This is a genomic window from Chloroflexota bacterium, from assembly GCA_018648225.1.
Lineage (GTDB): Bacteria > Chloroflexota > Anaerolineae > Anaerolineales > UBA11858 > NIOZ-UU35.
On record JABGRQ010000119.1, the window covers coordinates 1 to 55,244 of the forward strand.

Sequence of the window (55,244 nt, forward strand, 5' to 3'; positions counted from 1 at the left end):
TGTAGGGCTATTCATGTTGTCAAAGTACTTGTCTCTCCGACAGACTGCTAGCCACGAAAATAATTGCAGGTTTTTGTTGCGCTTGAATAAACGTTTTGCACCAGATGCTATGAATGACACAATTGCTTCTACCTCCAAACTAATTTTAATAGGAAAAATGACGTTGCGATTCTTTTGCCATGTGCCTGATTATAGTACTAATTTGGATTTTGTCCTGAAAGCTCTACAATATTCCGCAGGGTTGAGTAGGCCAATTGAATATCGTCTCGGAGCGCAAAAGCGCTTAACACTTCTTCAATAAACGCTTGTTCCACAATCCGGCGCTGGCGTGTCTGGCACAGATAGCGAATCGTCAGGCAAACGCCGTTGTCTTTCAGCGAAGTGTATACCGTGGGGGTCAAATACGTGTAGTAGTAATAATACTTATGGCGTTGTTGCTTTTTCATTTCTGCGGCGACTTCATCTTCTGGCGCGCTAAGTTGTGCGGCCAACTCGCCCAGCAGGGTTTTGGCAGCCTGCCAGTCACTTTCGAAAGTCAGAGTAATTGGAATCTCGTCCCAAATGAAATTAAACTCTTCGGTGTAGTTGGCAATCGGTTCCAGAAACACCTGGCTGTTGGGAATGTGTAAAATCCGCCCGGTACTTTGGTCGGCATCGACCCAATTACCAATTTCCATCATCACAAATTTAAACACATTGATGTCAATCACATCGCCTGCGTGCGTACCAATCTGGATGCGGTCGCCCATCGAGAAGGGCCGCCGCCAGAGAATATAGCCCCAGCCAACCAGATTGCTCAAAGGGTCTTTGAGGGCAATTGCTAACCCGGCAGAAAGCAAGCCCAAATAGGTGATAATTTGATCGGTGCGTGTCAGCCATAATGAGGCAATCAAAAGTACAGCAATGAACGAAGCCAGATAAGCGCTGCTCCGCCGCCAGTTATAGCGCGCTTTGAGTTCCTCGCTTCGGCGGTAGGCGATCCGTAAGACCATTTGCCTTAGCAACCAAATCGCGATCAGTACAATCAGCGATTCGAAGATTTGCCAACCCATCTCGGGCGAAATATACACTCTGTTTTGGAGCCACTCAAGCCATCGGGTCATAGCTGCCTCTATACATGAATTTCAATTACGAGATTACCAAAATGGTCTATGCGCGCCTGATCTTGTTCGTTCAGCAAGATCGTCGTGTCGCTCCGAACGATGATGGCTGGCCCTTCGATTTGATTGCCGCAGGCCAGGGATTCTCCGCGGTAGAGTGGCGTGTTGAGCGCGCCTGATGGAAAAACAACCGGGCGTGTGTCGATGATGGCCGCGGCGCAAGCGGGACTCCTTTCGGGTTGTTCGGCGAGTTTTGGGGAGGGTACCGACCCCACAGCCTGGAGGCGCAAATTAACGATCTCGATTTCTGCGCCATGCCGCGCATAGCCGTAATAATGTTGGTGGGCTTCATGAAATCGGCCAATGAAATCTTGCTCGAAGGGAATGCTTAGCTCGTAGGACTGACCGCGATAGCGCATATCCAGCGCCGGGTGCAGATGAATATCTGTTAAACTGAATCCCTCGCGGGTTAAGTCCCGCCGCCCCTGTTCGAGCAGAGAATTCATACCGGCAGCGATCGCTTCGTAGGAGCTATCTCCTGGCAGCATTACTGTTTGGGTGTAATCTTTTATCGTATCCGCGGCCAACATGCCAAAAGCAGAGAAAGTAGCCGCGTAGGGCGAGATCAACACGCGGGGGATTTTCAACCGTCGCGCCAGATCGGCAGCGTGCAGCCCGCCCGCGCCGCCAAACGAGAGCAGGGGAAAATCGCGCGGATCGTGGCCGCGCTCGATGGAAATGACCCGCAGGGCGCGCTCCATGTGGGCGTTGGCAATTTCGATGATGCCCAGCGCGGTTTCGATGGGTTTAAGGCCGAGTTGATTCCCAATATGCGCGATGGCTTCTTCGGCAAGTTTTGGGTAGACTGCCATCTCGCCGCCCAGAAAATAATCGGCGGGAATACGGCCGAGGAACAGGTTGGCATCGGTGACGGTTGCTGGCGGGTAGCTGATCGCTGCTTTACCATAACACGCCGGGCCAGGGTCTGCCCCTGCACTCTCTGGGCCGACGCGCAGCGCGCCGCCCGCGTCCACGCTGGCAATCGAGCCGCCGCCCGCGCCAATGGTGTGGATGTCGAGCAGCGGGATGCCAATCGGGTGTCCGCCGACGTTGGCATCGGTGGTGATTTGGGGTTTGCCGTCGATCAGGGCTACATCGGTGGATGTGCCGCCCATATCGAAGGTTAATAGTTGCAGTCTCGTGGATTGGTCGAATCGCTGATTTACGATTTCCCCCACAAACTCCGCTCCCACCACGCCTCCCGCCGGGCCAGAGAGTACGCAACGCACCCCGGCTTTGCGGGCCTCACTCACGCTGATACTACCCCCGTTGGATTGCATCACCTGAAGACGCGCCCGTTGACTCGTTGAAGCGCCGAATTGTTTAACTTCCTCTTCCAACCGCTTCAGATACCGATCCAGCACCGGCGTGACATAGGCATTCACCACCGTGGTGCTTGTGCGCTCATATTCGCGGTATTCGGGCAAGATTTCATGCGAGGCCGAGACGAAGAATCCGGCCCCGCGCAGTTTTTTGGCGATGCGTTGCTCGTGTTCGGGATTTGCAAATGAGAAAAGCAGGCAGACGGCAATGGATTCAACCGCAGATCGCCATCCGCCATCCGCTATCCGTAATTTTTTTAGCTTTTCTACAATTTCGTCAATCTGTGCCTCATCCAACGCTGTCAACACGCGCCCAAAACGATCCACGCGTTCGTCCACTTCCAGGCGTAATTCTGCCGGGATGAGTGGTTCCATCGGTTGGCTGGCAAAATTATATAATTCAGGCCGATTCTGCCGTCCGATTTGGAGCACATCCTTGAAGCCGCGCGTGGTAATCAACGCTGCGGATGAGCCTTTGCGTTCCAGCAAGGCATTTGTGGCTACCGTTGAACCGTGGATGATCGTTATCCATGGGACGTTGCCATGAGCCAGTCCGGACGGATTGTTGTCCACTGGCAACTGTTTACTGATTCGCTCAAACCCCTCCAGCACCGCGTGCGCCGGGTCATGTGTTGTGGAGGGCAGCTTGAAGGTCGTAATTTCTCCATTGTGCGGATTGAAGATGACAAAGTCGGTAAACGTCCCACCGATGTCAATCCCTACACGCAGGGCGGCAGGGGGGTGGTCTGTGGTTTGCGTTTGCATGGTGCAAGTATAGATGAGCAGTGAGGAACTGACAAGTAGGGTGCGTGGGTTTTGTACTATAATTGCGCCTTCGTAACTTTTATTTTCGCGGATGCTGTGGGTCCGTTTCTATGCTTTGCCTGGAGAATCAATTGCCAAAAATATTTTCTGGTTTATCACAAACGACCCGCGCCTATCTGGCGTTGGGTTTTGGTTTGCTTAGCCTGGGTTTTTCGGCCATATTTGTGCGCGGCGCCAATGCTCCTGGTACAGTAACTGCTTTCTATCGAATGACGATTGGTTCTCTCGTGATGGTGATTCCATTTGCGAATCAATTCCGTAGTGGCGCATCTATCCGCCCCGCCCGCCACAGTATTTGGCTGGCGATTTTGGGTGGTGTTTTCTTTGGTAGTGATCTGGTTCTGTGGACGAGCGGTATTGTGATGAGTGGCGCCACGATCCCTACACTGATGGCGAATATTGCCCCCCTGTGGGTTGGGCTGGGCGCTTTTTTATTTTTTCGAGAACGTCAAGGGGTGCGTTTTTGGATGGGGCTGCTGGTCGCGATCATTGGCGCGGCGATTATTTTGGGGCAAGATTTCTCGAAGGCGAGTAATATTGGCATGGGGAGTTTACTGGGGTTGGGATCGGGTGTTTTTTATGGGGCTTATTATCTGACCACACAGCGCGCCCGCGCAGGTATGCGAACGCTGTCCTATTTCTGGATCTCGACGGCGAGTTCAATGATTTTATTGTTATTCGTCAATCTCATTCTGGGGCGCACACTAACCGGTTACGATTCGTTGACCTATGCCATGTTTTTGGGTATTGGTTTGCTGGTGCAGGTGGGGGGTTGGCTGGCGATTAATTATGCGCAGGGTTTTTTGCCCGCGTCGATCATTTCGTCCACGTTGCTTGGACAACCTGTGCTAACCGCTGTGATTGCCTGGCCATTATTCGGTGAAAACCTGAATTCTTGGCAAATTTTCGGTGGTGCAGCTGTGATTACGGGTGTATATTTGGTGCATCGTAGCCGCAGTAATGGTCGCAGGGTTTTTGCATCCGCTGGCATCGAGAAGAATTATGACAACTGAAAAACAAATCACCTGGCAAGGCTTGTTGAATCTGTTCGTGGTTTATATCGTATGGGGCAGCACGTATCTGGCAATTCGTGTAGCTGTGCGAGAAGGTTCGGGTTTTCCGCCGTTTGCTATGGGGTTGATGCGTGTTTTCATCGCCGGGATCATCTTGTTGGGGTGGGCGCGTCTGGCAAAATCTCGCCTGCGGCTAACACGGCAAGAGTTCATCACCCTGTTTGCCTCTGGTTTGTTGTTATGGGCGGGCGGAAATGGCATGGTCAACTGGTCTGAGCAGCGCGCCGATTCAGGCCTGGCAGCACTGATCATTGCCGCTACACCCATTTGGGTCGCCATAGTTGAAGCATTTCTAGATCGACGTTTACCCACCTGGCGGCTGGTCGGTTCTTTGATGATCGGTTTCTCCGGAATTGCGGTACTCAGTTGGCCGGTGCTTTCACAGGGTGTTCAGGCCGATCTCTTTGCCATTTTGGGTTTGCTCCTTGCCGGGTTTAGTTGGGGCATGGGAACCATTTTACAAAGTCGCCGTCCGGTTGGAGTGAAACCCTCCATCAGTTCTGGCTATCAGCAGCTTTTTGGTAGCCTGGGTTTCGTTCTGCTGTTTCTCGTTAGTGGAGAGTCGCTGCCTAATCCAAATCCTCAAGCCTGGTGGGCGGTGAGCTATTTGATAGTGGTAGGGTCACTCTTTGCATTTACGGCCTATGTGCGCGCCGTTCAATTATTGCCTACATCTATCGTCATGACCTATCCGTATGTCAACCCCGTTATTGCGGTTTTCTTGGGTTGGCTGATCTTGGGCGAAACGATTACGCCTTGGACGATTGCAGGCGCAGCGCTGGTGCTTTTGGGCGTAGCAGGTGTATTCAACGAACGTAGGACTTGAGTACCCTATAGCATCGATCTATGGGTTATAATTTTAATGCGAATAGATATTCGTCATTCCGACTGTAGTAGGGAGGCATCCCCGTGGCGAGACGTGAAGATTTTCCAGCATTGGCATAAATTTTCGCTTTGCGGTGAAATTTCTAGTGCCGCAGATCTCACACAGAAGCTTTGGAGTACTTATGCGAGCTGTAGAAATCATAGAAAAAAAACGTGATAAGCACGAACTCACGCAGGCCGAAATTGAATATTTTGTGCAGAACTACGCCACGGGCAATATCCCCGACTATCAGGCCGCGGCCTGGGCAATGGCTGTCTTGCTCAATGGAATGACCCCACAAGAAACCACCGATCTAACGCTAGCAATTGTCGCTTCGGGCGAAACCATCAATCTTTCACAAGTTGTGCCTGTAGCCGTCGACAAACATTCTACGGGTGGGGTGGGCGATAAAACCACCCTTGTCGTAGAGCCGCTGGTTTCTGCGTGTGGCCTGCCGGTTGGCAAAATGTCGGGGCGCGGGCTTGGTTTTAGCGGTGGCACCCTCGATAAAATCGAATCGATTCCCGGATTCCGCGTAAATCTGACCACCGAAGAATTCTTGCATCAACTGGATACAGTTGGCCTGGTTCTGGCCGGGCAAACCGCAGACCTTGCCCCCGCCGATGGCAAACTCTATGCCTTGCGCGATGTCACCGGAACCGTTCAGTCGATTCCGTTAATCGCATCCTCCGTAATGAGCAAGAAAATCGCCGGGGGGGCGCACGCCATTGTTCTGGATGTCAAAGTGGGGCTGGGAGCCTTCATGCAGACTCAGGCAGACGCGCATACGCTGGCGCAGTTGATGGTGGATATTGCCCATCTGGCCGGACGCAAAGCCGTGGCGCTGATCTCGGATATGAACCAGCCCCTCGGGTGCGCGGTGGGAAATGCGCTGGAAGTCAAGGAAGCGATCGAAACCCTGCAGGGTGGTGGCCCAGCGGATTTTAAAACGCATTGTATGGAAGTGGCTGCGCACATGCTTACTTTGGGGGGGATTGCTGCCAACAAAGCGGATGCTGCAAAATTAGCGGGGGAGGCTTTAGCCGATGGCCGCGCCTGGAAGCGTTTCCGCCAACTCGTGATCGCGCAACATGGCGACATAGCGTATGTCGATAACCCCGAATTACTCCCCAAAGCCAAATTCATCGAGATAGTTCCCGCGCCGCGCAGCGGATATGTAGCTGGAATTCATGCCCGTGTGGTGGGCGAAACCGCAGTAATCCTGGGAGCTGGCCGGGCGAAAAAGGGTGATCCCGTCGATCATGCTGTTGGGATCGAAATTCACTGCAATGTTGGCGATTATCTTGAAATTGGCAGCCCGCTCTTCACGCTGCATGCTGATGACGAGGGTATTCTGGCAGAAGCGCGCCAAAGCTTGCTAGACGCGCACACCTGGAGCGATGTTCCCGTAGAACCGCTACCGCTATTTTATGGTGTGATTGAATAGCAATCGATATTTAACACGAAAAACTCGGTTTTACCTGATGATTTGCGACAGGTGAAACCGAGTTTTATGATTCCAAACTGGCAAATAAATCATCGAGCTAATAGAAACCTGTCATTCCGACCACAGGGAGGAATCTCTGAGACGATGTGAATATTTACCCGGCATTGGTACAATTTCGAGCTAAATCTCAGGGATTTCTCGTCGCTGGCTCAAAATGATATTCAGAAAGCGGCAATATATTTCTGTATTGAAATACCCCCGTCTCTTTTTAGAGCAATTTCTCCGGCTGCTTGCGATACGCGTCAAGCGGCATTTCGCCGCGGGTTAGCGCAATTAGGGTATCGTTGAGCAATTGATTGACCGGGGTGGGGATGCCTTGCTGCGCTCCGGCACGCGCGACGGCTCCGTTGAGATACTCGACTTCGCTCTTGCCGCTGCCGCTGTGCAGATCAATATGAAAAGATGGCATCTTGCCGCCGCGCCCGCCGCCAACGGCTTTGGCGAGCAAGGGGCGAGAAATTATCATGGGTAGCCAGCGCACGGCAAATGCCAGCGCCCGCACGGGTGTGCCGGGTAAATCTACCACTCGGATGCCCTGAGCGCGCATCACCCGCAAGGCCTCGCGCAATTGCGCCATCTCGATGGCAAAAATGCCTGGATGAGCGAAGATTTCCGCAGGTGTCATATCCAGAATGGCGGCGCTGGCGTTGGCGATCAAATTGGTGAGCATCTTTGACCATTTCATATCCGCGGCGCGTTCGAAAAGCTGGGCATTCAGCCCGGCATCCGTCATTGCCTGAGCAAGTTCGCCTGCCAGCGGATGTTCATTGGCGATGCCCAGGCCGCGCAATTTTTCCAGGGTAATATCGCCAGCGGCATTGCGCCCGATAGCCGTGGTTACCGTTCCGGCGATGACTTTTTCGCGGCCAAGTTTTTCGGCCAGAGCCAACTCGTTATCAACTCCGTTGGAAAGGCAGAGGATAGGGGGGAGTGTTCCATGATGCGTAGAGAGCGAGTCGATGAACGCGGGCGTATGGTAGGACTTGAGGGCGAAGATGGCGATATCGTACTTCCCCGAGGCCAGCGCCTCATCGAGTGAGCCGATCACCACCGGGGCCGCGAGGTGATGCTCCCCGTCTCCGAGTTTGAGTCTCAGGCCGCGGGCGCGTAAATCTTCGGCCACTTCAGGGCGCTCCACAAAAGTAACCCGATGTCCAGCCAGAGCCAGACTCCCGCCGATATACGTCCCAATCGCGCCTGCGCCGAGGGTAAGAATCGATAAATCTTTCATGGTTGATATTCCTCTTCATCCCAATGCGGGCGCTGGTTGATACCGTGGACAACCCACAGGTGGGAATTGGGATTGAAGGTGAACGTAGCAAATGCGGTATTCGGAAAGCGGAAGCGCGGGGTGATATAGTTGGGTTGGGGCATGATGCCAAGGATGGCGCGCACGACCATGTTCAGGATGGCGCCGTGTGAAATTACGAGATAGCGTGCCGGAGGTCGATGAAGCAAGCTCTGAAAAGCTTTACCGCCGCGCAAATATAGCTCCCATTGGCTTTCGCCTGTTCCCCCGATGGGATCATACAAGGGGATGAAATCGGGTTGGGGATATTTTTCCTGAGCCTCGGTATGGTGCAGGCCGCCGAGCAAGCCGTTGTCGCGCTCCATCCAGATTTCGTCGAGTTCGATGCTCAGACCGAGGGCGGCGGTGATGATTTCGGCGGTTTCGCGGGCGCGGCTTTGCGGGCTGGCGATTACTGTGTCGAAAGCAGGGTTGTGTGCTTGCCAATATGCAGCCAAAGCCTGCGCCTGGGCGCGGCCTTTTTCGGTGAGAGGGAAGTCAACCTGCCCCTGGTGGTAGCCGTCGGCGTTCCCTACAGACTCGCCGTGGCGTAGAAAGGTAAAATCATATTGTCGGGTTGAGTTGGTCATTAAGTTCCCCAATCGCGTGCCCCACGCAAGAAAGTTTCAGCGGGCATGGCGCGTTTTCCTGCGGGCTGTACGATATCGAGTACCAGGCTGCCAGCCGCGGTGCCGATAGCAGGTTGGTTTTTATGAGTGAATAACACCCCGCACCCGGGTGAGGTTGCGCTGATGGCATGAGCGTGATGAATCTTGATGCGCTGATGATTCCAGATGAGAAATGTTCCCGGCCAGGGATTGAATGCGCGCACTCGGCGGGCCAGTGCATCGGCGGGTTGGTTGAAATCGAGTTGCCCATCCTGACTTTTTAGCATGGGCGCATAGGTGGCGAGGCTCTTGTCCTGTGCCTGGAGTGGAAGTTGGCCGTCGAGATAATTGGGCAGCGTATCGATGAGCAGCGCTGCGCCGAGATCGGCCATGCGGCTGAACAGACTCCCGGCAGTGTCATTCGCCTCGATGGGGATGGCGCGCTGGCGGATGATTGGGCCAGTATCGAGACCAGAGTCCATTGTCATGATCGTGATACCGGTTTGTGCATCGCCGTGCAGGATGGCGGCATTGATCGGGGCCGCGCCGCGCCACCTGGGCAATAACGATGCGTGGATATTCAGGCAGCCATAGCGCGGCAATTCAAGCAGTTCCGGGCGTAGAATTTGGCCGAATGCGGCCACCACAATCAGGTCTGGATTCCAGGCGCGTAGTTGATCCATTGCCTCGGGCTGATTCAGCCGCTGGGGTTGAGTGACGGGAATATCTAACGACAGCGCCAGTTCTTTCACGGGCGGCGCTTTGAGTGTGCGCCCGCGGCCCGCGGGGCGATCGGGTTGGGTGACAACACCCACTATGGCGTATGCTTGCTGGAGCGCTCTCAGCGGGGGTAGGGCGAAATCGGGCGAACCCATGAAAACGACGCGAATATCCATGGTCTGGATTTTAGCATATCTGTTCAAAAAGAAAGAGTGCCGGGTTGCCCGACACGCTTTCTTTTTGGCTAATTTTGTATCAGGGGTTTTGCAACACCAAATTTCCAGCTCCCATCTCGACGGTGATCGTCAGCAACGGCCCCTCGCCAGGCATGGAATATTCATTGCCCTGAGCCTCCCATGCATCGCCGCGGGTGCTGGTATTTGAAAGACCGCCCTCGGTGCGCAAAGAAACTTGCGTGCCTTCTGGCACCGAAATGGTGATAGTACTCAATCCAGCTTTGATGAAAACAGTACAATCCTGCTGGAGTTCGCCGGAAAAATCGAGGTCATAACTTCCCGCGCCGCCCTGGAAAATCATTGTTTCAAAGTTGGCATTTGCCAAGTTGCTCAATGCAAGATTCGATGCACCGGTCTCGTAACGCAAGGTGGTCATCACGCTCTGATTGGGTTCCGCGAAATTCAAATGTGCTTCGGCCGCGCCATCCGTGATGTGCAGGTTTTGTAAGTTGAGCCCGCCGAATTCATAGCTGCCTACATAGGCCCCGGCCTGGATGGCAAGATCAATCGGATCATCGCTAAGTTGAAAATCCCATTCGTTTTTGACCCGCTCTTGAAAATTAGGGATGCCATTGATCTCCAGGCTTCCGTTGGAGATTTCAACGCGATTGCCCCGCGTGCTGATGTTTGGCCTCAGGTCGGGGACGTTGAAGGTGGCCGTGCCTTCGATGAGGTTATTTTTTGCCCCCGGGGCCAGTGACAGTTCTCCGGCGCCAAATGTCAGAGTTATTTCGCTGGTCTCTTTAGTAGTACTGGGCCGCGGCACGCGGATTTCTTTGATGGTTGTGGGCCCGGTTTTAATATCCGTGGTGATCGGGAGATTGAAGTTGACACCGCAGGCGAGCGTTGCCAGGGTGAGCGCAGTGAGAACTGCCAGAAGTGATTTTTTTTGCATGGAATAACCTCCAGGTTGATTTGTTTTCAATTGAAGTGATATACGCTGGAGGGGTATCCGGGTCGCGGTAGTTGTTACGGAAGCCGTTCTAACCCCAGGTCGGGGCCGATTGGCCGCATAGCCTCGATGACGTTGGCGACATGCTCCCAGAGTTCAATGCCGAATTCTTCGGCTCCCTGAGCAACTTCGTTGCGGTTGACCCCCGCGGCAAAGGCTTTATCCTTCCATTTTTTCTTGACGGATTTGACGGTCAGATCGTCCAATGAGCGTGAAGGCCGCACCAACGCCGCGGCGGTGATCAGGCCGGTGATTTCGTCGCAGGCGAAAAGGGCTTTTTCCATTGTGGTGGTACGCGGCACACCGGTATGTTCGGCGTGGCTGAGAATGGCTTGTAAAATATTATCAGAGACGCCGCGCGCTCTCAGCAGCGCAATCCCGACCTGGGGGTGCTTGTCGAGTGTGGGGTGGATTTCCCAGTCGTAATCGTGCAGCAGACCGGTCACGGCCCACAGTTCTTCATCTTCGCCAAATTTGCGGGCGTAGAAGCGCATGGCAGCCTCGACGGCCAGCATGTGGCGCACCAGATTTTCATTTTTAACGAATTCACGTACAATCGCAAGGGCTTCTTCTCGTTGCATGAATTTATTCTCCCTTATGACCTCCGAGATTTTTTAGATGCTTACAGTGTTATGTAGTTTGCTTTGGCACATTGTTTTTGCACTATGAAACAAGCTAAATCTCGGAGGTTTGGCTAATTGCTAATTATCGGATTTGTGCTGTTCTCGGTGAAAATTGGCTCCGGGTTGCCGAGTACCGGCAAAGGGCGCAGGATATGCACATCCCACAGGGCAACCAGTGTGGCGATGGTTTCACGGGTATGCCAGTAAGCCAATGAGCGGCGGCGATAGGTGCGCAGATCAGCGGGGGTGCCGGTAGCGTCTACGCCCAGCATATTGCACAGGTACAGGGCGCGCGGTAAATGAAAACTCTGCGTCACCAGAATGGCTGAATCGATTTCAAAGATAGCGCTGGCACGGTAACAGGTATCATAGGTGCGCCGACCCGCATAATCGAGCACAATATCTTCATCGGGGATGCCTAATTCTAGAGCGTAGTCGCGCATGGCAGCGGGTTCGTTATACTCCACTACGCGGTTATCGCCACTCATGAGCAATTTTTCGACTTTGCCATTGAAGTATAGTTCCGCCGCGGTTTCTACACGGTCGCGCAGCACCGGGGTTGGGGAACCATCTCGCCACAGACCAGCTCCAAAAACGATGGCTACTCTTTGGGGTTGGATTTGCCCCACCGACGCGGTCCGCCGCAGCGCATATAGCGCGGTAATCGCCCGAGGGACGATCAGCGCGGTTATTCCGGCTGCGATGGCGATAAAGATAGTAATCAACATGATTTTGAAGATTTTCGTGAACACGGGGAGATTTTACCTTTGCATGGTTAAAACGTATAGGGGCGGGTCTCAGACCCGCCCCTGTTGTGAAAGCTTACTTTTTTTTAGAAAACTGCAAATTTACACGAAGCGAGCCCGAATTTCTGCGCTGACATAGTCGAGAATGGCAACGGTGATGGCAATGAACCACACGGCCATGCCCGCGGAACGGTAGTCGAGGATGCGGATATATTGCACCAGCAAGAAGCCGATACCGCCGCCGCCGACCAGACCGATGATGGTGGACATGCGCACATTGATGTCCCAGCGATAGATGGTGAAGGAAACGAAGGGCGGCACGATTTGCGGAACGACCGCGTAGACCACCGTTTGCAGCCATGTGGCTCCGGTGGCTTGAATGGCCTCGATAGGGCCGGGATCGATCGATTCGATGGCTTCGGAATAAAGCTTGCCCAACGCTGCGATGGAGTGGAAGACTAATGCCAGAATACCGGCAAAGGGGCCAAGCCCGACCACGATCACAGCGATGATCGCCCAGATGATCGGCTCGATGGAGCGGATAATATTGAGTACGCCGCGCACCAGATAGTACACCACCAGCGTGATCGGCGATGCCGACATCAGGTTGCGGGCGGCGAAGAAACTCACTGGCACAGCCAGTATCACACCAAAGAAAGTTGCCATCATACCGATGAAGATGGTCTCGATCATTTTTTCGACAACGAGTTTGAAGTCGTCGCTCAGGTGGGCTGCACCCATATCGGCTGTTTGCTCGCCGAAGACCACCCAAACGTAGAAGGGATCAGTAGCGCTGGGGGGCAGCAGGCGGTAGGGCATAATGATATCGACTTCAAAATAGCCCTCAGAATCGGGTATTACGACAACATACTCGCCTCCTTGCCGTTGGCGGAAAATATTCCCGATGGGATCTTTCCATTTTATCGCGGTATCTTCTCCCGGCGCAAAGTTGTGGCCTTCCAGATGTAGAATAGTGCCGGCCTCGCCCTCTTGTGTGCTCAGCGTGCCGCAGGTCGGAGTAGCAATCAAAACAGGTTCGCTTCCGGCAATTTCATTCGGCGCTAATTCATCGCCGGTGCAGGGGACTCGAATATCGGCAGAAGCGGCTAGTATGCTTTGTTCATAGGCGATAGCTTTTTCCCACGGCCAAGCCACGCGTCCCAGTGGAGGTCCGGCTTCATCGGCCTGGGTGACTAATGTCACCAGATCAATTTGTCCGATCTGCCAACCGAGGGCAAAGAATACCACGATTAGCACAAAGAAAACCCCAATTGGTGTGCGTGTGGGGTCTTTAGCAATTGCGTAGGCATCTACGGCGATCCAGATATAAAGCAGAGCAACTAAGATCGTCACAGCGATCAAGAATGGATCGAGATGCCAACCTTTTTTGATAATATTGACCCAGCCCTCATCGCGTGGCGCAGTCAGTTTGAAGCGCCACAACAGCAGGCCGACTATACTGGTGATTGTGAACAAAAGCAATAGGCCGCGTCGCGCGGCGCGGGCAAGGGCTTGTCCCAGGCCTGGCAAAATCAAAGAGAGCAGGGCTGCAACCGGGGGCTTTACCAGACTGGGCTGGCGAATATCATCTTTATGAGCCAATTTTTTGGTGTTGTTGCTCATGCTGCGCCCTCCGCGTTGTCGTTCAAATTGCCTTCGAGACCCGCGCTAACGCGGACGGCCTCTTCTCCGTAAATTTCTTTAAATTCATTATCCGTCATGGCGCGAATATCTGCGCGGCTGCCATGATAGACGATCTCGCCATCGCGCAAGCCGATGACGCGTGTGGAGTATTGCTGCACCAAATCGAGATAGTGCAAGCTGCACAGAACGGTCATATTATCTTCCTGGTTGAGCATTTCCAGATATTGCAAAATGGAATGTGCCAATACCGGGTCGAGGCTGGCAACGGGTTCATCCGCCAGAATCATCAATGGTTCCTGCATCAGCGCGCGCGCCACGCCAACGCGTTGCTGCTGCCCGCCGCTTAGCTCACGGGCCAGTTTGTGGGCCTGATCTTCAATCCCCAAGCGCTTCAACGCGGTCCAGGCTTTTGCTTTGTCTTTTTCTGAAAAACGACCGAGCAGGCTGTTTCGCTGCGGGGTATAACCCAATCGTCCAGCGAGCACATTGGTCAGCACGGTGGAGCGCCTGACCAAATTAAAGTGCTGGAAGATCATGCCGATTTGGCGGCGGTTTTTGCGCAGTTCTTCACCCTGAAGTTGGGCCATATCAACGCCATTCCAAATAATCTCGCCTTCGGTGGGGTCAATCAGCCGATTGATACAGCGCAGCAATGTCGATTTGCCGGATCCGCTCAGGCCGATGACGACCAAAAATTCGCCATCGTCTACGGTGAAACTTACATTTTTGAGCGCAACCGTACCGTCGTCGTACACTTTGGTTAAATTTCGAATTTCAAGCATAAGCTACTCCTTGCTAACTTGGCATTGTCACATTACAACAAGGGTGGTCGGAAATATCCGCGCTGTAACATTGTCAAACTAATGCGAACGGGATAATTTTATCATGCCGTGACTGTCTGCGACGCTGTCATTTATCACTTGTGAATATGCAAAAACTGTCAGCCGCTTCCCGAAAATATTGGCGAATTCGCGCCCGGGCATCTCTCTTGCGTCATACCCTCCGCGGGGTTACAATCTGCCTGCTATGCTTAACAACCTCGAAACCCGCTATCAAAACGCGCTCGATTATCTTTATAGCTACGTTGATTTCAGCCTGACGCATCAGCAAAATCTTTCGCCAGAGAATTTTGATCTTACGCGCATGTACGCCCTGATGGAAGCGTTAAGTCAGCCACAGCAAACCTACCCCAGCCTGCATGTGGCAGGCAGCAAAGGTAAAGGTTCGGTGAGCGCTTTTTGCGCCGCCGCTTTACAAGCGCAAGGGTATCGGGTTGGCCTGTACACCTCGCCACATTTGCGGGATTTCGAAGAACGCATTCAGGTGAATGGAAAATCGATCACTCGCGCCGATCTGGTGGAAATTATCGACGAAATTAAGCCCTATGTCGATGCGATCCCGCGCCTGACCACGTTTGAAATTTCCACTGCCCTGGCTTTCTGGCATTTTTCCCGCCAAAAAATAGATGTTGCGGTGATCGAAGTGGGACTCGGTGGCAGACTGGATGCGACCAATATCGTCATACCGGAAGTCGCGGTGATTACGGCTTTGTACCTGGAACATACCTATGTGCTGGGGAATACCATCGAGGAGATTGCTGCCGAAAAAGGCGGGATCATCAAACCAGGCGTGCCGGTGATCCTGGCTCCCCAGCAGGATTCTGCCCTCGAGGTGATTAAGCGCATTACCGCCGAGAAAGACGCGGCTTTGGTATATATCCCCAAAGCGTATCCTAACCGCCCGGAGACGCACTCCCTGGAGGGGCAAAGTTTTATCATCTCGCCACCGGATCAGCCTCCGGTTAAGTTGGCGATTCCCCTGCTCGGGCCGCACCAGATCGAAAATGCGGTCGTCGCCTATGCTGCGCTCGATTCCCTGCGAGGGCAGAGTCTTCCAATTGACGACGCAGCCATCCAGCAGGGTTTTGCTAATGTGTATTGGCCGGGGCGCTTTGAAGTGCTGCGCCAGGAGCCGCCAGTGATCGTCGATTCGGCGCATACGCCTGGGGCAATGGTTCGATTGCAAGAAACGCTGGATTTGTTATTTCCGCAGCGCCCGGTTTATTTAATGGTTGGGGTTTCGGAAGATAAAGACATCCCTGGTATGCTGGCGGCGCTCAAGCCGCAGACCGAACGAATTTATTGTGCGCAGGCGCCGCATCCACGGGCGATGGTGCCCGAAGCTTTGGCAGAAGCGGCGCGCTTTTTAGGAAAACCGGTTTTTGCTTGTGCCAGCCCGGCCGCTGCGCTTGAAATGGCGCTGCGCGAAGCGCCCCCTGAAGCGATTATTTTGGTGACCGGCAGTATTTTCATCGCCGCCAGCGCGCGCATCGCCTGGTTTGAGCGAGTGCATACGGAGTAAATATGCAGCAAGATGATTGGGATTTGTACGACAGCGACGAATACGCTGAGACGCTGCATCGCCGCATAGAGGAACTATATAGCATCAATGATCTGTTGCCGGATGCGGCTGGGATGATTGAATCGCCAGTGATGGCGCTGCGCGGTCTGGTGGTGTATCCGCAGATGGTATCGCCGCTGTTTATTGGCCGTGAGAAAACGCTTTGGGCGGTTGAAGAAGCCCAGGAGCAGAATCAGACTTTGATTGCGTTGGTGCAGCACAATTTGGAAGCGGAACATCCAACCCCGGATGATTTTTTCCACATCGGGGTGGAAGTCGCGGTGGGTAAATTAATCAATATGCCGGATGGCGCCAGTTCGGCTTTGGTGCAGGCTCGTCGCCGCGTAGAGATTGTGGAGTTTACCCAATTAGAACCGTATATCCGCGCCCGTGTGCGCCCGCTTTTCGAAGATGTGCGCATAGATCGGCGTTCGCAAGCTTCGATGCGCTCCGTACTCGATCTCTTCCATCGCTGCGTGCAGCTTAATCGCAGCATTCCCGAAGAAGCCTATTTATTTGCTCTGAATATCGATGAACCCGGTTGGTTGGCCGATATGATCGCGACCGCGATTTCGCCGGATATCGAAATGCGAATTAAATTACTGGCGATGCTCAATCCACAGGAGCGCCTGAACTATGTGGGTGAGTTGCTGGCTCAGGAATTGGATGTACTCGAACTGGAAAGCGAAATATCGACGCGCACGCGCAGTGAAGTGGACCGGACGCAGCGCGAATTTTATCTGCGCGAGCAGATGAAGGTGATCCAGACTGAATTGGGGGAGGGGGATCCGCATATTGCCGATGTGGCGGAACTCAAGGAGCGTGTAAAAACGATTGCACTTTCCGAACAGGCGCGTGAGCGCGCGCTGAAAGAAATCAGCCGCCTCGACCATGTGCCGCCCATCTCGCCCGAAGTGGGCATCATTCGCAGTTATCTGGACTGGATTTTGGATTTACCTTGGGATCAATCCACCGAGGATAATCTGGATGTCATCAACGCGGCCAAAGTGCTGGATGAAAATCACTATGGATTGCCAAAGGCCAAAGACCGCATTCTGGAGTATATTGCCGTCAAAAGCTTGCGCCCCAAGAAGTCGCGCCAGCCGATATTGTGTTTTGTCGGGCCGCCCGGTACGGGAAAAACTTCGTTAGGGCGTTCGATTGCCACCGCGCTGGGACGCGAGTTTGTGCGTATTTCCCTCGGCGGGGTGCGCGATGAAGCCGAAATCCGCGGCCACCGCCGCACCTATATTGGCGCGCTGCCGGGACGAATCTTGCAAACCATGAAGCGGGCTAAAGTCACCAATCCGCTCTTTATGTTGGACGAAATTGATAAACTTGGCAGCAGCTATCGCGGCGATCCGGCCTCTGCGATGCTCGAAGTGTTGGATCCGGAACAAAATCATGCTTTCTCCGATCATTATCTGGAACTCGATTACGACCTTTCCAATGTGATGTTCATTACAACAGCCAACACCGATATGACCATACCCGATCCGCTGTTGGATCGCATGGAAGTGATCGAATTCCCTGGCTATATTGAAGAAGACAAGCTCGAAATTGCAAACCAATTTCTGATCCCGCGTCAACTTGAAGATAGCAGCCTGGAAGCGGCAGAAATCGAATTCACCGAAGCCGCGCTGCGCGAAATTATCCGCTATTACACCTATGAAGCTGGCGTTCGAAATCTGGAGCGCGAAATTGGGCGCGTGTGCCGCAAGTTGGCGCGCAAAAAGGCCGAAGGTGCCGAATTTTCCAAGATAGTGGACGAGGCCGAAATTTACACCTTCCTCGGCCCGCGGCAGATTTTCTATCATCAGGCTGAGCGCGAAGATGAAATTGGCGTTGCCACCGCGGTCGCCTGGACAGCCAACGGCGGCGAAATTATGCCCGTAGAAGTAGTGCTGATCGAGGGGAAAAGCGGCCTGAAGCTGACCGGTCAGCTTGGCGAGGTGATGCAAGAATCAGCCCAGGCGGCGATGTCTTATTTGCAGTCGCGCGCCGAAGATTTTGAAATTGATCCAGAACGTTTTCAAGAATTGGATATTCATCTGCACATCCCGGCAGGCGCGATCCCCAAAGATGGCCCCAGCGCGGGTATTACGATTGCCACCGCATTGATTTCAGCTTTTACCGAAATACCGGTGCGCTGCGATTTGGGTATGACCGGCGAGATTACATTGCGCGGGCGTGTGCTGCCCATCGGCGGCGTGCGCGAGAAAATTCTGGCCGCACACCGTTCTGGGCTAAAGATGGTGATACTGCCCGCTGAAAATGAAAAAGACCTGATCGACGTGCCTCAAAAAGCGCGCGATGATCTTGATATTCGTCTGGTAAAGCACTTGGATGAGGTGCTGGAGTTGGCGCTGCGACCAGAGCCAAACCCAGAACCGCAAGAAAAATCGAAAAAGCCCAAAGCGCTAGCACCGGAAGAAGAAGCGGCCTAGCGCACCAGACCTCCGAAGCCTCGCTGACTTCGGAGGTCTGTTTTATAATGGGGGCATGAACTCCTCTGATAGTAAACTCCATTCTCTGTTGGCGCAAGACATAAGCGCCACCTTTCACAGATTCCCCGAGCATGTGCCCGTTTCCGAGCTGGCGACTGTATTGACCGGGATGGCAAATTCTGAGGGGGGCAGCGTGCTTTTAGGCGTTCATCCGCAAAGTGGAACTCCGCAAGGGTTGCGCGATATTCAGGGTTTGCTTGACCGAATTTTCCAGGCGGCGCTATTGGTCTCGCCGTCGTTGGTGCTGCCCATGCCGCAGATCGAATCTGTGGGGGATGCAACCATTATGCGAATTACGGTTCCTCCGGGATTGCCACATGCCTACCATTACGAAGGACGTTATCTCACTCGCCGGGGGACGCGCACCGATCCGCTGACTCCGCAACGTTTGCGTGCCCTGATGATGGAGCGGGGTGCCATCCAGTTTGAGGCTCAAACCCCTGAGAATGCCACGCTGGACGATCTGGATTTTGAGTTGGTTGCCGCCTATCGAGAAACATTGGGTTTGCCCCCGGAGGACGCTCTGGAAGGGCTGCTTTCCCGACGCGGTTGCCTATATTCTTTGGATGGGCAGTTACGACCGGCCTATGCTGCATTGCTACTTTTTGGCCGACATCCTCAACAGTGGGTTCCCAGCGCAACCATTCTGGCGGCTCGTTTTTCCGGTGTGGCGATTTCAGATCAATTTGTAAAGCAAGAGATACGCGGCACACTGCCGCAGCAATTGAATCGGGCAGAGAATTTTGTGCGCGATCAAGTGCGCAGCGTGGCGCGTTTGGTGGGGATGCAGCGTACTGAAACCCCGGAATACCCCCTGGAAGCCGTGCGAGAGTTGCTGGTCAATGCCGTGGCGCATCGCGACTACAATCAGCAGGGCGATAGCATTCATCTGCATATTTTTGCCGATCGGTTGGAAGTTCACTCCCCCGGCGGTTTGCCCGGCCCGGTAAATATGGCGAATCTACTGGAAGCGCGGTTCTCGCGCAATGCCGTTATCGCCCAGGTGCTTTCGGATTTGGGGTATGTGGAGCGTTTGGGGTATGGCCTGAATCGCGTGGTTGCCGTAATGCGCCAAAATCACTTGCCGGAACCGCAGTTTGAAGAGATCGGTGGTACCTTTCGGGTGCGGCTAGCCTCGGCTACGGATGGTGCTATGGATGAATCGTCGATATCCGATTTGGCGCGCTACACGGAAATTGAACTCAATCTACGACAGGAACAGGCCATTGGCTATCTGGTTTCGCACAAACGCCTCACGAGTAGCGCCTATCAGAAACTCTGCCCGGATGTCTCGCCAGAAACCCTGCGCCGCGATCTGGTCGATTTAGTAGATAAGGGGATATTGCTAAAGATGGGGACAAAGCGGGGGACGTATTATATTTTGAAATGAGTTTCGGGTTACAGGTTAATGATTGTCTAAAAATGACTTCCCGAAAAATTGGTTCAATCTGTGCAAATTGTTGCTCATTCCCCAAGTCATTTTCAGATTGAACCAATTTAGCTAACAGATTTTTACCATCAACCCTTACACAGCGCATACATCCGCGGCACATCGCGTGCGATAACGCTGGAATCGCTATTGGCTGCGAAAAAGGGGTGTCCATCGCCGCCATATTCATAGGCTAACAAATGGGGTTTCTCCCAACCTTCATTTTGAATGCCTGCCATTACCCATTCCAGCCAGGGCCAATCCTCATCGAGTGCGGGCAGGTGATCCATTAAATGTCCGCCGCCGAGGTCGTGCAGGCCAGTGAAATGTAACTCGCGGAGTTGTTCCAGAGGGAGCGCGCGCATATAATCTTTGGCATCCAAACCAAGGGTGTCGGCGCTGATGCGGGCATGCGAGATGTCGAGCAACAGACCGCAACCATGATTCTCGATGACCTCGCTGATTACCTCGGGCAGGATACAGGTTCGAATGACATGCTCCTCACCGAAGTGGTAGGGTACATTTTCCACGATCACGCGCTCCGGGCCAAATCGCGATACAACTGCACCCACATCGGCGTGTAAATTCGCCATTATTTGCTCATCATCTGCCAATGAGGGGTAATCACAGTTGAAGGGCAAACCATCGCGCTTGTCGGCAGCCAGATGCAGGTTGACGTAGTGCGTTGACGTGGTTTCCAGAAAAGTTTCGATTTCGCCCCAATCTGTTTTGTGCAGTTGACCTGTTCCGGCGCGCAAGTTGAAATGCACGGCAACCGGGCGATACGCTTCGGCTTTAGCGATCATCTCCGGCCAGGGTGGAGTTTTGAAAAAATCAATCTCAATTGAGCCAGCAGCGACCAGCGCCACAGCCTGTGGGGAGTAGTTGATGGCGAAATCCATTTACAAGGCCGATTTTGCCATGCCGCCGTCGAACATGATAGCCTGACCATGAATAAAGGATGCCGCCGGGGAAGCCAGCCAGGCCACGGTGCGCCCGAATTCTTCGGTTGTACCCATGCGCCCCAGAGGGACTTGTTTGACAAGTTCGGCAGTGATTTCTTCTACTGCTCTACCGCTGCGAGTGGCGCGGTCATTCATCAATTGTTCTACGCGTTCGGTCCAGGTGTAAGTGGGATTAATTGTGTTGACGCGGATTCCCTTTGGGCCAAGTTCGTTCGCCAGCGATTTGAATAGGCCAATTACGGCCATGCGCAGCGAATTGGAGAGAATCAGATTATCGATGGGCTGCTTAACTGAAACCGATTGCGCAGCGATGATACTGCCCTCGCCGCGCGCAATCATATGCGGCACAACCGCGTAGCACAGGCGCACGGCGCTCATCAAGGTCAGGTTGCAGGCAGCTTCCCAATCTTCAGGTTTGAGCGAAAGAAAATTGCCCGGTGGCGGGCCGCCCGCATTGACAAAGAGAATATCAATTTGTCCAAACTGCTCGAGGGTGGCGTTCACCAATTCGTCAATATGGCTTTGCTGGGCAATATCACCGCGCAGGGTGATGACTTGTGCGTTAGTTTCGGCGCGAATTTCTGCCGCGGCGCTTTCGATGGCTTCGCTGCGGGCGCTCATCGCGATATGCGCGCCTTCGCGGGCCAGCGCCAACGCGGTGGCTTTGCCAAGACCTTTTGATGCGGCGGTGACGACGGCGACTTTGCCGTTAAGTTCAAGATCCATAATACCTCCTTGTATTATTTGTATATTAGAGTTGTTCCCAAATAATTACCATTTTGGCATCCCCCGCTTTCGGCGGAGAAAAGTCAAAAAAAGGGTGTGCATGGGGTGCGCAGCACCCCATGCACACCCTTTTTTTTGAAATCTTGATTGCGAATGCGCTAGCCTGAGCAATCAAGATTATTCAGAAACAGGTCTTATGTATCCGCGCAAATCCGTCAAATTTGCGTCATCCGCGTTCTATATTTTAGGGGCATGCATTATTGACGTGTTCATCAAATGTCTCAGCGAATAGATGTCTCCCAGAGCCGTCACAGGTGGCGCGGAAATAATAGTACGGTGTCTGCGCGGGGAAAGCCGCCGCCCGCAACGCATTGATGCCGGGGTTGGCAATCGGGCCTGGGGGCAGGCCGGGGTAACGATAGGTGTTATACGGGGAATCGAATTGCAAGTCAGCGAGTGAAATGGGGTTGGTCCACCAGGTATTTTGAGTCGGATTGAACCCTACGGCGTATTGCACGGTGGGATCCGCATCCAGATTCATGCCAATCGCCAGTCGATTGAGGAATACTGATGCGATCAGCGGCATTTCATCGACTACCACGGCTTCGCGTTCGATGATCGATGCCAGGGTGACAGCCTGTATTACCGCGAGACCTTGTTGGGCGTAGCCGTCGCGCATTTCGGCGGTGACGGTTTGCTCGAAGGCTTGAGTGAGCACATGCAGTAGATCGTCAACGCTTGTGTCGCGGGGGAGTTGGTACGTGCCGGGGAAGAGCATCCCTTCGAGGGCGGCGGCCTGCGCTGTGCTAATAAAGGCCTCGGGGTCAGTAACCAACCCCGAGGTCGGCAATGCCGCGCTAATCTCTTCCAGTCGCCATCCGGCCAGAATTACTAAAGTCGCATCGCCTGGATTTGGATCTCTCAAAGCGTAGGCAATTTCCACCGCGGTATTGGCTGGGCTAAGCGTATAACCACCTGCCTGGATTTGGGTATCCAATCCACTATACATCAAAAAAACGCTAAAGGCTGACGCGTTGCGGATGATACCCTGGCTTTGCAAGCGCTCTGCGATACTGAGCGGCGATTCGCCCAGCGCAATATGAAAGTTCTGCGGTTCGGCCTGGGGGTTGGCTGGCAGGTTCAGATCTTCGTTGTATTGCAGCAAGCGCAGCGAGAGTGAAATACGGCTGAGCGGGCCAAGTTGCGGAGCCGGTGTGCCATAGGCTGTGATGATCTGGTGCGAGAGATTTATTTGGGCAAAAATGAATATAGCCAAGCCCAGGGCGGCGGCGACCAATACCGGGACGAAGATGAGCGCGCAGGAGCGAGATCGGTTCATTTAGTCTTTGGGGGTGTGAGCAGTGAGATAAGACTGCAATATGATCGCAGCGGCGAGATCGTCAAGGTGGCCGCTGCGTTTTTGGCGGCTGACGCCCATTATGCGCCGCGTTTGTTGCGCGGCCTGTGTGCTGTGGCTTTCGTCCCAAAAAACCAGCGGAATCTGGGTTTGGGCGCGGATCGCCCCAGCGAGACGCGCGGCGCGGCGCCCCTCGATGGTGGGCTGGCCGTCTTCGTCAATGCTTTGCCCCATTACGATCAGCCCAATATAATGCTCTTGGGCAAGCCGGACGATGGCGGCGGCATCGTTGGCGCGGGCGGTATGCCGAAGAATAGTCAATGGTGAAGCAATCGTGCCACTGGGATCGCTGATGGCAATGCCGATATTTTTTTCGCCGGGATCAATCGCCAGAATACGCATATCGTCAGCGGTCACTACTCACGGTAATACGGAAAGGCAAAACAGGTATGCGCGGCCACCAACCGGGGTTGATTTGGATCGATGAATCGGCGGCCAGAGTGAGTTCATTGTTGAGGTTGGCCTGTGCTGCCTCAGGTGGCAGGCCAATGGTCAGGTTAACGACTTGGTCGGGGTCAAGTTGCGCCTGTACCTGCCATTCGGCGCGCATATCCCATTGGGCGCTTTGGTTATTTTCACTGACAGGCGTGCTCAAATTGCGGATGCGCAAGGTGGCCGGATCGGGAGCAAATTGTGCGGGCAGATTGGTTTCCAGCGCCGCGCGCGCCAATTCGAGCAGATCGGCATTGGCGACATAAAGTACCTCAAATTCGAGTTCCAGCACCAATTGAAGTTGGTCAGTTGGAGATGGTTCTGCCGGAGTATATTTTGTTTCGAGCGTGGTTTTTAGCACCGGCTCCATGCTAATAATGATGTCGTCCTCACCCAATTGGGCGGCCATTTCTTCCAGTGCGTTGACCGCCAGGGTTTTATAAAGGGTTTCATGCAGTTCAATATAGTCGCCTTCGGCGGGCGCTGGCGCGTTGCGCTGGGTTCCGCCGAAGGTGGCCTGGGGATTGGTTACGGTCAGGTTTAGCCCTAACTGACCTTCGATAGCGAGGATACTCCCGGCAGGCACATTGCTGTCTGTGCCGGGGTTCGTGGCTGTTATTGGCACTCGCACGCCTTCTTCGCCGGGCGGGACGCTGGTTGCCGCGCTGGTTTCAAAACGGATCGGTGGGTCATCGAGCGTGCTGACGGACAGGCCTGCACTCACGGGGATGGTTTGTTCGGTCAGGTTGATGAAAAGCACTTCTCCGCTGGCAAGTTTGTCAGGGATGGGGATATTCCCGCTGGTGGGCAGGCTGCCACGTCCCTCGACGATAATGGACTGCCAACGGGCGGGCACCACGCCGGAGAGATCCACGCGCTCGGCCTCGGGGTTGGCTGCCACCGAGATCGTCAATTTTTCCGTCTGGGTTTGTGGTGTGAGCGAGATGGTCGCGCTGGGCGTCAGCAGGGCTGCAATTGCCAGTACGCTTAGCACCCCCAGGGTAAAAGCCAGTAAACGGATGACTGGATGCTGCAACCAGCGCGATGTAGCCGGATGAGCCAGATCACGCAATCGAGTAAAGTTGAGCGGAATACGCCGTCTACGCCAAATATCGGGTGATTGGCGACGGACTGTCAGGGGTAATTCGCGCGCTCGACGGTCGGGTCGCCAGTGGCTTTTCTCGGCTTGGCGAATGCTGCTGTACAGCGGAATACCCAGGTTTTGAGCGTATAAGCGAATATCGGGATCGCGCACCACCAGAGCTAATTGTGAACCCAGTTCGGCGCTGTGACGTTTGAGCAGCATCAAATCCAGCGGGCGGCTGAGCACGCGCCCGCGGGCAGGCCAGATCAACAAGATGCGCGCCGTCTGGCCCCAACCCATTTTGTCCTTGGCGGAGTAAATATCGTCATAGGGATCAAGCTGGATGATTTGCGTTTTCATACTCAGGTGGGTTTATGCCTCAGCGCTTTGCTTGTGATATAAACTCCCCCGACCAATGTGGTAATACCAAGCAGGATCAGAAAGCCCTTATTAACCAGCAAGTAGGTGAGCGCGCCTCCTATCAGAATAAGAATAATCCCCAAAGGCAAGCCCAGGCGGTTTTTTGGTTTTTGGACCTTCGAGAGTTGGTTGCTTTGAATATTAACGAGAAAATCGTGCGCTTTTTTCCAATTCCAGCCAGTGCGCAGGCAAATATCGTAGAGAATATCATCACTATCTCTGAGCTTTGCAATGCTGTCTGTCACAAACGTGGTGAGGGCTTGCTCATCAATATTAATTTCAGCCTTGAAGGGTGCGACGGCAAATTCGGCAATGATGCTATCCACAAAGCGCGCTAGCATCGCTTCGGGGGCCTTCATTGCCTGGTGTAATTCCGCGACAATTTGATCCCGCGAGTGATTATTTCGGATCCGTTCGAGTACAAAATCGGTGGCCTGTTGTTTTTCCATGTTGGGTTTATTGTAGTGTAGGGCGCGTGCAATCGCAAGGTGGGAAAAATGAATCTCAGGTGACAGTCTCTTGAAAACAGTCCCTAACTGCGTTTTCTAGCCAAACTCAGAATTGTCCCAATCCTACAGAGACTGTCACCTGCATCTCTCGCCGTGAATAATTTACCTAAAGCCGTTCTTTTACCCACTCCGCCACGGTAGTTAATGCATCCTGGAGTTTGCTGGCATCTTTTCCGCCTGCTTGGGCGAGGGTAGGTTTACCGCCGCCGCCGCCGCCGAGGGGTGTGGCAACAAATTTGACGAGATCGCCTGCTTTCAGGCCGCGTTTGACCAAATCTTCCGTAACCGCCGCGATGAGCATTGGTTTATCATTAATCATGCTGGCGATGACGGCGACGCCGTTTTCGGGGTGGCGCTGGCGGAAAGTATCGGCCATTTGGCGCAGGGTATCGGCATCGGCATCTTTGAGCGTGGCGGTGAGCACATCCACACCGCCGATATTAGATGTATTATCCAGTAAGCGGGTGAAATCCACTGAGGCCAGGCGTTGACGCAGTTCGGCGATTTTTTTGCGATTTTCATTCAGATCGTTTAGCATCCCCTCCGCTTTTTCGAGGATTTTCTCCGGGGTGGTGGAGAGCGCTGCGGCGGCCTGATTAAGAACGCGGAAGCGGCGCTGGATGAGTTTATAGGCTTCGCGCCCGGTGACGGCCTCGATGCGCCGAATTCCGGCGGCGGCGCTGCCTTCGCTGATGATGACGAAAGTGCCAATCTCGCCGGTGTTGTCGCAGTGGGTGCCGCCGCAGAGTTCATTGGAGTAAGCTTCGGTTTCAGCGGGGCCATTAATAGTGATATTGCGCACAGTTTCGCCGTATTTCTCGCCAAAGAGGGCGCGCGCGCCTTCGTCGATGGCTTGCTGCAAGGGTTTAAAGTGAATATCCAGCTTGCGGTCTTCCAGAATGCGCTGGTTGACTTCGGCCTCGATTTTTTCGAGTTCTTCGCTACTCACGGCCTCAGGATGCGTGAAATCGAAGCGCAGACGGTCGGGTGCAACCAGCGAACCGGCTTGTCGGGCGTGGCTGCCCAGGTATTTATCGAGGGCGTAGTGCAGCAGGTGCGTGGCGGTGTGATTGCGCATAATATCTTTGCGGCGGGCGGCATCGATTTGGGCGACGACTTTGTCGCCAACTTTGGGTGTTCCGGAGACGACTTCACCGATTAAGGTGATAATTCCGGCCGCGGCGCGGCGCGTATTGGTGATGTGAATCTCCCACCCCCCCTCACTCCCCCCCGCTTGCGGGGGGGAGGCGGAGGGAGGGCGAATAACCGTACCCGTATCACTAACCTGCCCACCCGATTCGATGTAGAAATGGGTCTTGGGGAGTAGTAGCTCTACGGGGGTTCCAGGAGCCGCTATCTCGGTCGGCTGACCGTCCACCATCAGGGCCAGGAGTTCACCCTCGAAGGTGAGTTTTCCATAGGGATTGTATTCCACCCCCTCAGGGGGGAGTTTCCCCTGTGCCTGTAAATTTTTCAGCACGGTGGTGTAAATTTCAACATCTTCGCCACCCAGCGCGCCCATAGCTTTGCCCGCGCCCGAGGCCAGGCGGTGTGTTTCCATCGCTTGATTAAAACCAAGTTGATCGACATCCAGCCCGCGTTCGCGGGCAATATCGCGGGTGATTTCGAGCGGCATGCCAAAGGTGGTGTAGAGATCGGCGGCTTGATCGCCGGGGAGGATGCGCTGCCCCGCGGTTTCGATTTCGTTGAGTAGGCTGGCGAGCTGGTCGGTGGCGCGGTCAAGCGTGCGCTGGAATTGTTCTTCTTCGCGTGTGATGGTGGTGAGAATAGTCTTGCGGTTACGAGTAAGTTCAGGGTAGGCCGCGCCGTAATTCTCGATGACGGCCTGTGCAACCGGCGCCAGGAAGGGTTCGTGAAGGCCGAGCATGCCGCCGAAGCGATAGGCGCGCCGGATGATCATGCGACAAATATAATTGCGTCCCATATTGCCGGGCACAACGCCATCGGCGATCAGGAAGGTTGCCGCGCGGGCATGGTCGGCAATCACGCGGTAGGGGGTGAATTCGGCGTCCACCCGTTCGTCGTTGTGGCCGGTGAGTTTTTGCGTGGTTTTAATCAGCGGCCAGAGCAAATCGGTACGGTAATTGGAAGTCTTTGTTTGCAATACCGAAACAATGCGCTCCAGCCCCATACCCGTATCGACATGCGTGGCGGGCAGGGGTTTGAGTTCAGTTGGGCTGAGACGGTTGTACTGGATAAAAACCAGATTCCAGAGTTCGAGGAAGCGGTCGGTGTCGAGGGTTTCTTCGGTCACGGGGCCGTCTTCGGGGCGTAAGTCGATGTGGATTTCGGAGCACGGGCCGCAGGGGCCAGTGTCGGCCATTTCCCAGAAATTTTCTTTGCGACCCAAATAGAATACGTGCTCCGCAGCCATGCCGGGTTGTGCTTTCCAGTATCCGGCGGCTTCTTCGTCGGTGGGGATTTCGCCCTTCTCATCCTTGAAGACTGTGGCGTAGAGATTTTCTTTGGGTAAGCCCCAGACGTTGGTGAGTAAATCCCAACCCCATTCGATGGCTTCTTTTTTATAGTAATCGCCGAAGGACCAGTTCCCCAGCATCTCGAAGAAAGTGTGATGCGTGTCGTCGCGGCCAACATCGTCGAGGTCGTTGTGTTTTCCGGCGACGCGCATACATTTCTGCGAGTTGGCGGCGCGTGTGTAGTCGCGCTTGTCGGTGCCGAGAAAAACATCTTTGAATTGCACCATCCCGGCGTTGGTGAAGAGCAGAGTGGCATCGCCGCCGGGAACCAACGGAGCGGAGGGTACGAAAGTGTGCCCGGCTTTTTCGGCGAAATAATCAATAAACGTTTGGCGAATGGCGTTACCGGTAAGATTGTTGGGGATCGTCATAATGGCTCCTGTTATTTGCTTTATTCGGGGTAGATCATCGAAGTCTTTTCAAGGTTTTGCCCGGATTGAGTAATTTTCTGAAGATTTCGGTGGTCTTAATCAAATAGCCCGGACATATTATATGTCCGGGCCAATAGTGTTTATCAGAATATTTTCAATAACTTGCAGTTCAGGCAAGTATTTGCGGCTCGGACGCGGGAACTCCGGCGACTGCCCCGACAGAGACAGCCGCCGTCAGAGCAGCAGCCTTGCTATTGAGTGTAATTATCGAATTTTTGAAGCGGTGCATAACGGCATAGATTATACGTCAAGAGAGATGATGCCGCAAGTTCAGTCCGGGCTTTTCTCTACTTCCGGATTCAGAAGTGGAGAAAAGCCCGGTTGTCAATCAGGGCGTGATATTTAGCGTTTTAGTGATACAAGTTCCGCCGAGACCATCTTCTGTGCAGACTTTAACGCTGGCATCCAGATCGTGCCCGGTGGGGTCGTTGTTGAACATCCCACCAACGGTATAGCCAGTGTCGCCGGGGTCGAGATCCTCGTAGGAACTACCTGCCAGGCATCCGTTCCACTCTTCAAATTTATCATTTTGTGAATTTACGGTCGCGGCTGCATCGTTGTCGGTAACAATTGTCGAGACAGACTTCCACATGACTTCGCCGGTGTTGGTGAGCTTGAATTCAATATTCCAGCCCACGCAGCTTTCAACCTGATTGAAGGAGACACTGATACCAAATGCAGGTGTAGGCGTAGGCGTGAAGGTTGGCGTGGGCGGCGGTGTGAACACAGGCAGTGAACCGGTGTCGCCCGTTGTGGTGGCATATTGGCCCCACAGCCAGCAGAATTCACCGGGTTTGTCCGGATTGCGCACATACCAATATTGATTGGATGGGTCGCGGGCAATCACCTCGGTTTTTTCGCCAACCAGCAGCGCGCCCACACGCTTATAGATTTTCCCCGGTCCGATTCGGCAGTTGGTATCCACCGATACGCTGACCATTGGGACGTTTGAGGTAGGCGTAAACGTGATCGATGGTGTCAGCGTAGGCGTGTCTGTAAAGATAGGGGAGGGCGTTGCTGTATTCGTGTTGATCGGTGGTGCCTGAGCGGAGTCCTGCCCCGCAGGCGCTTGCTGCCCCTGCGCAGCAGCCACAGTCTGTGCGACTAAAGTTTGTTGAACAGCGGCATCCACTGAATTTGGCTGTTCCGCAGCGATCTGTTGTCCGCCCGGTAGATTGCATGCCAGAATCAGACTGATCAGGCTGGTACCGATGAGCAACCAATAGACATGCTTTTTTGGGAAGGGGGTCTTATCTCGGTTCATCTTGTCTGCCTCCTGTTTTGCACAAAGTTCAAGAAATATGTGGCGAAAGACCTCCGAGATTTTCCGGCGAAAATCTCGGAGGTCGGGTTCAAAAGTTACGGCGTAAAAGTAATTGTCTTTGAGATGCACGTACCACCCAGACCGGGGTCTGTGCATACGGTTACAGTGGCGGTTACACTGTGACCGGTTGGGTCAGCGCTGAGATTGCCGCTGGGTGCGTAATCGACTCCGCCAGGGCCTATTTCATTTGAGCTGGTGGATCGCGCGCAGGCGTTCCAGTCTTCAAATTCTTCGTCGTTGTAGTTGACAGTTTCGGCTGTGTCGTTATCCGTCACGCGCACTGAAACCGATTCGAAGGCTATATTTCCCGTATTTGTCAGCCGAAACTCAACCCGCCAGTTGGGTGCGCAGGCATCAACCTGGCGAAATACAACTTCAAACCCAACAGATGGCGTGGCTGTAAATGTGGGTGTGGGTGTAGGCGGTGGCGTGTAGATCGGCAGGGCGCTGGTATCCCCAACAACAGTGGCGTATTCGCCCCATAGCCAGCAATAACCGCCGGGGCGATCGGGGTTGCGGACATACCAGTAAAATCCGCTGGGATCGCGGGCGATAACTTCAGTTTCCTCGCCAACCGTCAAGAAACCCAGTTGGTCGTAGGATTTTCCAGGGCCGTAGCGGCAGTTGGTATCCACCGAAACGCCGACCATCGGTACGCCCGGCGTGGGGCTTTCAGGTGGTAGCGGAGTTTCCGATGGTGCTACTACCTCTGGCAGCGGGGTTTCCGTCGGGGGAGCGGGCTGTGGGGTATCGCTGGGGCGGCTGGCGGCCTCTACAGTTTGTGCAATAAAGGTTTGTTGCACGGCGTCGGCGATCACAACTTCGGCGGCGGGTGTCGCTTCGCCACCGGGCATCTCGCAAGCAACAAGAATCAGTGCGAAAAATAAAACAATCCATGCGCTGGCGTGTACTTTCCTCGATGAACTTCTTTTCATAGTGTTTGCTCCTTAGCTTGCGTTTCTGTATGTGGAAACAACCTAATTATAAAAGGCTAATATTTTGGGGGCAATCACATCATAGCACTATATCTGTGCTTTCTCAAGTTGCTGCCAGTTCCCAAAGAAACCTTGTGTTTGGGTCTATGGGAATCGCCGTGGTGGTTGTCCATATTTGGGGGTGTGAAGCGGGCTTCGCCCGCTTCACACCCCCAAATATGGTTTTTTTCACGGTAGTTCCCAAAGAGCCTTGTGTTTCTGCGTGCCCTTTGTGGTTGAATCATTTATAATCTAACTGATGAATCAAAAATACCTCTACTTCACCGTATTTGCATCGGGGATGACTACCCTGGCTGTTGAGTTGGCCGCCTCGCGTTTGCTGGGCAGCGTCTTTGGCACCAGCAATTTGGTGTGGGCCAGCATCATCGGCCTGATCCTCATTTATCTCACTGTGGGTTATTTTCTTGGCGGTAAGCTGGCCGACCGTAAACCCAACCCTGAAACCTTTTATAAAGTTCTGGCTTGGGGCGGTTTTACAGCCGGTCTGGTTCCTTTCATCTCGCGCCCGGTATTGAGCGCGGCTGCCGATGCTTTCGACCAACTTGCGATTGGCGTACTGGCTGGGGCCTTCTCTGCCGTGCTGGTGTTGTTCATCCTGCCAATTACTTTGCTAGGGATGATCTCTCCTTTTGCGATTCGGCTGGCATTGCAAGATGCGCGCAAAGCCGGGCAAATTTCGGGGCGGATTTATGCCATTTCGACATTGGGTTCCTTCGTTGGGACATTTCTCCCCGTTCTGGTGTTGATTCCGTTGATTGGTACGACGTTCACTTTTTTGACTTTTGCGTTGTTCCTGGTTTCGGTGGCGATATTCGGCCTGTGGATTTCATCGGGTCGAGCAGCAGCCCTGAAAGTGGGCTGGATGCTGCTGGTCTTGATTCTACTGGCTCTGGTGTGGGGACGCGGCCACATCAAAGCCACCAATGGGCAAATCTACGAGACTGAGTCGGCCTACAACTATGTTCAGGTTTTGGAGATCGGCGAGTATCGCTATTTGCGCCTCAACGAAGGCCAGGGGATTCATTCCGTCTATCACCCCAATGAGTTGGCTTTCCATGGCCCGTGGATGCAAGTATTGGCCGCCCCCTTTTTTAATCCAGCGCCTTTCGAGCAGAATCAGGTTGAGAGTATGGCCATCGTTGGCTTAGCTGCGGGAACAATTTCCACGCAAGCCAGCGAAGTCTTTGGGCCAATCCCGATTGTGGGCTACGAGATTGACCCGGCCATTATCCGCGTGGGGCAGGAATACTTCGGGATGACACAGCCCAACCTCGAGCCAGTCCCGCTTGACGGGCGCGTGGGATTGGATCAAAGTTCGGCGCGTTATACCATCATCAGTATTGACGCCTATCGCCCTCCCTATATCCCCTGGCATCTCACGACGCGCGAGTTCTTCCAGATTGTCTACGACCATCTTAGCGCAGATGGCGTGTTGGTGATAAATGTGGGGCGCGCCCCTGGCGACCGTCGTCTGATTGATGGGCTGGCGGGCACGATTGGTACGATTTTTCCATCCATCTATGTGATGGATATTCCCAATACTTTCAACTCAATTTTATATGCCACTGTGCAGCCGACGACGCTTGATGATGTGTATGCCAATTATGTTGCTTTGCTCGAACGCGGCGATGCCCATCAACTGCTGCTCGATGCCTTGCAGCGGGCGATTGCCTATATGCAACCCGTCCCGCAAAGCGAGATGGTTTTTACCGATGATCTGGCCCCGATTGAGTGGATAACCAACGATATGATTTTGAGCTATATGGTCGGCGGTATGGATGAGTTGAAATAATGGGAGACCGAAGACAGGAGACCGGGATTGAGTTCCGGTCATCCTTCCCCTGTCAGCTCAAGGAGAGCGAATGAATTTTATTAAGAAGTTTTCTCAATGGGTGGTGACTATTTTGGTGCCGGTCATTCTCATTCTCGGTGCGGTGCGGTTTTTACTCACCCCAATATTTGTGCAGCTTGAATATCGAATGCCCAACTTCCCTGAAGACCGTTATGGCTTCACCCAGCAAGATCGTTTGCACTGGTCGAAGTTTGCGCTCGAATATTTGCTAAATGGGGCCGGGATTGAGTATTTGGACGACCTAAGATTTGAAGATGGCTCGCCGCTTTATAACGAGCGCGAGTTGCAGCACATGCTGGACGTGCAGGTGGTTGTCGAAGCGGCGATGAAGGTGTTGTATCTTGCCGCTGGGGTTGTATTCGCAGTCGGGGTGTGGGCGCGGCGCGGCGATTGGTGGTGGCAATATCGCCAGTCCATCGCTCGTGGCGGCTGGCTGACCGTAGCGATTTTAGCCGCGTTAATTGTGGGTATCCTGCTGAGTTTTGATGCCCTTTTTGTGGCTTTCCACAAAATTTTCTTTGAAGGCGATACCTGGATTTTCTTGTATTCGGATACGTTAATTCGCCTGTTCCCGGTGCGTTTCTGGCAAGATGCTTTCATCACCGTGGGTGGGTTGGCGCTGCTGGGCGGGGCGGCGTTGGGCTACTTTGCCGGGCGGACGAGGCCTGGTTTGGAATAATATGATCGAACCAATTCAAAACTATCTTCTCAATACCCCCTGGATGGCGAATCTCATCCGTATTGCCACTTTTTATTTGCTGGCCTGGGTTATTTCACGCATGATTATCTGGATGATCCGCCGAACTTCAAAGATAGGGCGCATAAAAATCGTTTCGAATATTTCGCGGCCTGAACGCCAGCAAACCCTGCGCAGTTTGGCAATTAGTCTGGTGAGTTTTAGCTCTTTTTTGGGCGCCAGCATTGCTACGTTGGCGCTATTTGTCGATATCGACACATTAGTATGGATGGTGGGTTTGTTTAGCGCAGCCATTGGCCTGGGCGCGCGTCCGCTGTTCAGCGATTTTCTCACCGGGATCGGCTTTATTTTCGAAGATACGTTTGCTGTAGGCGAAAAAGTTGAAATCCTGGAAATGGAAGGCGTGGTCGAGAAAATTAATTTGCGCAATACCTGGATGCGCTCGCCGACCGGGGAGGTTTATATTATCCCGAATGGCGAAATTCGCATGGTGCGTAATTTCAGCCGCGGTAAATTTTCGGCGGCCAGCGTGACGGTGAAACTTCAGGCTGTTGACCTGGGGCATGCGCTCGTTGTTCTCGAGGAACTCGCTGAGGAAGCGGTTTCGCTGCTGCCCAATTTGCTGGAACCCTGGCAGGTCATCAGCAAAGAAGCTGTCATCGGTCAACAGGCCGAGTTAACTCTATTGACCAAAGCGCGTTTCGGCATGGCTGCGGAAATGCGCCCGCGCTTGCAGGCTTTAGTTCAAGAACGCCTGGCTGATGCGAGCATTGAGCTTATTGACTAGAGATATGAACTGAGATGAAACGATTTTTCCACAAACCGGCTTCGGTTGGATATGCTCCTGGCAGCCTGAATTTCACCGAAGGGAAAGAACAACTCCCTTTGAAGTTGACCGTTTTTGAATATAGTCGCGAACAAGATGCTGTCGAACGTCATGCGGATACCATTGCTGATTGTTTGCCTTTCGCGCCTCATGCTGATGTGACCTGGTTGAACGTGAATGGCAACCATCCGGTGGCAGCTCTCGAGGAGATCGGCAAATACCTTGATATCCACCCGCTGGCGCTGGAGGACATTCTCGATACCAGCCAGCGCCCAAAAATGGAGGATTTCGAGCGGTATTTATTCATCGAGTTGAATATGCTGCTTTGGGATCAGGATCACGCCCATGTCGAGTCCGAACAGGTCAGCCTGATCATGGGGGATAAGTACGTCATTACCTTTCAGTCGAGCGAAAATGATGTCTTCGATTCGGTTAGAAAGCGCATTCTTGAAGGCAAGAGCCGCCTGACCAAACAAGGCGCGGATTATCTGGCTTACTCTCTGGTTGATGCTATTGTGGATCATTATTTTGTCGTGTTGGAAAACCTGGGGGACCAGATCGAATTCCTGGAGGAAGAACTGGTAACACACGCCGATCCCAAAACTCTGCAATCCATCCATGAGTTGAAGCGTGAACTCATTTTCCTGCGGAAATCGGTTTGGCCGTTGCGAGAAGTGATTGGTGCGCTGGAACGTGGTGAAACTCCGTTGTTTAAGGAAACATCTCTGATCTACCTACGGGATGTTTATGACCACACGATTCAGATCATCGATACGGTAGAGACTTTCCGCGATATGGTTTCCGGTATGCTCGATATTTATCTCTCCAGTATCAGCAACCGTATGAACGAAGTGATGAAAGTACTGACAATCATTTCGACCATTTTTATTCCGATGTCATTCTTTACCGGACTTTATGGCATGAATTTTGTCAATATGCCCGAATTGCAATGGCAGTGGGGCTATTTCGCTCTATTAAGTTTCTTGGGGGTGACCTTCATCGGCATGTTAGTATTTTTTAAACACAAAAAGTGGTTTTGAAAAGGATATTGCGTGAGTAAAAATTGGTCTCGCACGAATAAGATATATATTAGCATATTGCTCTTTATTTTTGGAGTCTGGGTATTTTCATTGATTAAGGGGATGATTGCCCCGTTAGTAATTGCCGCATTACTGGCCTATTTGCTCAACCCGCTGGTGAATCGTCTCAAAAAATATACCCGATTGGATCATGTCTGGGCGGTATCGCTGGTATATAGTTTATTTGTCCTGGCGCTTGTGACCGTGTTGTTAAACTTTGTGCCATTGGTAGCGCGACAAGCCCAGACTTTAACGACTGAACTGCATCTCATTGGCCCTCGATTGGAAGCCGATATTGAGACGATCGCCAGGAGATTTGATATTCAAGTGGATTTGCAGCCGATTTGGGATGAAATTCAATCAGCATCGTCAGGACTTTTAAATCCAGATCGGGTATTTCGCATGATTCGGTCAGCCAGCACCAACCTGGGCTGGATGTTGATAATTTTGGTGACAGTATATTACTTGCTTGTCGATTGGGTGCGGCTGCGTGAATGGATTTTCGGTTTATTCTCTCCGGACTATCAAGGTGACGCGCGCCGTCTTCATGTCGAGATCAAAGTCGTTTGGGCAGCTTATCTGCGCGGCCAGTTGACCCTCATGCTGATTGTTGGCATATTGTCGGGAATTGGCGCAGCGAGCATTGGATTGCCAATGGCAGCTTTCTTTGGCCTTTTGGCTGGAACACTCGATCTAATCCCCTCTTTCGGACCAACTGTGACATTGTTGGTGGCGGTGATTGTAGCCTGGTTCAAGGGTTCATCGTATTTGGCAATTTCAAATCTGTGGCTGACCGTGCTTACCGTTGTACTTTTCTCCGCAATTCAAGTGCTGGAGAATGTTGTTTTGCAGCCATATATTATGGGCAGGCGTTTGAAAATTCACCCGGGAGTAGTATTTATTTCTGTGGTCGGCGCCCTGACATTGGGCAGCGCATTGATCGCGCTTATCATTGTTCCCACGGTTGTCTCGCTGAGTATCATTGGGCGCTATATTCGTTGCCGGTTGTTTGAACTGGACCCTTGGGAAGATGATCCGATTGTTTTGCGTGATGGCGAAATATCCGGGGAATTATAAAATAAACTAGATATTCAAGGTTTTAGGGAAGCCCCGTGGTGGCTGTCCACATTTGAGAATTTCTTAAGTTAGTTCCCGATAAGCCATTAAAAGAAAATCCTAAACAAATTTTAAAGAAGGGAGTATAATGCCGGGCTTTTGTAAGTTAAAGTTCTATGCAGTATATCTCCTTTTCATACCACGAAAGCGTGGAGCTCACAAAGTTTTCGCAATGGAAACAAAGCTGTCCTCTGTGTGCCCTGTGGTGGACAATGCGATATATCAGCTAATTTGTATTTGGAGTTTGTTATGGATTATTCATCTTTAAAACGACGTATTATTGGCGAGCCATTCCCCAGCAGCATGGAATCGCATGAACGGCTGGATAAAATCCGCGGCCTGGCAATTTTTGCCTCCGACCCGATCAGCAGCAATGCTTATGCCACCGAAGCCATCATGAGTATTCTAATCGTGCTGGGCAGCGGCGCATTAGCGCTTACCTTGCCCATCGCGCTGATGATTGCTCTTTTGGTGGGGATTGTGATCTTTAGCTATATTCAGGTCATCATGCACTACCCCGAAGGCGGCGGTGGTTACCGCGTTACCAAAGATAACCTGGGGACTTCACCCTCTTTGCTGGCGGCTGGCGCATTGATGACGGATTATATTCTCACTGTTTCAGTCTCTGTTTCTGCCGGGATGCGGGCGCTTACCTCTGCATTTCCGGCACTGCACGCCTATCAGGTCACCCTGGCTTTGGTCGCTATTCTGCTGATAACCTGGATCAATCTGCGCGGTGTGCGCGAAAGCGGGTCAATCTTTGCACTGCCGACCTATGCTTTTGTCGTTGGCGTGCTTTTGGTTGTGCTGGTTGGTCTCTCAAAATATTTCGGTTTGTTTGGCATTACACCGATGGCGATCACCGCACCGGTTATCGAACCCCAGAGCACTTTTACCGGTTTTGCATATACCTGGCTGCTATTGCGGGCATTTGCCGCAGGGTGTACCGCGTTAACCGGTATTGAAGCCATCAGCGACGGAGTCAAAGCCTTCAAACCCCCCGAGGCAACCAATGCCGCCAAAACCATGCTGATTATGGGCATCATTGCTATGGCGCTTTTTGGTGGAATCTCCTTTCTCGCCACACACTTGAATTTAGTGCCTGCAGAAACCGATAGCATTCTTTCCCAGATGACGCGCGCAATCGTAGGCGATGGGTTTCTGTACTATTGGGTGCAATTTTTCACCATGATGATCCTGGTTTTAGCTGCTAATACCGGTTTTCAAGATTTTCCCCGCCTGGGTTATTTCCTTGCGCGCGATGGCTTCATGCCGCGCTGGATGATGAACCTCGGGGATCGTCTGGTATATAGCGGCGGGATTGTTGCGTTGGCTTTATTATCATCAGTCGTGGTTATCATTTTTCGAGCCGATGAATTTGCCATGCTGCCGCTCTATGCGCTGGGCGTCATGGTCAGCTTCACATTATCTCAGGCCAGCATGGTCAAGCTGATGCGCAAAGTGAGCAAACTTAAACCCGGTGAAACTGTCCAGACAGCAGCCACTACGTTGCATAATGAAAAAAACTGGCTACTGAAAATGCTGTTAAGCGGGGTTGGCGCGCTGATTACGTTTGTGGTGCTTATCGTTCTTATCGCCACAAAATTTGTGGATGGCGCCTGGGTGATTGTATTGACGATCCCATTATTAGTCTGGATGTTTAAATCCATTCGGATGCACTACGATGATGTGGCCGAAAGCCTGCGCACGCGCAACTTGATTGGCTCGAAGTTGATCGATGTGGCCGATGTGGTGATTGTTCCCATTGGGGATATTCACCGAGGCACTTTGCGCGCCCTGCAATATGCCCGGCGGTTATCTGGTGATGTGCGCGTGATTTGCGTTACCATCAACGAAGAGCAAAAAGAACATGTGCTTGAGCGCTGGAATCGTTTTCCGCAATTAACCGATCACGCGCGCCTGATTTGTATTGACTACGATTACCGTGATGTATTGGAGCCGGTTTTTGATTTCATTCAGAACGTGAAGGAAAACGAATTCCCCAATGAATTGATAACTGTCGTTGTGCCCGAATTTATTTCCCCAACGCTGGCAACGCAACTCTTGCATAATCAGAGTGCCAACGTCTTGCGGGCGCGGCTGCGCGCCCAGCCAGGCGTGATTGTGATTGATATCCCTTTCCACATTAATTCGCGCATGCGAGCGCGCGAAATCATTGAACAACCCGAAGAGTCAACCCCCGCGGTTGAAATCAATGACGATGCACGCCCAGAAGCGGGCTAAAAGACAGGCTGCTTTATTTTAGGGCCAGGCGCTCGCTGCCCGGACTGAGTAAATAATCTGCCCCGTTACGATGCAAAATAGCGATGCGCCGCCGTCGTTTCAAGAACTCAGCGCGCATCGCTTCGCTTTTAATGGCATAGCTCTCCATCTCTTGCGGAAAGATGTCAAAAAATGTGTCGAAGGTCTGAATAAATTCCGCCCGATAGGTAGTGCTTACGGCATCCAGATTGTCGATCACCCAGCATTTGCCATCGAATTCCCACTCGTGGGCCAATCCCAAAAAACGAAAATCATCGCTGATATAAGGAAAGAACGGGAACTGGCGGCAGCTCAGGGCGCGGTACTCGCGCTGGCATTGATCTGGCCCCAGGCAAGCTAACAAGATCATTGTTTCGGGCGTCTCCGCCTGGAGGGTTGCCAACTCTTTGGGACTAGTATCACATTCGTCGCCGCGCCACGTCTGCCAAAGATCGGTATTTTTTTGTAGATAATCCCATTCTTGCAGATACGCCGCGGGTACCGCCTCACAAATATCGCAGCAAAACGGCTTCCCGCTGGGATTATGCGGCGCGCACTTCTTGCCGCAATCCATCTCGGTGATCGGGGCGTTGAAAGATGTGTAAATTTTGCTGATGGGAATATGGGGGAAGCGGTATTTGCTCATGAGTTTTTTTAACGCAAGGACGCAAAGTTACAAGGACGCAAAGTTCTTTGATTTTTTTGCGTCTTCGCCTCTCTGCGCCTTTGCGTTAAGTTTTTACGCCCCATATTTGTTCATGCGCTCGGCATGGGCCAACGCCAACGACATAATATCGACTGCCGGGAAGGTGCCCAGCCCGCCGCGGGCGCAGGGCCGTTCGCCGAATTGGGTTTCAAAATCCGGGCGGTGTGTGGCAGGCGCCCACAGCAGGAAGGGAACCGGATGCCACGAATGCGATTTCATACGCGCCGGGGTAGAGTGGTCGCCGGTAATCATCAGCACATCGGGATTGAGTGCCAGCAATTGAGGCAAGGCCGCATCCACACTTTCGATGATATTCACCTTTCCGGCAAAATCACCATCTTCACCCTTGCTGTCGGTCTTCTTGATGTGGATAAAGACGAAATCATGGGCATCCCAAATTTTCTCGACGGCGGCGAATTCGTCGGCAGGGGTATCGCCTGCAAACTCAATCACATCCATGCCAACGAGCTTGGAGACGCCGCGATACATGGGGTAGACGGCCACGCAGGCCGCGTTCAAGCCATATACGTCGCTATAGCCTGGCAGGCCCGGATCGGTGGCGAAGCCGCGCAGGGTCACGCCGTTAGCTTTGGGTTGGTCGGCGAGTACTTTTTGTGCCTCGGCAACCCATTGCGTGAATAAAACAGCGGCGCGTTGGGCGGCTGGCTCTAAGGCTCTGATAGGCAAGGGGGCTTTTCCGGTGACTTGCGGATCGGTATCGTTTAGATGAGGGTGCAGCCCCTCGCCGCGCATCACCACAGCGAAGCGGTATTCTTTCACCTGGCGCACTTCCAGTTCGACACCGTCCAGTTGGATGCTTTGCAGTCGCTCGATGGCGGGCATGGCTTCCTCGCTGGAGATGCGACCGGCGCGCCGGTCGCTGATCAGGCCGTTTTTATCAAGGGTGCAGAAATTGCCGCGCACGGCAATATCGCCGGGATTGACATCCAGGCCGACGCCGTTGGCCTCGAGCGCACCGCGCCCGACTTCATATTCGAGCGGATCGTAGCCGAAGAGCGCCAGGTGAGCGGGGCCAGACCCGGGGGTGATCCCCGGTCGAATGGGCGTGATTTGGCCGAGAGTCCCTTCGGCGGCAAGCTGATCCATATTTGGGGTTGCAGCCGCCTCGAGCTCGGTCGGGCCTCCGGCTTCAATCGGCAAGCCTCCCAGCCCATCCATAATCAGCAAAACAATCTTGCTCTGGTTAGATTTCAAAAGATTAGGAATATATTCGTAGGGCATAGGAACTCCTTGTTACGCGGACGGACGCGGCACAATAGGCCGCGTCCTGATTCGAGAAAAGAAGCGAAACTTCTTTGCAAAGAAATTTCGCTTCTGGATATTTAGCGAATGGCTTGCTCAGTCTCCTTATCGAAGATGTGCATATTTGCCATGTTGAACGTGACCCGGGCTTTATCACCCATCTTGAATTGGGTGCGGGGATCAATGCGCCCAACGTACTCGTATTCGCCGCTCTTGAAGAACACAAAGATTTCGTTGCCCATCAATTCGGTGACTTCAACATTGGCTTCGACGCTTTGGCCGATGATGCCAGGGGCTTCATATCCGGGATCGTAGACATCTTCAGGGCGCAAGCCGAAAACAACCTGTTTGCCAACATGCGGCTGATAAACATCGGCGTGCTCATCGGGAACTTGAACCTTGAAATCGCCAGTGTTGACGTAAATTTTGCCGCCATCTTTTTCGAGTTTGGCTTCAAAGAAGTTCATCGCCGGAGAGCCGATGAAGCCCGCCACGAAGAGATTGTTGGGCTTGTCGTACAGGTTTTGTGGGGTGTCGAGCTGTTGCAACAGGCCGTGATTCATCACCGCGATGCGGCTGGCCATGGTCATTGCCTCTACCTGGTCGTGGGTCACATAGATAAAGGTGGTTGCCAGGCGCTTGTGCAGTTTGGTGATTTGGGTGCGGGTCTGCACGCGCAGCTTGGCATCCAGGTTCGAGAGGGGTTCATCAAGGAGGAAGACTTTTGGCTCGCGCACAATCGCGCGTCCAACGGCTACTCGCTGACGTTGACCTCCGGAAAGTTGGCGGGGTTTGCGATCGAGCAAGTTTTCGATCCCCAGAATTTGAGCGGCCTCATCTACACGCCGCTTGATTTCCTCTTTGGGGTACTTGCGCAATTTTAGCCCGAATGCCATATTGTCATAGACAGACATGTGGGGATACAGGGCATAAGATTGGAATACCATAGCGATATCCCGATCTTTGGGGGCCACATCGTTGACCACCTGGTCGCCAATGAGGATTTGCCCATCTGAAATATCTTCCAGCCCAGCCAGGCACCGCAAAGCGGTGGACTTGCCGCAGCCAGAAGGGCCAACGAGAACCAGGAATTCCTTGTCCTCGATCGTGATGCTAAGGTCGTTTACCGCCGTAACATCGCCAAAGCGTTTGAATACGTTCTTGTAAGTTACGCTTGCCATAATGTCTTACACTCCTTTCGTAAAATATAGTGGCTTTATTATACTGCGAAATTTACAAGGGGCAATGCGAACACGCATTTTCACACAAAGTCGCCATCCTCAAAGGGTGTCGATGCGAAAAAAATATGTAAAGCGTCATATATTTAAGTCAAGTGAAACATAGTACAAATGCCTATTGCGTTAGTACTTAAGATACATATATAATAAAGACTAACAAATTTGTAAGGTAGGGGCAATCATTGCGCATCCAACCTTCAATATAAAGCAGGGAATTGAGATAAAAAGGAGATGTACCATGAAATTCTACCGTTTATTGAATTTAGGGGTGGTTTTTGCGCTTGTGGCCACAATGGTGTTTCCGGCATCACTGGTGGCCTATGCCGATGAGGGGGGAACCGTTGATTCGCCTCCCGCAGAAGAAGCCGTGGGTGATGAAGCGCCGGTCGCTGACGAAACCAGTGGTGAGGTTCAACCTGTGAAAGCGGAGGTTGAAGAAGTTGCGCCCGCTGAATCCGAAGAAGGTGTAGAAGAGTTGCCAGCCGCTGACGAGGCCGAGCCTGTGGAAACGGAAACCGAAGAAGTTGCGCCCGTGGAAGCTGAAGAAATTGTAGAAGAAGTTCCGGTCGCCGACGAAGTTGATGGCGAAACTGAGATCGAAGAAACTTCACTGTCCGAAGAAGAAAGTACACCTACTGAAAGCGCTTCGGTTCCGATTGTTGTGATGGATACCGAGGGTACGATTATCGGTGTTGTTAACGAAGATGGTGAAGCCCTGGCGCTTGTTTCGATTGAGGCTGTGGAGATTCTTGAAGATGCAGAGCCGTTGACGGAAACAGTGGTTGAAGCGCTTGATGCCACCGAGCAGGATGCTGTCTTGTCTCAGCCTTTGGCTATTCCTGACGACCTTGCTTATGACGCTGGTGATCAATATGGCCTGGATAAAATCCAAGCTCCCCAAGCGTGGGGTATTACAACGGGCAGCCCTTCTGTTATCATTGCTGTAATAGATACTGGGTTTGATCTGAATCATCCAGATTTACTCGGAAAATTTATTGCAGGATATGATTTTGTAGATAATGACGCTGATCCTAGTGATCCTGGTGGGGAGGAACACGGAACACATGTGGCTGGAATAGCTGCGGCAGTAACGAATAATGCGACAGGCATGGCGGGAACTTCTTGGGGCTCCCTGATAATGCCAATTAGAGTTTGTGATAGCACAGGTTGTTCGGATGCAGCAATTGCTAATGGCATTATTTGGGCCGCGAATAATGGGGCTACTGTTATTAACTTGAGTTTAGGGGGTGAACTTCCTGATAACGATACCGAAAATGCCATTAACTATGCTTACAGTTTGGGTGTAACAATCGTGGCTGCGGCAGGGAATTGCGATCTCCCCGGATATACTCCGGGCTCTCCTGAAGCCTGTGCGGTCAACTTCCCTGCGGCCTACTCGAATGTGATAGCTGTGGGCGCTTCGGATGAAACGAATACTTATACCGATTTTTCGTCCTATTACACCTACTCAGGTGATCCTCAGAAACCCGAAGGCCACCAAGGTGTAGATGTTGTTGCCCCTGGTGCTAATATATACTCAACTGTTTATGATGATGATTATGTCAAATGGAACGGCACATCTATGGCGACACCATTTGTGTCGGGTGTTGCGGCTCTGCTCGCCAGTCTGCCTGAATTCGATACGCCAGACAAGATCAGGGATGCCCTCTTATCTACTGCTCTTGATCTGGGCACCCCTGGCTGGGATGCGGACTACGGTTTCGGACTGGTGCAGGCTTACGATGCATTGATGTACACGCCTCCTGCGCCGCCCGCGCCACCGCCCGTTCTTGTCGTTGAAGAAGATGGTGATGGCGAGGCGGCAAGCATACTATTTGATAACGCCAGTTTGAACCTCACGCAAGACGCTGATGGCACGGTGCGCTTCTTCTTCAATGGTGCGGATGGGAACACCCCGATTGGCACGCTGAAATTCGAACAATGGTCTGGGACTTCGGCAGGAACAGTCTTGTTGAATATCAGCTACCCAGATTTGGGCATCCTGTTGCGGGTTACTGCGTTGGGGTCAAATCAGTTCCTGGTGCAAATCTACTCGCTGGTGGATGGAGCATTGTTGAGCGATATCGTTATTACACTGTAAATAGGAGTCGGATATATTTCTGTGTGGTACCAAAAAGAGCGTCAGCACAATGCTGGCGCTCTTTTTATATTGTGCCCTTGTCGATTCGAGTAGCTCCATATAGAATCAACCTATGGTTGATGAAAACACCACCCCTGTTCGCCGTCAATATCTCGACATCAAGCGCCAATACCCAAATGCGCTGCTCTTTTTTCGCCTGGGGGATTTTTACGAAACCTTCGACGAAGATGCCCATATTGTGGCCCGCGAACTCGATATTGTACTCACCTCGCGCAATGTCGCCAAAGGTGACCGCGTACCGATGGCCGGAATTCCGCATCACGCCGCCGAAAATTATCTCGGACGCCTGATTCATAAGGGCTATCATGTGGCGATCTGCGAACAAGTTGGCACGGAGCCGATCAACGGCCTGATGCCGCGCGAAGTCGTACGCGTGGTCACGCCGGGGACGATCATGGAGCCGGGATTGCTGCCAGGGGATGCCAATAATTATCTGGCGTGTATGCTGCTCGATGAAAAGCGTGCCGGAGTAGCCTATGTGGATATTACCACCGGCGAATTTGCGGCCACGGAATTAAAGGGGGGGGATATTCACGAAATCCTGCGGGCAGAGTTGATCCGCCTTTCCCCCGTGGAGATTCTTGCCCCGGAGAACTTGCTCCTCAACAATAATCTTCCCGGCCACCTCACCGACTGGCCTGCCTGGCGTTTTGAATACTCACGTTGCGAAGAATCCGTGCTGGCGCATTTCAAAGTTGCTTCGCTGGATGGCTTTGGCGTGCGCGGCCTGCCGTTGGCGATCCGCGCGGCGGGGGCGGTGCTGCAATATCTGGCTGAAACCCAGCCCGCTGCCCTGAACCTGCTTACCGGGCTGAGCGCCTACCATCTCAACGAGTTTATGACCCTCGATGCGGCCACGCGCCGCAATTTGGAACTCACCGGCACGCTGCGCGGCGACCACGTTGAAGGCTCGCTGCTGGGCGTGCTGGACCGCTCAGTCACGCCGATGGGCAAGCGCCTGATGCGCCAATGGGTCAGCAAGCCGCTATTGGATGTGGAGCAAGTCCACGCTCGCCAGCAAGGGGTGCAGTTTTTTTATGACGATGGTCTCGCGCGGGCAGAGATGCGTCAGGCCTTTAAGCCGTTGGCTGATTTAGAACGCCTGACCAATCGTGTGGTGGGTGGGACTGCCCAGCCCCGAGATTTGGTTGCCCTTCGAGAGACGCTGCGCAAACTGCCCGGATTGCGCAGCCTATTCCCCGATGGTGATTCGCCCCTCGATGGAATTTTGGCTGCATTTCATCATTGCAGCACCGAGTTGGATTTGCTCGAACAAGCCATCGCTGAGGAACCGCCGGCCACCCTCGGGAATCCGGGCGTGATTAAGTCGGGATTCGCCGCGGAGTTAGATGATATCCTCGAGGCCTCGCGCCACGCGCGGGAGTGGATCAAGAATCTCGAACCCCATGAGCGGCAACGCACCGGGATTTCATCCCTCAAAGTTGGCTACAATAAAGTCTTTGGCTACTATATCGAAGTCACCCATACCCATAGCGAGCTGGTGCCCGAGGATTATATTCGCAAGCAAACACTGGTGCGCGCCGAACGCTATATTACGCCGGAATTGAAGGAATACGAGAGTCTGGTGCTGAACGCCGAAGAACGCATAAAAGATGTAGAGCGGCGGCTTTTTCTGGATGTGTGTCAGCGTTTGGCGGGGAGTGCGACGCGCATATTGGCGACGGCGCGCGCCCTGGCTCAGTTAGATGTGCTGGCAACACTGGCCGAAGTAGCCGCGTTGAATGGATTTGTGCGCCCTGAAGTGGTTGCTGAAGATGTATTGGCGATTGAAGCCAGCCGCCATCCGGTGGTTGAGAGGATGCTGCCCGCCGGAAAGCGTTTTGTACCCAACCATGTGATTTTTGAAGAGGGCGAGCGTGTGCGCATAGTCACTGGGCCAAATATGTCCGGCAAAAGCACCTTTTTGCGGCAGGTGGCACTGATTGCGCTTATGGCGCAGATGGGCAGTTTTGTTCCGGCAGCGTCGGCGCGGATTGGGTTGGTGGATCGCATTTTTACGCGCATCGGGGCGCAGGATGAAATTCACGCCGGGCAATCGACCTTTATGGTCGAGATGGTCGAAACGGCCAATATTTTGAATCATGCCACGCCGCGCAGTCTGGTGATTTTGGATGAGATCGGGCGCGGCACGAGCACCTACGATGGCGTTTCGATTGCCTGGGCGATTGTGGAATATGTGCATAATCATCCCCGCTTGCGCTCGAAGACACTCTTTGCCACCCATTATCACGAACTGACTCAATTGGCCGATTTGCTGCCGGGGGTGCGCAATTATAATGTGGCTGTCAGCGAGGCCGATGGAGATGTGGTCTTTTTATACACGATTGTCGCCGGTGGGGCAGATCGCTCGTATGGCATTCATGTGGCGCAGTTGGCAGGGATGCCGCGCCCGGTGATCCAGCGCGCCGGAGAAATTTTGCAGCAACTCGAGGTTTCTTCTGGACAGACGGTGAAAATTGACCCGCATGTGCCCCAACAATTGAATCTCTTTCCGGAAACCAATCCGATGCGGGATGAATTGGAAAAGCTCGATTTGAATACCCTTTCGCCGATTGAAGCCCTGAATCGGCTGTATGAATGGAAAAAGCGTTTTTTGATTGAGCGTTAGCTTCGCGTAAAGAGCGCGGGAGGTTGTGTTCCCTCGCTCTTTTTTTGTGTATTTGGAAGCAAGATTTACTGGGGCTTGTCCTTATAAAGCGCAACTGTGTTCCCGGTGGGGTCTTTAAATACGGCAAACCAACCAACTCCAGGGATTTCTGTTTCGGGGACAATGCTCGTGCCGCCGTGTTTCTCGATTTGTGCCAGCGTGGCTGGAATATCGTCGGTGCTGATATAGATTAACGTCGTTCCGGCAGGATTTTCTTCGCTCACGGGGTTGAATCCGCCTCCGGGGCCGCCCTTGGCTGTGAAGGTGGCATAGTTCATTTCAGGCATTTGTTGGATTTTCCAATCAAAAACTGAATTGTAGAACTGACCGGCAGCTTCACGGTCGGCGGCTGAAAACTCAATATGGATAATCGGATGCTTAGACATGGCTGTGGCTCCTTGGATTGAATCAGAATAGGATAGCCATATTATAGAACATATATTCTTAATTTGTAAAGGGGATAAAAATTGTCCGAAAATAAAAGTACCTGGGAAAATTTCACCCAGGTACTTTTATTTTCGGGGGTGCGGCACAAAGTATTATTGTGCGCGTTGAACGATTTCCACAACTTCAGGCAAATCAATGCCTAATTCTTTGAGCTTTTCTACGGTAGGAATGCCGTTATTATTCCAGCCGCGGCGTTTGTAAACGGTATCGGTCATTTCGGCGTATTGCGCAAAGCGATGCTCTCGCAGGGTAGTCATTTTTTCTTCCAGACTCATAGCTTCGGGATCAAGCCCCAGAATATCTTTGAGTTGACCGTCATAACGTTCCTGGCGGGATTCATACTCATCGGTGGTGACTGGTCCCATAGCGCGGTAGGGAACCACATCGTGTTCGCGGGTGCCGAAACCTACGCGCAGGTTAAAGACGCGCTGGAAGTTGTAAACCCGCTCTGATTGTGCCAGCAAATCATCGGGGGTGACTTTTTTGCCGGTCAGACCCTCATAGAGCCAGGTGTAGTTTTCAACGTGTTCGGGAACTTTATGCGGCTCGTCGGTCTGGGCGTTGTTTTCGGGCAGAATATCGTTCCAAGGGAGCTTGCACAGCCCGTGGATGGAGAACCAGGTGCGCCACATGGGGAAGTAGTGCAGCGCTTCGGCTTTGTCTTCGAGGGTAGGCAGCTGCTTGTTTACTTGATCCATGAAGATCAGCCAGGCTTCGTCGTGCTGGCCGCCTTTCAGCGCCAACCCGTAGCCGCCTTGCTGGGCGATGGATTCTTTGGTCATATACTCCGAAATTTCCAGCCCCTTGGTTTCCATGGCGATGTCGTTCAGGAAGGCCGCGTCGCCGCCAAATTCCTCGGCAAAATACTGCTTCATATAACGCGTACCCTGCCCAACGGTCACACCGAAACCCTCCCCCCGCGCCATTTGGTGCAAAATCTCCAGGGCCGAGTCGGCGTTGCCCCAGGTCAGGTCCAGTCCGCCGGTTTTCTCCGCATCCAGAATGCCATATTGCCAGCACTCCATCACAAAGGCTACGCAGTTGGCGAAGGAGATGGTGTCGACCCCGTAGGTGTCGCAGTAGAAATTCATCTCGATGACGGCCAGCGGGTCAAACACCCCGATGTTGGAACCCAGCCCGGAGACGTTCTCGTATTCGGGGCCATCGACGAGCACTTTCTCGCCTTTGTAGGGGCCGGTTTGCAGCGCGAAGCCATCCACACCGTGTGAGCACGACATGGTGCAGCCTGCCCAGCAGGCATCGTTGATGCCCTGTGTGAATTGTTCGTGCCAGACAGACGAGTCGATTTTGCTGTGTTCGGGGTGCGCGCCGTAGCGGAAGTTGTGTACCGGCAGCAGGTCAAAGTGATCCATGATCTCGACCAAATGGGCGGTGCCGACTTTGCGCATCTGGTTCTGTTTGTCGTCCAAATCGGAAATTTCTCTATTGATGCGCTTGCCAGCCTGACGGATCATGAACATATCCACCGGATTATTGACATCGCCTTTGAGGCCGTTAAATTTGACGACAATACCTTTGATGCCTTTATCGCGGAAAACGCGCCCGGTGCCGCCGCGTCCGGCTTGTTTGAGGCGCATCTCCTGGCGGCGCACATCGTACCAACTGAAGTTCAGGCAGGCGTAGTTAATATGTTCGGCGGCCATCCCCGCGGTGACGGTAGAAACGCCATATTTGCCGCGTTTGCCGTCGCCGTAGTGTTCGGCGAGCTGCCCGGCCAATAAATGGGAGTCAACATCTTCCAATGGAGCTGTTTCAATGGAGACCGCACCGGTATCCCCGTCAATCACGATGATGACTTCGCCGAAGACATCTTCGGGGGCTTTGCCCTGGATGTCGATGGCATCAAAGCCCGAGAATTTGAGATACGGGCCGAAATAGCCGCCCACGTTGCTGTCGATCACGCTTTTGGTGAGTGGCGAGAGCGTGACCACAGTTGATTTGCCCAGGCCGGGGTAAGCTGTCAGCCCGCCAATAGGGCCGTTGGCGATCACCAGCGCATTTTCGGGGTCATTCCATTGGGTGTTATCCTTGATCGCCTTCCAAAGCAGCCATAATGCAAAGCCGCGCCCGCCGGTGAAGAGATCTTTCATTTGCTGCGTAACGGGTTGCTCCTGGATGCTGTAGTCTTCCAGGTTGATATGAAGCGTGCGATTGGCATACCCTTTATCGACGGGTTTGATCTTATAGTTGTAGGATGCCAGATTGTGGTGCGCTTTTTTTAGGGTTTCAATAGGCTTGGCAATCGTAGCCATATAACTTTCTCCTTTTTTGGGTGCACAGGGGTGAAGGTTTATATAATCCGCTGGCTGTTTATTTTCGAGAGTATATTATCACGCGCTTTGGCTGGATTTTCAACTGACAAAACTCCCGCTTTGATGGCTGAAAATCGAATCGTAACTGACCGGATCATCGAGAGTGAAATCCCGAAAATAGGTGTGCTCCCACGCACACCGATTTTTCGGTCTATTCTTCTTCGAGGTTGGGTTGATGCAACGAATCTGCAATCGTATCCAGCATCGTATTAAGCTTCAGGCTGCTATTGAGAATCTCCTGGGTGATGCGTTCAATTGTATCCGCCGATAATTGCTCTCGATCGTCTGAAAGCATATCTGCACACCCCATGATGATGCTGAGTGGATTCTTTAGATCGTGAACCAGCGCGTGAATCAGCGCATCGAGGGCTGAATCTTTCATCGCTTGTTGCAGCGGGGGAATAGCATGTAGTGCAGGAAAGGCAGGATCCTTACGGAGCGTTTTATTTCTGGTTGAGCGTGTGTTTTGAAAAATGAATTTTGCGCCTAAATGCTGCTCCAAAGCATCAATAATTTGCTGGCGCCGGAAAGGCTTTGGAATGAATCCATCGTAGCCCGCCGCCAAAATCTTGCTGCGATCTTCTTCGAAACTGCTGGCAGTCAGGGCGACAAATTTGATCTTCTCACGATTTGGCAACTTTTTGATCTCGCGAATCGCTTGCAAACCGTCTATTTCCGGCATACGAATATCCATGAAGATAAGATCAGGCAGCCAGTTTTTTACAATTTCAACCGCTTGTAAACCGTTATGGGCTTCTTGCAGATCGAAACCCAGTGGTTCCAGAATACGTGTGAGTAAATTGCGATTGGATTCAATATCTTCAACAACCAATATTCGATAGAGTGGCTGGTTGTCGGCTAATCTTGTGCGTTGTTTACCTGGGCGGTTTTTAGTGGCGAGCTTGCCAGGGTGGATATTGCCCTTCGCCAAAATTGTGAAGCGGAAAATCGAACCAGTGCCCACTTCGCTGCTGACGGTGAGTTTTCCGCCCATCATGCGGGCATATTCCCGGCTGATCGGTAAGCCCAAACCTACGCCGCCAATATCTGCGTTCTCGGAAGTGTTTTGAAAAAAGGGATTGAAAATATTTTCGAGCTGATCTTCCGGGATTCCGCTGCCTGTATCCTGCAGGGCGAATTTCAGTTCGAGCGTATCTTCATCCAGCGGGCCTGGGGCGGGCTGGCAGTGGACGATGAGGGTGATATTGCCTTTGGTGGTGAATTTGACCGCGTTGCTCATTAAATTTATCAAAATTTGGCGCAATTTTCGCCGATCGGCGAGAACGAATTGTGGCAGATCATCGGGCAACTCAAAGCCCAATGCTATATTTTTTTCTTCAATGGGTAGGCGGAACATCTCTGCCAGATTAGCCAGCAATTCCGGCAGATTAAAAGTTTCATTGTGTAATTCAATACTCCCGGCCTCGATTTTGGAGAAATCCAGAATATCGTTAACCAATGCCAGCAAGTGTTCACCGCTGCGGTTAATGATTTGAATAATATCGGCTTGCTGATGCGTTAAATCGGGTTCTTGCGCGAGTAACTCGTTGTAGCCCAAAATGGCGTTGAGCGGTGTGCGTAGTTCGTGGCTCATATGGGCAAGGAAGGTGCTTTTCGCCTGATTGGCAGCTTCGGCAGCATTTTGTGCCTCGCGTAACCGTTGTTCTGTTTTTTTTCGGTGACTAATATCTAGCCCTATCGACTGGTATTCGATTATTTCGCCGCGATGATTAAAGAAAGCTCGATCTGTCCATTGCTGCCACTGGATTTCCCCATTGGGCGAAATGATTTTGTGTTCGTATGTCTTCACCGGGGTGGCAGGGTTGAGCGATGCAAGGTGTGCTTTGGCTTGTTGAATTTCTTCAGGCGGAATGAATTCGAAAAAATTAAAACCAAGCAACTCTGCTGATGTTTTCGCGAAGGCTACACAGTAGGCCTGATTGACAAAAATAAGCGTGCCATCTGGATAAAAACGGCATATCAAAGCTGGCATATCTTCAACCAGATTCCGGTAGCGTTTTTCACTGTCGATTAGATACGCTTCGGATCGTTTTCGCTCAGTGATATCGCGTACAATGCTTTGGATATGTTTTGGCTGTCCGTCATTATCCAGAACGAGAGTGGCATTGATTTCTGTCGATAAAAAAGCGCCATCTTTTTTTCGGAATGTACGTTCATAAACAGGGAGCGTTTTTCCCGCCACGATGGCATGATAGCGCTCCATCGCTTCTGTAATTTCATGTGGAGCTACCATTTCGGCAATATGCTTTCCGACGAGTTCCTCCACGGGAAAACCTAACATATCCGTGGCTCGCTGGTTCACCAGGATATGCTTGCCATCCAGGTCTAGAATAAAGACCCCATCATTGGAATGTTGGAAAAGCGCCTGGTAGCGATGTTCGTTTTCGCTCTGTTCACTGCGTAAATTGCTGGCTTCGGTGATGTCGCGCAGAATAACGAAATAACCCCGTGGCGCTTTTTTTATGTTGTAAAGCGCCGCATAGGTGACTTCATAACGGCATAGCTTGCCCTGATGCGAAAAACTTATTTCCTCATGTGCCGGGCAAGGTTTTTGTAGTATTTCATAAAAGGGTTTGAAATTGGCGAGTACTCTTTCCGCCGATTTGCTGTTTACAGGCTGGGGTGCATTTTGTAGCAAAGCCGTCATCGCCGCGTTGGTGAATATAATCTCGTGGCGATGATTAAGCACCATGACCGCATCACTCAGTTGATTGAGGATCGCATTTTTATGATAATAAAAGGACTGGATGTTGAATTTTCCCCTTAGAGAAGTGAAGATGCCGATACCAATTACGCCGATCGCAAAAATCAGATATGGCAATAGTGGGACGAGACTCTCGAAATTCATGGGGCAGAAGTTGTGGGCGTCACAATGGAGGCAGGGAATTCTTCGGGTAATTGCACCCACCGCGAGCTGATCCAGCCTGCCAGCATTTCGTCGCCGTTTTGCCAGTTGACTTGCACCCAATCCCCATAAATTGCCAAAATCTGCACGGGCGTATCCACCAAAAGCACACCTTGAATCTTGGCGTCAATTTGTGGGGAGGCGCGCAAATTAACATTGCCGGTTGTGTAAACGACTGAAATTGTTGGCGACGGGATGGGCTGCGTGGCTGTGAGCGTGTGAGTCGCGCTGGGGATGAGCGTGGAAGTCGTGGCGTGGGTTGCGGTAGCCGTTGCCGTTGGGGTGGCGGTCAGTGTGGCGGTTGCTGTTGCCGTGGGCGATGCCGTGGAAGTTGGCGTAGCCTTTGGGAAAGCCAGCGGCCACAGGTTAATGGTGAACCACAGGTAGAAGCACGCCAGTGTGAGCAGCAAAACTGCACCGATCGCGGCTCCTGCCAGGCTATATTTTTGCCCGCGGCTGAGCGGCCTGGCCTGATCTTCAACGGGAGATGGCCGCGCCAACGCCCCTAATGCCGGAGCCAGGTTGGGGAGTGTTGCCGGATCGCCCGCATAATTTCGCAGCGCCGCGCTATGCTGCACATGCAAATCGGCGATAAATTGATGCAGTTCGGCGTGAAAACCCTCTGGCGCGATACCGGAATACACGATTGCCAAATAAATGTGCTGGCCGCTTTCAATGCTAATCTGCATATCCCCAAAGCTGATTTCGCCCAGTTCGGCGCTTGTGCTGGCCGAATTCGATTTAAAAGCATCCTGAACAAAATCGCGAATCGCGGTCAGCATAGCGCCGATCAAGTCTGAATCGTGCCCCTCGCCGCCGTCGGGTTGCTGGTGTGCCAGCAACAGCCCCGAATGGTGTTGGATCAGGAAGATTTCGCTAATATTGAAAGGCAACGCCTCGCGCAACGCCAGTTCAGCATTCGAAATACCGCTGAAGCGCGCCCGAAGACGTTTGACAAACCCTTTGGGGGTTAGTGGTGATTTTAGGCGTGCATCAATACTGCGTTGCAGTTCTTTGGAAAACTCGCTGATAGCACGCTGGATGGTTTCGCCAATAATCGGATAAATCGCTTCGACCATCTCTTTGCGCGAATCACGAATTTGTACACGGATCGCTTCCCCCATCACCGGGCCAATCGCTTCAGCCATTTCATCGGGCGAATCCTGAATCGTGCGCCGAATCAAACCGGTCATCACAGGTGTCAGGCGTTCTGCCAACTGCTGAATGTCGGCATTGGCCTGGGTTTTATCATCCAGCTCCGTGAGTTTTTCAAAGATGGCGTTGGTGCGCGCCGTTTGTGCCTGCTGCGATATATTTGTGCTAGAAGTCAGCGTGTGGAGTTCTTGTTCGAGGGCTTCTAATTGTTCTCGATCTTGCGAGAGAAGAATCGCCCGAACAATATTGAGCAGCGCCTCGCTATTGGGAGATGCTGCCGGGGTTGCGTCGGAAACTGTCATTGTGAGATCATGCCGCTTTCAGGCGTTGTCCGAGTTCGATCAACATCTCGCCGAAAGTATCGCGGGAAACTTTCTCATCACCCAATTTTTTCGCCAGTGAAGCCAATTGCTCTTCAAGCGCTGCGGCACGCGTTTCTAGCCCTGCAAGACGATCTTCAGTTACCCGCGCCTGCTCTCCATATAGAATATCGCGCAACCGTTCTAATTCGTTCGGCGAAGCTGCGCCGGGTTTTGATGTTTCAGCAGTCATACTTGCCTCCAAGAAGATAAAAAGATGTGGTATATTGCATAGAGTTTGTGTAGCAGCACACGATTGATAGCCTTTGTATTGTAACATTATGACCATGACGCGCACAGTTCAGAAAAAATTTTGTTTGTTGGGTGATTTTGCAGTTGGCAAAACCAGCCTGGTTCGTCGATTTGTGTACCAGCGTTTTGAAGAGAAATATTTGAGCACCATCGGCGTAAACATCAGCCGTAAAGAGTTGCAACTAAACCCACATGAACGCCTGCAAATGGTAATTTGGGATCTGGCCGGGGGTGAAGCATTTACTGGCCCGCAGGCCAATTATATAAAAGGCGCTTCCGGCGCAATGCTGGTTTGCGACCTCACCCGCGCCATCACTTTGTCAACACTGCGTTTATATGCTGCCGATTTGCAAGCAGCCAGCCCCGGAGCAGCTTTTGTGATCGTAGCCAATAAATCCGATCTGGTGGCGCAGCGTGTTCTCACCGAAGTGCAACTGGCCGAACTGGCCGAAGAATTTCAAGCGCCGCTATTTTTGACCAGCGCCAAAAACGACGAGAACGTTGAAGCTGCTTTTGCCATGCTGGCATCCAAGATTGCCTGATACTTCATATTATGGATCGTGTTTTAGAGTGGATAACCACCCGCCTGGCCCGGCAGCAAATCTTTGCCTATGCTTTGCTGGATGATGAATTACAAGTGGTGGAGGCGTACGGACTGGAAAATGTAGTTGATCCAGTTCAAGGGGGCGAAAACTCGTCCCTTTGGGAATACTTCCCCGCATTGATCGGTCTCGAAGATCGCCTGTACGAGATCGCGGCATCATCAGAGGGGGCTTTAGAAATCCCCCAAATTATTTCTCGCCTGCCCGATAGCGCGCCCATGTATTACAACTTGCGCGTCGAAGCCATCCACGAGTTTGGGGCGCGGCTCTTGATCTTTGCGTTGGATACCACGGAACAATCATCATTAGAACAACAATTGGTGCAGCAGCGCAATGAATTGCGCCTGAATATCGAAGCCCGCCAGCGCGCTGAGGCAGCCCTGCGCCAGGCCAAAGATGAGCTTGAAATCCGTGTTCGTGAACGCACATTGGAAATCGAAGACGCCAATCTTCAACTACAGGCGCTTCCCCGGCGTTTAGTTGATGTTCAAGAAAATGAGCGGCGCGAGATTGCTCGCGAACTACATGACGAAATTGGTCAGGCGCTAACCGGGTTAAACTTGCTCCTAAAGATGAGTACCCGCCTGCCCGCTGAA

43 protein-coding genes are annotated in these 55,244 nt (G+C 52.7%); 16 read left to right on the plus strand and 27 right to left on the minus strand.

Annotation, left to right across the window (positions count from 1 at the left end):
- Positions 1–197 precede the first annotated feature (197 nt).
- On the minus strand, positions 198–1,103 hold the full coding sequence (locus HN413_11675; GenBank protein MBT3391055.1) for a mechanosensitive ion channel: 906 nt from the start codon (positions 1,101–1,103) through the stop codon (positions 198–200).
- An 8-nt stretch (positions 1,104–1,111) separates the two neighbouring features.
- Positions 1,112–3,247, minus strand: coding sequence for a hydantoinase/oxoprolinase family protein (locus HN413_11680; GenBank protein ID MBT3391056.1), 2,136 nt, complete (start codon positions 3,245–3,247; stop codon positions 1,112–1,114).
- A gap of 131 nt (positions 3,248–3,378) precedes the next feature.
- On the opposite strand from HN413_11680, the gene HN413_11685 reads away from it, so the two are divergent.
- The 3 genes from HN413_11685 to HN413_11695 all read left to right on the plus strand — a co-directional run bounded on the left by HN413_11685 (position 3,379) and on the right by HN413_11695 (position 6,692).
- Entirely contained in the window at positions 3,379–4,320 is a 942-nt protein-coding gene (locus HN413_11685; GenBank protein ID MBT3391057.1) for a DMT family transporter, read from the plus strand.
- Positions 4,310–5,206 (plus strand): EamA family transporter, encoded by an 897-nt coding sequence (locus HN413_11690; protein MBT3391058.1) that lies wholly within the window; start codon positions 4,310–4,312, stop codon positions 5,204–5,206. Before HN413_11685 ends, HN413_11690 begins: the two co-directional genes overlap by 11 nt.
- Before the next feature lie 181 nt (positions 5,207–5,387).
- Positions 5,388–6,692, plus strand: a complete 1,305-nt coding sequence (locus HN413_11695) for a thymidine phosphorylase (GenBank protein MBT3391059.1) — start codon at positions 5,388–5,390, stop codon at positions 6,690–6,692.
- 268 nt (positions 6,693–6,960) lie between these two features.
- Here HN413_11695 and HN413_11700 read toward each other — a convergent pair whose 3' ends face one another.
- The 8 genes from HN413_11700 to phnC form a co-directional block, all read right to left on the minus strand.
- On the minus strand, positions 6,961–7,983 hold the full coding sequence (locus HN413_11700; protein MBT3391060.1) for a 2-dehydropantoate 2-reductase: 1,023 nt from the start codon (positions 7,981–7,983) through the stop codon (positions 6,961–6,963).
- Positions 7,980–8,630, minus strand: a complete 651-nt coding sequence (locus HN413_11705; protein MBT3391061.1) for a histidine phosphatase family protein — start codon at positions 8,628–8,630, stop codon at positions 7,980–7,982. Before HN413_11705 ends, HN413_11700 begins: the two co-directional genes overlap by 4 nt.
- Positions 8,630–9,544 carry a methionyl-tRNA formyltransferase gene (locus HN413_11710; protein ID MBT3391062.1) on the minus strand — a complete coding sequence of 305 codons (915 nt, stop codon included), beginning with the start codon at positions 9,542–9,544 and terminating at the stop codon, positions 8,630–8,632. The genes HN413_11705 and HN413_11710 overlap by 1 nt, the downstream gene beginning before the upstream one ends.
- 79 nt (positions 9,545–9,623) lie before the next feature.
- Positions 9,624–10,499 (minus strand): hypothetical protein, encoded by an 876-nt coding sequence (locus HN413_11715; GenBank protein ID MBT3391063.1) that lies wholly within the window; start codon positions 10,497–10,499, stop codon positions 9,624–9,626.
- A 74-nt stretch (positions 10,500–10,573) separates the two neighbouring features.
- Positions 10,574–11,137, minus strand: coding sequence for an HDIG domain-containing protein (locus HN413_11720; GenBank protein ID MBT3391064.1), 564 nt, complete (start codon positions 11,135–11,137; stop codon positions 10,574–10,576).
- 113 nt (positions 11,138–11,250) lie between these two features.
- A complete protein-coding gene (locus tag HN413_11725) occupies positions 11,251–11,907 on the minus strand; it encodes a DUF218 domain-containing protein (protein ID MBT3391065.1) in 657 nt (218 codons plus the stop codon).
- Positions 11,908–12,027: 120 nt separating this feature from the next.
- Positions 12,028–13,548: a phosphonate ABC transporter, permease protein PhnE gene (gene phnE / locus HN413_11730; GenBank protein ID MBT3391066.1), complete on the minus strand. Its 1,521-nt coding sequence runs from the start codon at positions 13,546–13,548 to the stop codon at positions 12,028–12,030.
- Entirely contained in the window at positions 13,545–14,351 is an 807-nt protein-coding gene (gene phnC, locus HN413_11735) for a phosphonate ABC transporter ATP-binding protein (protein MBT3391067.1), read from the minus strand. Before phnC ends, phnE begins: the two co-directional genes overlap by 4 nt.
- Positions 14,352–14,595: 244 nt before the next feature.
- Here phnC and HN413_11740 point away from each other — a divergent pair, with 244 nt between their 5' ends.
- The 3 genes from HN413_11740 to HN413_11750 are packed head-to-tail and all read left to right on the plus strand — an operon-like array spanning position 14,596 to position 19,866.
- The gene (locus HN413_11740; protein ID MBT3391068.1) at positions 14,596–15,930 is read left to right on the plus strand and encodes a bifunctional folylpolyglutamate synthase/dihydrofolate synthase; all 1,335 of its coding nucleotides are present in this window, start codon (positions 14,596–14,598) and stop codon (positions 15,928–15,930) included.
- 2 nt (positions 15,931–15,932) lie between these two features.
- Positions 15,933–18,416: an endopeptidase La gene (gene lon / locus HN413_11745; GenBank protein ID MBT3391069.1), complete on the plus strand. Its 2,484-nt coding sequence runs from the start codon at positions 15,933–15,935 to the stop codon at positions 18,414–18,416.
- Between the two features lie 55 nt (positions 18,417–18,471).
- Positions 18,472–19,866 carry a transcriptional regulator gene (locus tag HN413_11750; GenBank protein ID MBT3391070.1) on the plus strand — a complete coding sequence of 465 codons (1,395 nt, stop codon included), beginning with the start codon at positions 18,472–18,474 and terminating at the stop codon, positions 19,864–19,866.
- Positions 19,867–19,994: 128 nt separating this feature from the next.
- On the opposite strand, the gene HN413_11755 is transcribed toward HN413_11750, so the two are convergent.
- The 9 genes from HN413_11755 to HN413_11795 all read right to left on the minus strand — a co-directional run bounded on the left by HN413_11755 (position 19,995) and on the right by HN413_11795 (position 30,646).
- Positions 19,995–20,807 carry a DUF692 family protein gene (locus HN413_11755; protein ID MBT3391071.1) on the minus strand — a complete coding sequence of 271 codons (813 nt, stop codon included), beginning with the start codon at positions 20,805–20,807 and terminating at the stop codon, positions 19,995–19,997.
- Positions 20,808–21,596 carry an SDR family oxidoreductase gene (locus tag HN413_11760; protein MBT3391072.1) on the minus strand — a complete coding sequence of 263 codons (789 nt, stop codon included), beginning with the start codon at positions 21,594–21,596 and terminating at the stop codon, positions 20,808–20,810.
- A gap of 244 nt (positions 21,597–21,840) precedes the next feature.
- The gene (mltG, locus tag HN413_11765; protein ID MBT3391073.1) at positions 21,841–22,935 is read right to left on the minus strand and encodes an endolytic transglycosylase MltG; all 1,095 of its coding nucleotides are present in this window, start codon (positions 22,933–22,935) and stop codon (positions 21,841–21,843) included.
- On the minus strand, positions 22,936–23,370 hold the full coding sequence (gene ruvX, locus HN413_11770) for a Holliday junction resolvase RuvX (protein ID MBT3391074.1): 435 nt from the start codon (positions 23,368–23,370) through the stop codon (positions 22,936–22,938).
- Positions 23,360–24,889 (minus strand): hypothetical protein, encoded by a 1,530-nt coding sequence (locus tag HN413_11775; GenBank protein MBT3391075.1) that lies wholly within the window; start codon positions 24,887–24,889, stop codon positions 23,360–23,362. Before HN413_11775 ends, ruvX begins: the two co-directional genes overlap by 11 nt.
- Before the next feature lie 2 nt (positions 24,890–24,891).
- Positions 24,892–25,398: a hypothetical protein gene (locus HN413_11780; protein ID MBT3391076.1), complete on the minus strand. Its 507-nt coding sequence runs from the start codon at positions 25,396–25,398 to the stop codon at positions 24,892–24,894.
- A gap of 166 nt (positions 25,399–25,564) precedes the next feature.
- Positions 25,565–28,327: an alanine--tRNA ligase gene (gene alaS, locus HN413_11785; protein MBT3391077.1), complete on the minus strand. Its 2,763-nt coding sequence runs from the start codon at positions 28,325–28,327 to the stop codon at positions 25,565–25,567.
- 388 nt (positions 28,328–28,715) lie between these two features.
- Positions 28,716–29,651, minus strand: coding sequence for a hypothetical protein (locus HN413_11790; GenBank protein MBT3391078.1), 936 nt, complete (start codon positions 29,649–29,651; stop codon positions 28,716–28,718).
- Between the two features lie 95 nt (positions 29,652–29,746).
- Positions 29,747–30,646, minus strand: a complete 900-nt coding sequence (locus HN413_11795; protein MBT3391079.1) for a hypothetical protein — start codon at positions 30,644–30,646, stop codon at positions 29,747–29,749.
- A 298-nt stretch (positions 30,647–30,944) separates the two neighbouring features.
- Between HN413_11795 and HN413_11800 the strand changes: the two genes are divergently transcribed.
- From HN413_11800 to HN413_11825, 6 genes are all read left to right on the plus strand, one after another.
- Positions 30,945–32,498 carry a fused MFS/spermidine synthase gene (locus tag HN413_11800; GenBank protein ID MBT3391080.1) on the plus strand — a complete coding sequence of 518 codons (1,554 nt, stop codon included), beginning with the start codon at positions 30,945–30,947 and terminating at the stop codon, positions 32,496–32,498.
- Between the two features lie 70 nt (positions 32,499–32,568).
- A complete protein-coding gene (locus tag HN413_11805) occupies positions 32,569–33,237 on the plus strand; it encodes a TIGR01906 family membrane protein (protein MBT3391081.1) in 669 nt (222 codons plus the stop codon).
- A gap of 1 nt (position 33,238) precedes the next feature.
- Positions 33,239–34,042, plus strand: a complete 804-nt coding sequence (locus HN413_11810; protein ID MBT3391082.1) for a mechanosensitive ion channel — start codon at positions 33,239–33,241, stop codon at positions 34,040–34,042.
- Between the two features lie 14 nt (positions 34,043–34,056).
- Positions 34,057–35,121, plus strand: coding sequence for a magnesium/cobalt transporter CorA (corA, locus tag HN413_11815; protein MBT3391083.1), 1,065 nt, complete (start codon positions 34,057–34,059; stop codon positions 35,119–35,121).
- A 12-nt stretch (positions 35,122–35,133) separates the two neighbouring features.
- Complete coding sequence (locus tag HN413_11820; protein MBT3391084.1) at positions 35,134–36,237, plus strand: AI-2E family transporter; 1,104 nt, start codon at positions 35,134–35,136, stop codon at positions 36,235–36,237.
- A 288-nt stretch (positions 36,238–36,525) separates the two neighbouring features.
- Complete coding sequence (locus HN413_11825) at positions 36,526–38,520, plus strand: APC family permease (GenBank protein MBT3391085.1); 1,995 nt, start codon at positions 36,526–36,528, stop codon at positions 38,518–38,520.
- Positions 38,521–38,533: 13 nt separating this feature from the next.
- On the opposite strand, the gene HN413_11830 is transcribed toward HN413_11825, so the two are convergent.
- From HN413_11830 to ugpC, 3 genes are all read right to left on the minus strand, one after another.
- Positions 38,534–39,184 (minus strand): hypothetical protein, encoded by a 651-nt coding sequence (locus HN413_11830; GenBank protein ID MBT3391086.1) that lies wholly within the window; start codon positions 39,182–39,184, stop codon positions 38,534–38,536.
- Between the two features lie 93 nt (positions 39,185–39,277).
- The gene (locus HN413_11835) at positions 39,278–40,486 is read right to left on the minus strand and encodes a 2,3-bisphosphoglycerate-independent phosphoglycerate mutase (protein MBT3391087.1); all 1,209 of its coding nucleotides are present in this window, start codon (positions 40,484–40,486) and stop codon (positions 39,278–39,280) included.
- 101 nt (positions 40,487–40,587) lie between these two features.
- On the minus strand, positions 40,588–41,688 hold the full coding sequence (ugpC, locus tag HN413_11840; protein ID MBT3391088.1) for a sn-glycerol-3-phosphate ABC transporter ATP-binding protein UgpC: 1,101 nt from the start codon (positions 41,686–41,688) through the stop codon (positions 40,588–40,590).
- Between the two features lie 295 nt (positions 41,689–41,983).
- Between ugpC and HN413_11845 the strand changes: the two genes are divergently transcribed.
- Both HN413_11845 and mutS read left to right on the plus strand, forming a co-directional pair.
- A complete protein-coding gene (locus HN413_11845; GenBank protein ID MBT3391089.1) occupies positions 41,984–43,846 on the plus strand; it encodes a peptidase S8 in 1,863 nt (620 codons plus the stop codon).
- A gap of 112 nt (positions 43,847–43,958) precedes the next feature.
- Positions 43,959–46,535: a DNA mismatch repair protein MutS gene (gene mutS / locus HN413_11850; protein ID MBT3391090.1), complete on the plus strand. Its 2,577-nt coding sequence runs from the start codon at positions 43,959–43,961 to the stop codon at positions 46,533–46,535.
- Between the two features lie 65 nt (positions 46,536–46,600).
- Here the strand turns inward: mutS and HN413_11855 are convergent, their stop codons facing one another.
- The 5 genes from HN413_11855 to HN413_11875 all read right to left on the minus strand — a co-directional run bounded on the left by HN413_11855 (position 46,601) and on the right by HN413_11875 (position 53,987).
- Positions 46,601–46,960: a VOC family protein gene (locus HN413_11855; protein MBT3391091.1), complete on the minus strand. Its 360-nt coding sequence runs from the start codon at positions 46,958–46,960 to the stop codon at positions 46,601–46,603.
- Positions 46,961–47,113: 153 nt separating this feature from the next.
- Positions 47,114–49,294: an aldehyde:ferredoxin oxidoreductase gene (locus HN413_11860; protein MBT3391092.1), complete on the minus strand. Its 2,181-nt coding sequence runs from the start codon at positions 49,292–49,294 to the stop codon at positions 47,114–47,116.
- Between the two features lie 211 nt (positions 49,295–49,505).
- Complete coding sequence (locus tag HN413_11865) at positions 49,506–52,067, minus strand: PAS domain S-box protein (protein ID MBT3391093.1); 2,562 nt, start codon at positions 52,065–52,067, stop codon at positions 49,506–49,508.
- Positions 52,068–52,219: 152 nt separating this feature from the next.
- Positions 52,220–53,737 carry an SH3 domain-containing protein gene (locus HN413_11870; protein MBT3391094.1) on the minus strand — a complete coding sequence of 506 codons (1,518 nt, stop codon included), beginning with the start codon at positions 53,735–53,737 and terminating at the stop codon, positions 52,220–52,222.
- Positions 53,738–53,744: 7 nt separating this feature from the next.
- On the minus strand, positions 53,745–53,987 hold the full coding sequence (locus tag HN413_11875) for a hypothetical protein (protein MBT3391095.1): 243 nt from the start codon (positions 53,985–53,987) through the stop codon (positions 53,745–53,747).
- A gap of 94 nt (positions 53,988–54,081) precedes the next feature.
- Here HN413_11875 and HN413_11880 point away from each other — a divergent pair, with 94 nt between their 5' ends.
- A complete protein-coding gene (locus tag HN413_11880; GenBank protein ID MBT3391096.1) occupies positions 54,082–54,588 on the plus strand; it encodes a GTP-binding protein in 507 nt (168 codons plus the stop codon).
- A gap of 11 nt (positions 54,589–54,599) precedes the next feature.
- Positions 54,600–55,244 (plus strand): hypothetical protein (locus HN413_11885; GenBank protein ID MBT3391097.1); only part of this gene is annotated, 645 nt, incomplete at its 3' end.

Bases quoted from the DNA above. Each gene is read 5' to 3' on its own strand.
- HN413_11675 (MBT3391055.1), bottom strand. From the start codon at position 1,103: ATGACCCGATGGCTTGAGTGGCTCCAAAACAGAGTGTATATTTCGCCC.
- HN413_11680 (MBT3391056.1), bottom strand. From the start codon at position 3,247: ATGCAAACGCAAACCACAGACCACCCCCCTGCCGCCCTGCGTGTAGGG.
- HN413_11690 (MBT3391058.1), top strand. From the start codon at position 4,310: ATGACAACTGAAAAACAAATCACCTGGCAAGGCTTGTTGAATCTGTTC.
- HN413_11695 (MBT3391059.1), top strand. From the start codon at position 5,388: ATGCGAGCTGTAGAAATCATAGAAAAAAAACGTGATAAGCACGAACTC.
- HN413_11700 (MBT3391060.1), bottom strand. From the start codon at position 7,983: ATGAAAGATTTATCGATTCTTACCCTCGGCGCAGGCGCGATTGGGACG.
- HN413_11705 (MBT3391061.1), bottom strand. From the start codon at position 8,630: ATGACCAACTCAACCCGACAATATGATTTTACCTTTCTACGCCACGGC.
- HN413_11710 (MBT3391062.1), bottom strand. From the start codon at position 9,544: ATGGATATTCGCGTCGTTTTCATGGGTTCGCCCGATTTCGCCCTACCC.
- HN413_11715 (MBT3391063.1), bottom strand. From the start codon at position 10,499: ATGCAAAAAAAATCACTTCTGGCAGTTCTCACTGCGCTCACCCTGGCA.
- HN413_11720 (MBT3391064.1), bottom strand. From the start codon at position 11,137: ATGCAACGAGAAGAAGCCCTTGCGATTGTACGTGAATTCGTTAAAAAT.
- HN413_11725 (MBT3391065.1), bottom strand. From the start codon at position 11,907: ATGTTGATTACTATCTTTATCGCCATCGCAGCCGGAATAACCGCGCTG.
- phnE (MBT3391066.1), bottom strand. From the start codon at position 13,548: ATGAGCAACAACACCAAAAAATTGGCTCATAAAGATGATATTCGCCAG.
- phnC (MBT3391067.1), bottom strand. From the start codon at position 14,351: ATGCTTGAAATTCGAAATTTAACCAAAGTGTACGACGACGGTACGGTT.
- HN413_11740 (MBT3391068.1), top strand. From the start codon at position 14,596: ATGCTTAACAACCTCGAAACCCGCTATCAAAACGCGCTCGATTATCTT.
- lon (MBT3391069.1), top strand. From the start codon at position 15,933: ATGCAGCAAGATGATTGGGATTTGTACGACAGCGACGAATACGCTGAG.
- HN413_11750 (MBT3391070.1), top strand. From the start codon at position 18,472: ATGAACTCCTCTGATAGTAAACTCCATTCTCTGTTGGCGCAAGACATA.
- HN413_11755 (MBT3391071.1), bottom strand. From the start codon at position 20,807: ATGGATTTCGCCATCAACTACTCCCCACAGGCTGTGGCGCTGGTCGCT.
- HN413_11760 (MBT3391072.1), bottom strand. From the start codon at position 21,596: ATGGATCTTGAACTTAACGGCAAAGTCGCCGTCGTCACCGCCGCATCA.
- mltG (MBT3391073.1), bottom strand. From the start codon at position 22,935: ATGAACCGATCTCGCTCCTGCGCGCTCATCTTCGTCCCGGTATTGGTC.
- HN413_11775 (MBT3391075.1), bottom strand. From the start codon at position 24,889: ATGAAAACGCAAATCATCCAGCTTGATCCCTATGACGATATTTACTCC.
- HN413_11780 (MBT3391076.1), bottom strand. From the start codon at position 25,398: ATGGAAAAACAACAGGCCACCGATTTTGTACTCGAACGGATCCGAAAT.
- alaS (MBT3391077.1), bottom strand. From the start codon at position 28,327: ATGACGATCCCCAACAATCTTACCGGTAACGCCATTCGCCAAACGTTT.
- HN413_11790 (MBT3391078.1), bottom strand. From the start codon at position 29,651: ATGAACCGAGATAAGACCCCCTTCCCAAAAAAGCATGTCTATTGGTTG.
- HN413_11795 (MBT3391079.1), bottom strand. From the start codon at position 30,646: ATGAAAAGAAGTTCATCGAGGAAAGTACACGCCAGCGCATGGATTGTT.
- HN413_11800 (MBT3391080.1), top strand. From the start codon at position 30,945: ATGAATCAAAAATACCTCTACTTCACCGTATTTGCATCGGGGATGACT.
- HN413_11805 (MBT3391081.1), top strand. From the start codon at position 32,569: ATGAATTTTATTAAGAAGTTTTCTCAATGGGTGGTGACTATTTTGGTG.
- HN413_11810 (MBT3391082.1), top strand. From the start codon at position 33,239: ATGATCGAACCAATTCAAAACTATCTTCTCAATACCCCCTGGATGGCG.
- corA (MBT3391083.1), top strand. From the start codon at position 34,057: ATGAAACGATTTTTCCACAAACCGGCTTCGGTTGGATATGCTCCTGGC.
- HN413_11825 (MBT3391085.1), top strand. From the start codon at position 36,526: ATGGATTATTCATCTTTAAAACGACGTATTATTGGCGAGCCATTCCCC.
- HN413_11830 (MBT3391086.1), bottom strand. From the start codon at position 39,184: ATGAGCAAATACCGCTTCCCCCATATTCCCATCAGCAAAATTTACACA.
- HN413_11835 (MBT3391087.1), bottom strand. From the start codon at position 40,486: ATGCCCTACGAATATATTCCTAATCTTTTGAAATCTAACCAGAGCAAG.
- ugpC (MBT3391088.1), bottom strand. From the start codon at position 41,688: ATGGCAAGCGTAACTTACAAGAACGTATTCAAACGCTTTGGCGATGTT.
- HN413_11845 (MBT3391089.1), top strand. From the start codon at position 41,984: ATGAAATTCTACCGTTTATTGAATTTAGGGGTGGTTTTTGCGCTTGTG.
- mutS (MBT3391090.1), top strand. From the start codon at position 43,959: ATGGTTGATGAAAACACCACCCCTGTTCGCCGTCAATATCTCGACATC.
- HN413_11855 (MBT3391091.1), bottom strand. From the start codon at position 46,960: ATGTCTAAGCATCCGATTATCCATATTGAGTTTTCAGCCGCCGACCGT.
- HN413_11860 (MBT3391092.1), bottom strand. From the start codon at position 49,294: ATGGCTACGATTGCCAAGCCTATTGAAACCCTAAAAAAAGCGCACCAC.
- HN413_11865 (MBT3391093.1), bottom strand. From the start codon at position 52,067: ATGGTGCTTAATCATCGCCACGAGATTATATTCACCAACGCGGCGATG.
- HN413_11870 (MBT3391094.1), bottom strand. From the start codon at position 53,737: ATGACAGTTTCCGACGCAACCCCGGCAGCATCTCCCAATAGCGAGGCG.
- HN413_11875 (MBT3391095.1), bottom strand. From the start codon at position 53,987: ATGACTGCTGAAACATCAAAACCCGGCGCAGCTTCGCCGAACGAATTA.
- HN413_11880 (MBT3391096.1), top strand. From the start codon at position 54,082: ATGACGCGCACAGTTCAGAAAAAATTTTGTTTGTTGGGTGATTTTGCA.